This is a genomic window from Hydrogenivirga sp. 128-5-R1-1 (assembly GCF_000171895.1).
Window position 1 is genome coordinate 1 of record NZ_ABHJ01000011.1, and the last position, 54,641, is coordinate 54,641.

General features: G+C 48.3%; 65 protein-coding genes and 1 CRISPR repeat array (1 of these 66 running past the window's edge). Of the genes, 34 read left to right on the top strand and 31 right to left on the bottom strand.

Translation table 11 applies throughout. The features are described 5' to 3' along the window. The 3 genes from HG1285_RS07985 to HG1285_RS17480 form a co-directional block, all read right to left on the bottom strand. Positions 1-2,953: DEAD/DEAH box helicase family protein (locus HG1285_RS07985; protein ID WP_008287779.1), on the bottom strand; the 2,953-nt coding region annotated here is incomplete at its 3' end. A 1-nt stretch (position 2,954) separates the two neighbouring features. Continuing rightward, positions 2,955-6,281, bottom strand: a complete 3,327-nt coding sequence (locus HG1285_RS07980) for a DNA methyltransferase (RefSeq protein ID WP_008287780.1) — start codon at positions 6,279-6,281, stop codon at positions 2,955-2,957. A gap of 107 nt (positions 6,282-6,388) precedes the next feature. Further along, the gene (locus HG1285_RS17480; protein ID WP_008287781.1) at positions 6,389-6,964 is read right to left on the bottom strand and encodes a hypothetical protein; all 576 of its coding nucleotides are present in this window, start codon (positions 6,962-6,964) and stop codon (positions 6,389-6,391) included. A 105-nt stretch (positions 6,965-7,069) separates the two neighbouring features. Between HG1285_RS17480 and HG1285_RS07975 the strand changes: the two genes are divergently transcribed. From HG1285_RS07975 to HG1285_RS07965, 3 genes are read left to right on the top strand one after another with little or no spacing between them, the layout of a single operon-like run. Further along, positions 7,070-7,414: a hypothetical protein gene (locus HG1285_RS07975; protein ID WP_008287782.1), complete on the top strand. Its 345-nt coding sequence runs from the start codon at positions 7,070-7,072 to the stop codon at positions 7,412-7,414. A 9-nt stretch (positions 7,415-7,423) separates the two neighbouring features. Further along, positions 7,424-8,170: a hypothetical protein gene (locus HG1285_RS07970; RefSeq protein ID WP_008287783.1), complete on the top strand. Its 747-nt coding sequence runs from the start codon at positions 7,424-7,426 to the stop codon at positions 8,168-8,170. Between the two features lie 33 nt (positions 8,171-8,203). Then, a complete protein-coding gene (locus HG1285_RS07965) occupies positions 8,204-8,443 on the top strand; it encodes an AbrB/MazE/SpoVT family DNA-binding domain-containing protein (RefSeq protein ID WP_008287784.1) in 240 nt (79 codons plus the stop codon). 7 nt (positions 8,444-8,450) lie between these two features. On the opposite strand, the gene HG1285_RS07960 is transcribed toward HG1285_RS07965, so the two are convergent. Beyond that, a complete protein-coding gene (locus tag HG1285_RS07960; RefSeq protein ID WP_008287785.1) occupies positions 8,451-8,882 on the bottom strand; it encodes a hypothetical protein in 432 nt (143 codons plus the stop codon). Positions 8,883-9,023: 141 nt separating this feature from the next. On the opposite strand from HG1285_RS07960, the gene HG1285_RS07955 reads away from it, so the two are divergent. After that, positions 9,024-9,452, top strand: coding sequence for a PIN domain-containing protein (locus HG1285_RS07955; protein ID WP_008287786.1), 429 nt, complete (start codon positions 9,024-9,026; stop codon positions 9,450-9,452). 81 nt (positions 9,453-9,533) lie between these two features. After that, positions 9,534-10,550, top strand: a complete 1,017-nt coding sequence (locus HG1285_RS07950; protein ID WP_008287787.1) for an ATP-binding protein — start codon at positions 9,534-9,536, stop codon at positions 10,548-10,550. Between the two features lie 239 nt (positions 10,551-10,789). On the opposite strand, the gene HG1285_RS07945 is transcribed toward HG1285_RS07950, so the two are convergent. The 15 genes from HG1285_RS07945 to HG1285_RS07875 form a co-directional block, all read right to left on the bottom strand. Then, entirely contained in the window at positions 10,790-11,737 is a 948-nt protein-coding gene (locus HG1285_RS07945) for a nucleotidyl transferase AbiEii/AbiGii toxin family protein (RefSeq protein ID WP_008287788.1), read from the bottom strand. A gap of 9 nt (positions 11,738-11,746) precedes the next feature. Beyond that, positions 11,747-12,082 (bottom strand): hypothetical protein, encoded by a 336-nt coding sequence (locus tag HG1285_RS07940; RefSeq protein ID WP_008287789.1) that lies wholly within the window; start codon positions 12,080-12,082, stop codon positions 11,747-11,749. 37 nt (positions 12,083-12,119) lie between these two features. Next, positions 12,120-12,317, bottom strand: a complete 198-nt coding sequence (locus HG1285_RS07935) for a DUF2283 domain-containing protein (RefSeq protein ID WP_008287790.1) — start codon at positions 12,315-12,317, stop codon at positions 12,120-12,122. 39 nt (positions 12,318-12,356) lie between these two features. Beyond that, positions 12,357-13,817: an RNA-guided endonuclease TnpB family protein gene (locus HG1285_RS07930; protein WP_008287791.1), complete on the bottom strand. Its 1,461-nt coding sequence runs from the start codon at positions 13,815-13,817 to the stop codon at positions 12,357-12,359. Further along, entirely contained in the window at positions 13,774-14,001 is a 228-nt protein-coding gene (locus HG1285_RS07925; RefSeq protein ID WP_008287792.1) for a hypothetical protein, read from the bottom strand. Before HG1285_RS07925 ends, HG1285_RS07930 begins: the two co-directional genes overlap by 44 nt. 241 nt (positions 14,002-14,242) lie before the next feature. Further along, positions 14,243-14,666: direct repeats of the CRISPR family, unit length 22 nt; unit sequence GTTTTAAATGTATAGAGAGGAC. 172 nt (positions 14,667-14,838) lie between these two features. Then, positions 14,839-15,039, bottom strand: a complete 201-nt coding sequence (locus tag HG1285_RS19705) for a hypothetical protein (RefSeq protein WP_008287794.1) — start codon at positions 15,037-15,039, stop codon at positions 14,839-14,841. A gap of 35 nt (positions 15,040-15,074) precedes the next feature. Next, positions 15,075-15,935 (bottom strand): nucleotidyl transferase AbiEii/AbiGii toxin family protein, encoded by an 861-nt coding sequence (locus HG1285_RS07915; RefSeq protein ID WP_008287795.1) that lies wholly within the window; start codon positions 15,933-15,935, stop codon positions 15,075-15,077. Next, entirely contained in the window at positions 15,932-16,270 is a 339-nt protein-coding gene (locus HG1285_RS07910) for a hypothetical protein (protein WP_008287796.1), read from the bottom strand. Before HG1285_RS07910 ends, HG1285_RS07915 begins: the two co-directional genes overlap by 4 nt. Continuing rightward, positions 16,200-16,835 carry a DUF6036 family nucleotidyltransferase gene (locus tag HG1285_RS07905; protein WP_198005440.1) on the bottom strand — a complete coding sequence of 212 codons (636 nt, stop codon included), beginning with the start codon at positions 16,833-16,835 and terminating at the stop codon, positions 16,200-16,202. The genes HG1285_RS07910 and HG1285_RS07905 overlap by 71 nt, the downstream gene beginning before the upstream one ends. Next, complete coding sequence (locus tag HG1285_RS07900) at positions 16,774-17,061, bottom strand: hypothetical protein (protein WP_008287798.1); 288 nt, start codon at positions 17,059-17,061, stop codon at positions 16,774-16,776. Before HG1285_RS07900 ends, HG1285_RS07905 begins: the two co-directional genes overlap by 62 nt. A gap of 3 nt (positions 17,062-17,064) precedes the next feature. Continuing rightward, positions 17,065-17,367, bottom strand: coding sequence for a hypothetical protein (locus HG1285_RS07895; RefSeq protein ID WP_008287799.1), 303 nt, complete (start codon positions 17,365-17,367; stop codon positions 17,065-17,067). A 12-nt stretch (positions 17,368-17,379) separates the two neighbouring features. Then, positions 17,380-17,949 carry a hypothetical protein gene (locus tag HG1285_RS07890; protein ID WP_008287800.1) on the bottom strand — a complete coding sequence of 190 codons (570 nt, stop codon included), beginning with the start codon at positions 17,947-17,949 and terminating at the stop codon, positions 17,380-17,382. Between the two features lie 5 nt (positions 17,950-17,954). Beyond that, positions 17,955-18,602 carry a hypothetical protein gene (locus HG1285_RS07885; protein WP_008287801.1) on the bottom strand — a complete coding sequence of 216 codons (648 nt, stop codon included), beginning with the start codon at positions 18,600-18,602 and terminating at the stop codon, positions 17,955-17,957. A 50-nt stretch (positions 18,603-18,652) separates the two neighbouring features. Continuing rightward, positions 18,653-19,675 carry a Fic family protein gene (locus HG1285_RS07880; RefSeq protein WP_008287802.1) on the bottom strand — a complete coding sequence of 341 codons (1,023 nt, stop codon included), beginning with the start codon at positions 19,673-19,675 and terminating at the stop codon, positions 18,653-18,655. 321 nt (positions 19,676-19,996) lie between these two features. Then, complete coding sequence (locus HG1285_RS07875) at positions 19,997-20,191, bottom strand: hypothetical protein (RefSeq protein ID WP_008287805.1); 195 nt, start codon at positions 20,189-20,191, stop codon at positions 19,997-19,999. Between the two features lie 221 nt (positions 20,192-20,412). Here HG1285_RS07875 and HG1285_RS07870 point away from each other — a divergent pair, with 221 nt between their 5' ends. Further along, complete coding sequence (locus HG1285_RS07870) at positions 20,413-20,643, top strand: hypothetical protein (RefSeq protein WP_008287806.1); 231 nt, start codon at positions 20,413-20,415, stop codon at positions 20,641-20,643. A gap of 143 nt (positions 20,644-20,786) precedes the next feature. On the opposite strand, the gene HG1285_RS07865 is transcribed toward HG1285_RS07870, so the two are convergent. Both HG1285_RS07865 and HG1285_RS07860 read right to left on the bottom strand, forming a co-directional pair. After that, on the bottom strand, positions 20,787-23,234 hold the full coding sequence (locus HG1285_RS07865; RefSeq protein ID WP_008287808.1) for a hypothetical protein: 2,448 nt from the start codon (positions 23,232-23,234) through the stop codon (positions 20,787-20,789). Beyond that, positions 23,231-26,443 (bottom strand): hypothetical protein, encoded by a 3,213-nt coding sequence (locus tag HG1285_RS07860; protein WP_008287809.1) that lies wholly within the window; start codon positions 26,441-26,443, stop codon positions 23,231-23,233. The genes HG1285_RS07865 and HG1285_RS07860 overlap by 4 nt, the downstream gene beginning before the upstream one ends. A gap of 74 nt (positions 26,444-26,517) precedes the next feature. On the opposite strand from HG1285_RS07860, the gene HG1285_RS07855 reads away from it, so the two are divergent. Further along, positions 26,518-26,967 (top strand): hypothetical protein, encoded by a 450-nt coding sequence (locus HG1285_RS07855; RefSeq protein ID WP_008287810.1) that lies wholly within the window; start codon positions 26,518-26,520, stop codon positions 26,965-26,967. A 176-nt stretch (positions 26,968-27,143) separates the two neighbouring features. On the opposite strand, the gene HG1285_RS07850 is transcribed toward HG1285_RS07855, so the two are convergent. From HG1285_RS07850 to HG1285_RS07835, 3 genes are all read right to left on the bottom strand, one after another. Continuing rightward, positions 27,144-27,359, bottom strand: a complete 216-nt coding sequence (locus tag HG1285_RS07850; RefSeq protein ID WP_008287811.1) for a hypothetical protein — start codon at positions 27,357-27,359, stop codon at positions 27,144-27,146. Between the two features lie 874 nt (positions 27,360-28,233). Next, complete coding sequence (locus HG1285_RS07840) at positions 28,234-28,482, bottom strand: hypothetical protein (RefSeq protein WP_008287814.1); 249 nt, start codon at positions 28,480-28,482, stop codon at positions 28,234-28,236. Then, positions 28,451-29,038 (bottom strand): hypothetical protein, encoded by a 588-nt coding sequence (locus HG1285_RS07835; protein WP_008287815.1) that lies wholly within the window; start codon positions 29,036-29,038, stop codon positions 28,451-28,453. Before HG1285_RS07835 ends, HG1285_RS07840 begins: the two co-directional genes overlap by 32 nt. Positions 29,039-29,096: 58 nt before the next feature. Here HG1285_RS07835 and HG1285_RS07830 point away from each other — a divergent pair, with 58 nt between their 5' ends. Together HG1285_RS07830 and HG1285_RS07825 are read left to right on the top strand one after the other, a co-directional pair. Next, the gene (locus HG1285_RS07830) at positions 29,097-29,339 is read left to right on the top strand and encodes a DUF6364 family protein (protein WP_008287816.1); all 243 of its coding nucleotides are present in this window, start codon (positions 29,097-29,099) and stop codon (positions 29,337-29,339) included. Continuing rightward, complete coding sequence (locus tag HG1285_RS07825; protein WP_008287817.1) at positions 29,327-29,713, top strand: PIN domain-containing protein; 387 nt, start codon at positions 29,327-29,329, stop codon at positions 29,711-29,713. The genes HG1285_RS07830 and HG1285_RS07825 overlap by 13 nt, the downstream gene beginning before the upstream one ends. A 7-nt stretch (positions 29,714-29,720) precedes the next feature. Here the strand turns inward: HG1285_RS07825 and HG1285_RS07820 are convergent, their stop codons facing one another. Together HG1285_RS07820 and HG1285_RS07815 are read right to left on the bottom strand one after the other, a co-directional pair. Beyond that, positions 29,721-29,969 carry a hypothetical protein gene (locus tag HG1285_RS07820; RefSeq protein ID WP_032496735.1) on the bottom strand — a complete coding sequence of 83 codons (249 nt, stop codon included), beginning with the start codon at positions 29,967-29,969 and terminating at the stop codon, positions 29,721-29,723. Positions 29,970-29,979: 10 nt separating this feature from the next. Continuing rightward, entirely contained in the window at positions 29,980-30,249 is a 270-nt protein-coding gene (locus tag HG1285_RS07815) for a hypothetical protein (protein WP_008287819.1), read from the bottom strand. 34 nt (positions 30,250-30,283) lie between these two features. Here HG1285_RS07815 and HG1285_RS19085 point away from each other — a divergent pair, with 34 nt between their 5' ends. The 5 genes from HG1285_RS19085 (at position 30,284) to HG1285_RS07795 (ending at position 33,684) form a co-directional block, all read left to right on the top strand. Continuing rightward, entirely contained in the window at positions 30,284-30,472 is a 189-nt protein-coding gene (locus HG1285_RS19085) for a ribbon-helix-helix domain-containing protein (RefSeq protein ID WP_157560620.1), read from the top strand. A 263-nt stretch (positions 30,473-30,735) separates the two neighbouring features. Continuing rightward, the gene (locus HG1285_RS07810) at positions 30,736-31,200 is read left to right on the top strand and encodes a hypothetical protein (RefSeq protein WP_008287821.1); all 465 of its coding nucleotides are present in this window, start codon (positions 30,736-30,738) and stop codon (positions 31,198-31,200) included. A gap of 123 nt (positions 31,201-31,323) precedes the next feature. Then, positions 31,324-31,509, top strand: coding sequence for a helix-turn-helix domain-containing protein (locus tag HG1285_RS07805; RefSeq protein ID WP_008287822.1), 186 nt, complete (start codon positions 31,324-31,326; stop codon positions 31,507-31,509). A 58-nt stretch (positions 31,510-31,567) separates the two neighbouring features. After that, positions 31,568-32,464 carry an IS5-like element ISHysp1 family transposase gene (locus HG1285_RS07800; protein ID WP_008286027.1) on the top strand — a complete coding sequence of 299 codons (897 nt, stop codon included), beginning with the start codon at positions 31,568-31,570 and terminating at the stop codon, positions 32,462-32,464. 167 nt (positions 32,465-32,631) lie between these two features. After that, positions 32,632-33,684 carry a transposase gene (locus tag HG1285_RS07795; protein ID WP_008287823.1) on the top strand — a complete coding sequence of 351 codons (1,053 nt, stop codon included), beginning with the start codon at positions 32,632-32,634 and terminating at the stop codon, positions 33,682-33,684. 189 nt (positions 33,685-33,873) lie between these two features. On the opposite strand, the gene bioF is transcribed toward HG1285_RS07795, so the two are convergent. Beyond that, positions 33,874-35,001: an 8-amino-7-oxononanoate synthase gene (gene bioF / locus HG1285_RS07790; RefSeq protein WP_008287824.1), complete on the bottom strand. Its 1,128-nt coding sequence runs from the start codon at positions 34,999-35,001 to the stop codon at positions 33,874-33,876. 51 nt (positions 35,002-35,052) lie between these two features. Here bioF and HG1285_RS07785 point away from each other — a divergent pair, with 51 nt between their 5' ends. Genes HG1285_RS07785 through dut form a run of 4 tightly spaced genes read left to right on the top strand, consistent with a single transcriptional unit; the run spans position 35,053 to position 38,391 of the window. Beyond that, positions 35,053-35,295, top strand: a complete 243-nt coding sequence (locus HG1285_RS07785; RefSeq protein ID WP_008287826.1) for a hypothetical protein — start codon at positions 35,053-35,055, stop codon at positions 35,293-35,295. 52 nt (positions 35,296-35,347) lie between these two features. Further along, the gene (gene rpsO, locus HG1285_RS07780; protein WP_008287827.1) at positions 35,348-35,620 is read left to right on the top strand and encodes a 30S ribosomal protein S15; all 273 of its coding nucleotides are present in this window, start codon (positions 35,348-35,350) and stop codon (positions 35,618-35,620) included. 1 nt (position 35,621) lies between these two features. Further along, positions 35,622-37,943 (top strand): polyribonucleotide nucleotidyltransferase, encoded by a 2,322-nt coding sequence (locus tag HG1285_RS07775; protein WP_008287828.1) that lies wholly within the window; start codon positions 35,622-35,624, stop codon positions 37,941-37,943. Between the two features lies 1 nt (position 37,944). Next, positions 37,945-38,391 (top strand): dUTP diphosphatase, encoded by a 447-nt coding sequence (gene dut / locus HG1285_RS07770; RefSeq protein WP_008287829.1) that lies wholly within the window; start codon positions 37,945-37,947, stop codon positions 38,389-38,391. Here the strand turns inward: dut and HG1285_RS07765 are convergent, their stop codons facing one another. After that, on the bottom strand, positions 38,392-38,895 hold the full coding sequence (locus HG1285_RS07765; protein WP_008287830.1) for a cytochrome P460 family protein: 504 nt from the start codon (positions 38,893-38,895) through the stop codon (positions 38,392-38,394). A gap of 94 nt (positions 38,896-38,989) precedes the next feature. On the opposite strand from HG1285_RS07765, the gene HG1285_RS07760 reads away from it, so the two are divergent. The 4 genes from HG1285_RS07760 to HG1285_RS07745 are packed head-to-tail and all read left to right on the top strand — an operon-like array spanning position 38,990 to position 42,400. Continuing rightward, entirely contained in the window at positions 38,990-39,667 is a 678-nt protein-coding gene (locus HG1285_RS07760) for a response regulator transcription factor (protein ID WP_008287831.1), read from the top strand. Then, entirely contained in the window at positions 39,660-40,619 is a 960-nt protein-coding gene (locus tag HG1285_RS07755) for a HAMP domain-containing sensor histidine kinase (protein ID WP_008287832.1), read from the top strand. The genes HG1285_RS07760 and HG1285_RS07755 overlap by 8 nt, the downstream gene beginning before the upstream one ends. 42 nt (positions 40,620-40,661) lie before the next feature. Next, a complete protein-coding gene (locus HG1285_RS07750; RefSeq protein WP_008287834.1) occupies positions 40,662-41,492 on the top strand; it encodes a hypothetical protein in 831 nt (276 codons plus the stop codon). Then, complete coding sequence (locus HG1285_RS07745; RefSeq protein WP_008287835.1) at positions 41,489-42,400, top strand: multiheme c-type cytochrome; 912 nt, start codon at positions 41,489-41,491, stop codon at positions 42,398-42,400. The genes HG1285_RS07750 and HG1285_RS07745 overlap by 4 nt, the downstream gene beginning before the upstream one ends. Here the strand turns inward: HG1285_RS07745 and HG1285_RS07740 are convergent. Both HG1285_RS07740 and HG1285_RS07735 read right to left on the bottom strand, forming a co-directional pair. After that, positions 42,375-43,349 (bottom strand): ABC transporter permease, encoded by a 975-nt coding sequence (locus HG1285_RS07740; protein ID WP_008287836.1) that lies wholly within the window; start codon positions 43,347-43,349, stop codon positions 42,375-42,377. The genes HG1285_RS07745 and HG1285_RS07740 overlap by 26 nt on opposite strands. Then, positions 43,349-43,726: a YkvA family protein gene (locus HG1285_RS07735; protein ID WP_008287837.1), complete on the bottom strand. Its 378-nt coding sequence runs from the start codon at positions 43,724-43,726 to the stop codon at positions 43,349-43,351. The genes HG1285_RS07740 and HG1285_RS07735 overlap by 1 nt, the downstream gene beginning before the upstream one ends. A 76-nt stretch (positions 43,727-43,802) precedes the next feature. Between HG1285_RS07735 and HG1285_RS07730 the strand changes: the two genes are divergently transcribed. The 8 genes from HG1285_RS07730 (at position 43,803) to HG1285_RS07695 (ending at position 49,464) form a co-directional block, all read left to right on the top strand. Further along, positions 43,803-44,294, top strand: a complete 492-nt coding sequence (locus tag HG1285_RS07730; protein WP_008287838.1) for a hypothetical protein — start codon at positions 43,803-43,805, stop codon at positions 44,292-44,294. Positions 44,295-44,364: 70 nt separating this feature from the next. Continuing rightward, entirely contained in the window at positions 44,365-45,516 is a 1,152-nt protein-coding gene (sucC, locus tag HG1285_RS07725) for an ADP-forming succinate--CoA ligase subunit beta (protein ID WP_008287839.1), read from the top strand. An 8-nt stretch (positions 45,517-45,524) separates the two neighbouring features. Further along, a complete protein-coding gene (locus HG1285_RS07720) occupies positions 45,525-46,061 on the top strand; it encodes a Uma2 family endonuclease (RefSeq protein WP_008287840.1) in 537 nt (178 codons plus the stop codon). Positions 46,062-46,074: 13 nt separating this feature from the next. Continuing rightward, positions 46,075-46,992 carry a succinate--CoA ligase subunit alpha gene (gene sucD / locus HG1285_RS07715; protein WP_008287841.1) on the top strand — a complete coding sequence of 306 codons (918 nt, stop codon included), beginning with the start codon at positions 46,075-46,077 and terminating at the stop codon, positions 46,990-46,992. 67 nt (positions 46,993-47,059) lie between these two features. Next, entirely contained in the window at positions 47,060-47,290 is a 231-nt protein-coding gene (locus HG1285_RS07710) for a ferredoxin (RefSeq protein ID WP_008287842.1), read from the top strand. Between the two features lies 1 nt (position 47,291). Beyond that, positions 47,292-47,528, top strand: a complete 237-nt coding sequence (locus HG1285_RS07705; protein ID WP_008287843.1) for a ferredoxin — start codon at positions 47,292-47,294, stop codon at positions 47,526-47,528. Beyond that, entirely contained in the window at positions 47,515-48,273 is a 759-nt protein-coding gene (locus HG1285_RS07700; RefSeq protein ID WP_008287844.1) for an MBL fold metallo-hydrolase, read from the top strand. Before HG1285_RS07705 ends, HG1285_RS07700 begins: the two co-directional genes overlap by 14 nt. Before the next feature lie 18 nt (positions 48,274-48,291). Continuing rightward, positions 48,292-49,464: a type III PLP-dependent enzyme gene (locus tag HG1285_RS07695; protein ID WP_008287845.1), complete on the top strand. Its 1,173-nt coding sequence runs from the start codon at positions 48,292-48,294 to the stop codon at positions 49,462-49,464. On the opposite strand, the gene HG1285_RS07690 is transcribed toward HG1285_RS07695, so the two are convergent. Beyond that, positions 49,451-50,299 (bottom strand): twitching mobility protein, encoded by an 849-nt coding sequence (locus tag HG1285_RS07690; protein WP_008287846.1) that lies wholly within the window; start codon positions 50,297-50,299, stop codon positions 49,451-49,453. The genes HG1285_RS07695 and HG1285_RS07690 overlap by 14 nt on opposite strands. Positions 50,300-50,485: 186 nt before the next feature. Here HG1285_RS07690 and HG1285_RS07685 point away from each other — a divergent pair, with 186 nt between their 5' ends. From HG1285_RS07685 to HG1285_RS07670, 4 genes are all read left to right on the top strand, one after another. Next, positions 50,486-52,099, top strand: a complete 1,614-nt coding sequence (locus HG1285_RS07685; protein ID WP_008287847.1) for a hypothetical protein — start codon at positions 50,486-50,488, stop codon at positions 52,097-52,099. A gap of 50 nt (positions 52,100-52,149) precedes the next feature. Further along, complete coding sequence (locus HG1285_RS07680) at positions 52,150-53,319, top strand: hypothetical protein (RefSeq protein ID WP_008287848.1); 1,170 nt, start codon at positions 52,150-52,152, stop codon at positions 53,317-53,319. A 143-nt stretch (positions 53,320-53,462) separates the two neighbouring features. Further along, positions 53,463-54,527: an Mrp/NBP35 family ATP-binding protein gene (locus tag HG1285_RS07675; RefSeq protein ID WP_008287850.1), complete on the top strand. Its 1,065-nt coding sequence runs from the start codon at positions 53,463-53,465 to the stop codon at positions 54,525-54,527. A 12-nt stretch (positions 54,528-54,539) separates the two neighbouring features. Beyond that, positions 54,540-54,641, top strand: partial view of a cysteine desulfurase family protein gene (locus HG1285_RS07670; RefSeq protein ID WP_008287851.1) — the 5' end (the start) only. The gene runs 1,128 nt beyond the window's last position; 102 of the gene's 1,230 nt are visible here — the first part of the coding sequence; the start codon lies at positions 54,540-54,542; the stop codon falls past the right edge of the window.

Consider the following 54,641-nt stretch of genomic DNA (forward strand, 5'->3'; position numbering starts at 1 on the left):
CCCTATAATCACTATCGCCCTCTTCTAAGCAGGCATTCAAGCTCAACGACCTCTCTATCTCCTTTATCTCCGAGCTTAAATAAAGTTTGTCCTTGTTATACTGAACCAATCCCTTTGGGTCAACGAAGGCAAGGTGTATGGTCTTATTCTCCTCATCTATATACTTGAGAAGAAAGTCGGGATAGAATTTTTCCATCCTGTTTTCCCCGACAGGGAAGAAAATCTCCCCGTTTGGAAGTATCCTGTAGAGTTTAACCTTCAAGCCCTTTTCCTTGGCATACTTCTCCAAGTCGGACTTAAACTTCATCTCGTAAACGTTCAGCTTGTCAGGCTTTACCTCTATCCTCTCAAGAGAGGATAGCCTTCCTTCGTTTATCTTCACCTTAATATAGTCTTCAAGGAATCCCTCTTTTACCTCAACAGGGTCGTTTCCCTTCTCAATCTCAACAGCCTCTTTAGGCTTAGAGTAAGGGTCTATCACGTCCGGCTTGCACAACGACACCTCAAAGAAGAATTTAATAAGCTCGGCAATCTCCTTAGTAACCGCCCTTCCCTCTTCCTCTCCCATTTCACTATCAAAGACCACGCTGACCGTGAATTTGTCCAGAACCTCATCTTTCCGAAGCAGGCTTAAATAGTGTTCCGTATTTTTGTGTTTAGCTAATATCTTCTTTCTCAACTCTTTCAAAAAGGTAGCAAAGGACTTTACAAGGAGTTTCTCCGCCTTCCTCGGATTATCTAAATCCCCATCGTAGTGTATCACCGCAAACCTGTCCAGAATACGTGCCACCTTTAGAGGAAGGTTACCATCAAAGATGATGTTCTCGGTCAAGATAAACTTGTTCTCATGCAAAAGTCTTATAACCACATCTTCAAGTCTCAGAGTATCCACCTTTTCTATAACACTCCTATAATCTTCCAGCCTTAAAGCTCTATCCTCAGTTATAGACAGATTTACCTTCACCCTCTTATCATTCTGTATAGCTCCCTCCTTGCCATCGGTTTTGAACCTGTATCTGATTTCATCATCGCCGAAGGTAAGTATAATGTGGTCGTCTTGGTTTACCTCTATGCTCTCCTTGGTCCTAACCACCATAAAGGGCAAATATTCTCCATCGCAATCCTTCTTAACAAGCCCAAGGTCGGAGAAAGTGTCAAGATTACACTCAACCTCAATAGTTTCTTCAAAGACCTTTTCGCAGATGGGAAGCTCATCTATAAAGGTCTTAAGATAAGACTTCCTCAAAGAGTAGATAGCCAAGGTTTCAAGCAACTTGACCTTATCGTAGATTTCCTTGTTCCTGATGATGCTCCTGACGGTATCGTTGCTCCTGACCGCATTCTCCACCTCGGAATAGTCCTTATACTCGTCCTTTGCGCACTTGTCTTCTCTTGTGTAGTGAATCAGCAACCTCTTCCCGTCGCCCAAGTATCCCTTCAGCCTCACCCCTCTTCCGAATATCTGAATGACCGTATTGCCCTTGCTCGTCCCGAAGTTAATAAGACATATCTGGCTGACTCTAAAGCTGTTCCATCCCATAGAGAATTTCCTGCTACCCACGAGTATGTTTATGGGAGAGCTGGGATTGTCCAAGTTCTCAAAATACTGCTCCTTTGGAATAAGCGCCCTGCCCTCAAATGCATCTTCACCGAATTCTTCTTTAACCTTCTCTATAAACTTGGACTTGTTTCCTATGTTCACGATTCCGAAGGGAACGGACTCTCTTCCGAAGGAAATAAGGAGCTCATCCTCCTTATCCCTGTTATCAATGACGGTTAGCTTTCCCGTTCCCCCGTTGAATATCCTTGAATATCTCCTCTTCTCCTCAATGCTCAAGCTGTCCAATACTTTCAAAAACTTCATAATGTCCGAGAGCTCCCTCTCTTCCTCTCTTTTGTCTTTACTTGTTTTATTCTTCTGTCTAACGGTAGTATTTCCCACAACCACCAGCAGAGGTCTATCCGGGAATTTATAACGGGTGCTCTCCCTTATGTAATAAAAGGCTTCCAACTTTTCGTTGAAGGTCTTGAGGTTCTCCTTAACGTTTGGTTCTATCTGAGCCTCTTCATCCTCTACAACGTCTTTACCTATCTTCTGAAAGATAAAATCCTTCCCGTATCGGTCGTTGAAAAACTTCCCATAGCTGTAGTCAAAAATGATTTTTTCCTTATATTCATCTATCAAGCTCTTTTCCATATTGGTAAAAGTCGCTGAGTATTCACATAGAAAGCTCCTCTCGGTATCTTCTGACAGAAGGTCTCTCATTCCTTTGAAGGCTCCTATCGTATTGGCTCCTTTTCCACCTCCGCTGAGACCTACGTGCGCCTCATCAAATAGCACGAGTCTGTAGCAGTTTTCGGGTATGGCGCTCTTAAACTCGTCTTCTCTATTGGAGAGGGCTTGAATTGTCTCAACAATTAAGTTCGTTCTGAATTGGTCAAAGAAATCTCGGTTATCCCTAAAGAACACGTCAATCTCTCTTCTAAGCTGTTCCACCAGCTCTGCAAGTGAAGAGGTAACGACAATCTCTATTTGGTCAATTACAGAGTGCCTTTCCTTCAGGAATTCCAAATAATTGATTATGTCCGCCTTCATTATCAGAGTCTTACCGCTCCCCGTTGCCATCCAGTAAGCCAAGCCGTTCCTTCCTTCCACGGGATACTTCGTAAACAGATAATACCTTGAGAGGAAAATGGTTAACTTCTGGTAGTATCTAAGCTCATCAACCCCGAGCCTTCTGGCAAGCTCTGAGAAGTTTATAAATACCTCTTCCGGAATATCGCCCTTCTCTTTAAGCCTCGGAAAATAGCTCTCTTCTTCTATTTCCCTTTTCAGTTCTTCATCAGAGGTTACATATCTCACATAAAGGTCTGGGTCTATTTCATTACACAGTTTTTTAAAAAACTCCAAGTCCTTTGACTTGAGGCTTGCCTTTTTATTCTGTCCGGGCATACTACACTCCTGCCAAGTCGCTTGTCTTTATAAACTCAAGCTTATCAAGATTGTTCTCTATCTTCTCTTGGTCTGGAATGTCTAAGTTCACTACGACTTTGCCGTAGTTTGATAGGTCTTCTCTGTTTATGAAGTCTATCAACCTGTCTCTCTCGTTAGAGAGGAGTATGAGAATACTGTTTCCGTATCCATCCTTCGCCTGCGCCATCAGGATACCGTTCTCATACCTAACCTTCTCAAGCTCAAGGTTCTTATGAAAGATATATGTTTCCAAGAGGTCATACTTGGGATTGTTCACAGGCTTTTTTATCAAAGGCTTTATCCTGACGTTGGTCAATTGGGTAAAGTCCTTACTAAATATGTATTCCGTATCCGTATCACCTCCCTCTATCTCCATATCCCCGTATATCTCAAGCAGGTCTTCGTATTGTTCAAGGTAGAGGTATTTGAATACGTGTGAATATCCGAAAGGATACTGAGGCTTCCCTTCCTTCCACACAAGAGAATACATGAGCCTCTTTATCCTCGGTATTATCACCGTATCAAAGTAATCGTTTATCTCCACAAGTATGTATCTTCTGTTTTCAAACTCTATGCTCCTCAGCTTTTCCTCTAAGGCTCTTATTTCTTCTTCCTTCTCTTTTCTCGTCTTCTCGGTCTTCACATCATTAAGCTTCTTTTTTTTCTCCAAAATCTCGTCTATTATGCTCTTTGCCTCTTTTGTGTTCAGAAGTGCTACCGCATGGGCGGTTGTCCCCGAGCCTGCGAAGAAGTCAAGGATAAGGGAATCAGGATTAGAAGAGATTTTGATAGAGTCATGAACAGTCCATACCGATTTGGGGAATTTAAACTCGTCAGTGCCCATATTTTTTATTAATTCTGTTCCATACTTTTTAGCATTATATTTCTTGTTATCCCAAATAGTTGCGTAATTTATCAATTTTTTAGTTCTCATAATAACCCATTTCTTTTTTCTCTCATCATATTTCGCATATAACTCATCTTTTATTTTTTCTACAGATTGTCTTGCATAGACCCATTTCCTTTCTACTCCATCATCGTCAATGGGATATACTTCAATAACTCCATCTTGTCTTGGTATGTTTGCGTGTGGTGGATGAATATCTAAAGGAAGAGGCTCACCAAAGCCTACAATTTCGCCATCTTTAACCAGGATAGGATAAAAACAATTAGTTCCACTCTCCCTAAGATAGTTTTTCGTGTTTCCTTTGGCAGTATTCATAAACTGGCGCACGTCTGCTTCATCTTCACTCCTTTCCTCAGGATGCATAATTCTTCCTTTGTCGGGATATATAAAATAAGCAAAATCGTTTGTGTATCTGAAGTTCTCCCCCTGAATTCCGCTTGGATTATGCACGACGGCAACCATAGTTTTCTTATACTCAGGGAACAGTTCTTCTATAAGCAATCCCAACCTCTCTTGCTCATTCTCATCAATAGCTACAACGAACACACCATCTTCTTCCCTCAAAAACTCCTTTCCCAAAGCAAGCCTATTTTCCATCAAAGAAAGCCAAGAGGAATGCTTGAAAGTGTTTTTGTATAAAATCTCCGAAGACTTCGCATTATAGGGCGGGTCAATATAAATAGTCTTAACCTTACCCCTATACTTTGGCTCCAAGAACCTCAAAGCTTGGAAGTTCTCACTCTTAATAAGAACACCTCTAACCTTGTCTTCCAAATCGTCTATAGCTGAAAGTATCCTGTATTTATCTTCAAAGCCAAAGTGCTTAGTATCTATCGGATAACTCTTTTCCTTCAAGTCCTCTACGCTTTCGGGCAAAGGTATTCCAAGCTCTTCCCACTCTCTCTTTTGGCTGTCGTTATTAAAGACCAGCTCAAGCACCTCTTCATCCTCTATCTCCTTAGAGGAAATCACGTATTCCGCTCTTTTGACCAGCTTTCTAAGTTCCCAGAGCTTCTTTTGGAAGTCCTCCATCTGGGCAAGGACATCTATTATCCTCTGGGCAGAATCTTTGAAGAGCCGGGCTATCTTTAGAGCCTTGTTCAAAGCTTGAGGATTATTCAGCAGGTCGTCCGTATCAGCAAATATCCTGTTCTTTATATACTTATCCAGCTCTTTGGTTAAAAACCTCTTGAGATTTTTGTGTATGAAGTAATCGCTATCTGTCCCCTCCTTAAACAGGGCTATACCTCTCAGGAGCTTCCACAGAGTCTCAAGTTCTTTATTCTCTTCAAAGACCTTATCTACCTTTTCCTTTGTGTCCACCTTGCTATTATCAGGGAAGCCCATATTCTTTGAGTCCAAGAAAGCCTTTCTACTCGTGAGAATCTTCTTGCTTCCTTCCTTAGCTACGTCTTTTACCTTCAGCTTTGCCTCTTTGTCGGTTTCAGGATTCCTTACCTCTATCTCTTCTATTTCAATATTCAAAGCCTTGAAAATCTCTTCTATTATTTCCTCCACAGGTGTTTCTTCTTTTGAGAGGACGAATTTCAAAATGAGTAAGTTATTGGAGTCATCGTAGTGGCTTTCGTTCAATTTGAGCTCACTATTGCCTTCTGATTGTTCGCTGTTTTCAAGGTCTATGGTTAGCTTGATAGTGACTATTCTGCCGAATACATCTATATCCTTTATCTCATAATCCTTTGCGTATTTGAGTGTTTTTATGTAGTATGTATCCCAGCTCTGCCATCTGAATAGAACATCTCTCCCGTCATACTCCTCCGTAGCAGAGTAATCCCACGCTGTATGTTCTATGCTCTCTTCCTTAACAAAGTCTTTTTCCTCGTAGCTCACCTGATAGACCGAATACCTGTTTTTGGTGTATCCGAAATCTCCCTTATTGTAGTAAAGGCTAAAAAAGTTATATAGGTGGTTGTATATGTCCACAGATGACACAAGCTCGGTAGTGTCTATTTGAGTGAGAGCGTCATCTATAGAGTTTAGGGTTTCCTGTATTACTATTTTTGCTTTATCGCCTTCAGCTCTTTTTAATTCCTCTGTATATGCGTTCCTTATTTCCTTCAAAATCTTCCCTAAATTACTTTTGTCGTTACACTCTTCTATTTTCCCTCTTTCAAGGGCACTAAGTTTATCTCCCACACTCTCCAAAATATTCTTCTTTAGCTCCTCAAATTTCCTTCCTTCGTCAAACGTTCTCTCCAATCCTTCCACCACTTCTTTTAGAACCTTGTCTATAAGAGTCTGCTTTTTTCTGAAAACCTTATACACGCCGAAGGAAAGCTCCGGCTTGTCAAACCAGAATATTTCCTTCTTCATAAGGCAGAGGAACTTGTCCTTTCCCTCTAAGGTTGAGCAGTCTATATCTGTGTATTTTGCTTCCATCACTCCATCCCTCGTCTTATTGCTTATATTTTACCGACCGCTAAGCAAAACAGAAAAAGTTTGTCCCTGCCCCTTTTATTCATAGGAGGCTGTGCCAGAACCTACCCTCAGTAATATATCATCTGTTCTTTGAGCTTTTGTTCCTCCAGAAGGTCAACGCTCCTCCTGTGCCTCCTCATGTCCCTCTCCACAAGCTCGGGAGATGCCTCATATACCTTCTTTTTGTTATTCCAGGACAGCCAACCTTTACGCAGGTATTCTTTGACCTTCTCCCTATCAATCTTCCCGTGGACGAACTCCACGATACCGAAGGGTGTCTTACAGACGTGGCTCCTTCCTTCCGTTATGAAGGTGAGCCGGTTAGGGACCTGAGAGATTAAAGACAGCTCCGATGCCCTGCTCTCAAGGGAGTGGTAGAAAAACTCCCTATCTCTCAGAGCATTAGCGACATCGTATAGCTGGGTAAATGGGTGTCTGTGCCTTGACCTCGGATTGGCATACACACCTCTTGCAACCCTCACAATCAAGCCCGCATCTATGAACCTCTTTAGCTTTTTGTAAAGGGCGTCCTTTCTGTCTGAGAAATACGACCTCATCAAGGTGTCCGTCCAGAGCCACTCTCCCTCCTCCTCAAAGGAGTCCATGAATTCAAGGAGTGTTTTAAGGTTAAGAGGTTTTCCCATAAGGGAAATTTACGCTTGATGGAAGGAAATGGCAACTGAGTGCAAGGAAGTGGGCTTGACTTATACCTTCTCAAGCCACAACGTTTTTGTGTGAAGGTCAAGAAAGTGGTAATAGAGCCTCTGGACAAGTTTTTTGAAGAGGTAAAGACCGCTATCACAGAACACAGAGAAGGAAAAGGCGTGGAGCTTGACTACGTCTCCTTTGGCTCCATAGAAGACCTGAACAGGATACTCACTCCTAAGAGAAAACAGCTCCTTGATACGGTTAAAAAGTTAAAGCCAAGCTCCCTACATCAGCTTGCCCAAGCTTTGGGAAGGGATTATAAGAATGTTTACAAAGACGCCATTCTATTGGAAAAGACAGGATTCCTTGAACTCAGAAGAGAAGGGAAGAGCCTGAAGCCCGAAGTGTCCTACGATGAGATTGAGGTTGCCCTCAAGGTAGGATAGATTATCTGTATGGGCTACATAACGGGCGTTGATGCTTTAAGACACCACGGATACGATTGGCATCCTGCAAAGGTCAAGGAGGACAGGTATCCCCAAAACGTAAGGGAGTGGTCTGACTTTGGGATAGAGGGAGATATCGCCTCTCCCATAAGAGCCTTCCTTGACATCCTCTACCACTACATCGTAAACCTGAACATCCTCCCACCCGTAAGACTTGAGGAATATGTATTTACGGAGGAAGAAGAGAGAGAAGTATTAGAAAAGGCAAATAACCTGCTCAGGAATGTGTTGAAGGATGGCGAGCAGATAAGGCTCCTTGAGGAGTGGTTTGACTACAACGCAGGGAGAATTAGCTATGACAAAGTTAAGTATGGAAAACGTCTCAGAGAGCTTAAAAGAAAGGCTGTCTCCGGGAAGCCCGTATTTTCAAAGCCGGGTATAGACCTAACAGAAAGCGAAAAGGAGAGCGTCCTTATGCAAAAACTGATAGCCTTGCAAAGAGGAGACAGCGCAAAGACGCTTTACGACGTAGCCCTAATCCTTGAAGAGCATGGAGACGAAATCCCTTACCCTCTTAAAAAAGAGGCTTACGATGTCTTGTCTGAGCTGAGCCGAAACTTTGATGACTTCCTTGTTATATATGGAGACTTGTTTTCCTCTGATAGGTTAGCCTTCATGCGGACGATGGGAAGGCTTGAAAAGTTCCTTAGTAGGTTTGAGGTGCAAAAGAGCAAGACGTCAACTACTCCTCCCTAACGGAAGGGGTCTCCGACTGCAAGGAGGGAAAAGATGAAAACTGTAGTTAAGATTTCCCCCAGAGGGCGAATAACTATCCCGAAGGAACTCAGGGACAGGCTCGGACTCAAGGCTGGAGACTACCTTCTTATCCGGACTGAAGGGGACAAGGTAAAGCTCAGAAAGATAGAGCCAATAGAGAAGTTTGCGGGGATACTGAAGGGAGCAAAAAGCTATTCTGATGATGAGATTGAGGAGATGATTGAGGAAGCTATTGCGGAGGAGGGAGCGTAGTCTATTCTTACGTCTCTACTCTGGCAGGGGGTTCATTCACCAACCTGTTAGCAAGCTCAAGAACTTTCTCAACGTCGCTACCCTCAAGAGCGAAAGAGATAAAGCCTCTTACAAATAGCTCTCCCACACCTTTTCTTTTTAAGAAATCTCTAAGGAAGCTTTCGGTAATTTCTACAGGACGGTCTATGACCTCTTTCCCTGACCGGCTTCCGGGCTCCTTATACCTCTTGAGGTATTCGTTCCATGCCTCCCTTATGACCTTTTCGGCAAGGGTATCTTCAAGCACATACACTCCCCTCTTACCCACTACGACTTTGGGCTCTCCGGGCTTTATCACCTTAACCCTGACGCTCTTTGGGTTTGTCTTTGGATAAATGACTCTCCCGAGGATAAACCTCACGTCCCTTTTTGAGTCTCTTACCGGTATGAGATGTCCCACAACATACACCTCCTTACTTGATTTTAGGCTCTTTCGCTCTTTAGTCAAGCTATATGTCCGACATATCTAATATTCCTGTCAAAACTTATCTTTAATGTGTATTGACATTAAGTCAGATTAGCATGATAATAGTTGATGCCAATGGCTGTTCCCATCCTGGTTGATACGAATATCTGGATATACGCTTTGACCGACTATACGGAGAAAGGAGACAAAGCGAGAGAGGTGCTTTCCGTTATGAGCGAAGGCAATTTCTTGATTCTGGCTCCGCTCCAGGTAATGAAAGAGCTGGGTAGGGTTCTGCTTGATAAGATGAAGCTTGAAGAAGATGAAGTCCTGAGTATTCTTGAGAACTTTTCCAGAAGCGTGAGCTTTATAACCGAAAGCCCTCTGGACATAACAACTGCCGTGGAGTTGAGGAAGCGATACGGATACCTTGATTACTTTGACGCCATAATAATAGCTACTGCCCTTAACAACGGTGTGGAACTCGTGCTTTCAGAGGACGTCCCATTGCCCGACAGAATAAGTCTTTCGGGCAAGGAGGTCAAGGTCATCAACCCCTTCTGAAGGCTATAAACATTTTTTGTTTATTCCTGTAAACATCTTTTGTTTACTTATCAACAAATTTTGTTTATATTTATAAACACTATGGAGTTTATAGATAGGGTAGAGGAACTGAGGAGGTTGAAGGAAGGTCTGAAGCAAGGAGAGAGCTTTGTGATAACAGCTCCGAGGAGGTATGGAAAGACGACACTCATAAAGAGGGTTTTGCAGGAGCTGGGAGACGATAATCTTCTAACCCTCTACATAGACCTTATGCCCTATGCGGACAGCGTATCAGCCCTATCAAAGCACGTCCTTGACAGAGCCCTTGACCTGCTCGGTGTGGAGGGGAAGATAAGGAAGCTACCCTACCTATTTCAGATAAAAGGAAAAGCGGTCTTAAAAGAAGAGGGTATAGAGCTTAACCTTGAGGTCTTCAGAGGGACGGACGAGAGGGAGATGCTCAGAGAAGCCCTTGAGCTTCCGGAGAAGATAGCCAAGAGGAAGAACAAAAGAATGATTGTGGCTTTTGATGAGTTCGGGGAGATATACAAGACCAACCCGCAAGCTGTAAAGCTCTTCAGGAGCGTAATCCAGCACCACGAACACACCTCCTACATCTTCGCAGGTTCTCAGGAGAGCATAATGAAGAAGGTTTTTGTGGACAAAGACGGTGTGTTCTTCAGATTCGGGACCATCATAGAGCTCGGAGGTCTTGAGCTTGAGGACACCCTTGAGTATGCGGTCAGCAACCTCGGACTGCCCGCAGACGAGTTCGTGGAGATGTTCAAGCTCCTGAAAGGACACCCTTACTACCTTGCAAGGGTAATGGAGAAGGTCAGAAGCGGTAAGGAGCTTTTGACAGCTTTTGAGGAGATGATGGAGGAAGAGAGAGCTTACGTGGAGCTCCTCGTGGAGCGTGTGCTAAGCATAAAACACGCCCTTGAAGTCCTCAGAGCGCTCGCAAGGGGAAATAATCCCTATGAGGTCCTTGAGGTGAAAGACCAGGTCGTAAACCGCACCCTCAACAAGCTCGTAAGCTACGGCTACCTGAGAAGGGTAGGTAGAGGCGTCTATGAGTTCACAGACCCGCTGATGGAGATATATTTGAGAGAAGGATAACTTTTCGGAGACAAGCCATGTTCAGAGCCTTCATCAAGGGAGCGCCGGTAGAGCCTCAAGGGGTGTTCTGGAAAATCAAAGGAGGCGGGTGAAATGGAAAGAGATGCACTTATCTACTATTTCTTTATCATAGGCGTCCCGCTCCTGGCTTTTTTGGTCATCTTGTTCCTACCCTATCGTCGTGAACCTAACGAAAGCGAGCGAAAGACTTGAAGATTTTGGGATAAATTATTCCCAACTCACTCCTTCCCTCTCAGCCCCGCTATCTCCTTCAACTCTTCAAGCGTAATCCCTCTCACGTTCTTGCCTTCCCTCGCTTCTCTTACCGCCCTCACGGTCTCTTCCGGAAGACCTCTTTGAGCGATAGCCCTCTCAATAGCCCTGCGGATGGGAAGGGATACCTTCTCTATTCTCCTTCTCAGGATAGGGATAGTGTCGGGAGATATGCGTCTGCTCTTCTTGGGAAAGTCCCACAGGAGCCTTGAGATGTATTTATCTACCTCTCTGAAAGCCTCTTCTTCTTTTTTTTTGAGGTTGTCATTAACCGCTTTAACGAGCTTATTTACGAAAGCCCTGAGTTCCTCTTCAGGAATTTCACCTATAAGTGAAACCTCTCCCTGTATTCCCTGGGTGTTTATGGCGAGGAACTTCTCGTAAGCCACGGGGACTCTCTTCCTGTCCGCTATCTCAAAGAGCCTCTGGAGAGGAACGTCCTTTGTTATGTAATACAGGTCAACCACGTCCCTCAGCTCAGCCCTGTCTTCCCATGCGGTTATCTTGTTAGCTCCTATGTCTTCAAGGTTGTTCACGTATATGCCGTGTTCGGTCTTTATAAGCTCTCCGTGGTGGTTGAACTCCGTTGCGAGCTCTAACTTGTAGCCGTTTGCGAAGAGTCTTGCGAAAGAAGGGCTCTGATGGACTATCTCTATTTCAAAGCCTGCCTCTTTTAGAAGGCTTACGACCGACGGGAAGACATCTCTGAGGTCTGTCTCCCTCGTAAAGAAGTCAAGGTCTTCCGAAATCCTGTGGTTATAGTAAAACCTTGCAAGGGCTGTCCCGCCTGTGAGGTATATAGCCTCTCCCAGAGGGGCGAGAGCGGAAAATATCCCGTTCTGGAGAGGAATGACCTTTTCCCTGTATTCTTTTAGCTCCTCTTCGGAAGCCTTCGTGAGCCTGAAGGAGTCCATAAAGATAATCTATCTCCCCGGACCCGTTCTTGGTCTCTTTTTCTTTTTCTGACTGTCTTGCTCGGCTTGTTCGCTACCACGAACCAATGTGAAAACCTTTTCAATTTCCTCAGCCGGGAACTCCACAACGACATCTACTATGGAAGTCCCCAGATACCCAGCGTTTACCAAGTATTTTGTTTGACCGGGGTAGAGATAGAGGCTCCATGGCACCAATTCGTCGGGCGCTGTGGTCTCTTCGGGGAGAACTAAAACCCCTCCCCGTTCATCTCTTTCTCCCGCCTCCACCAGAAAGGTAGAGGGGTATTCTTGTCCTTCATAGAATACTGTGCCCCTGATAATCACCTCAATACCTCCTTTCTGAAGCTTCTCATCTATATCATCAGGAAGATACCGCTATAGGGATGGAAAAGCTTTTCTCAGCTCTCTTGCTGAAGTCCAGTATTTCCACCGCAACCACGTTATTTTTCTCATCATAGTCTATCACTATGTTGCCCTCAAGATGTTCGCTCTCAATAGGTGAAGCTTCTTTGAGCCTTATGTAAAGAATATCTGCCTTTGAGTCGTATTCTACTCGCATAGCCCTTTTCTCCTCAACCCTCTATCAAAGAATAATGGGCTACGAAGAAGAAGAGAGGGCTTCTTTTGGCTTGAAAGCCTCCCATCCCCCTATCCCTACGTTGAAAGCTCCAACGAAATCTGCAAAGGACTCCTCTCCGCATTCGGGACACCTGAAGAGGTCTCTCGTTGGTCTCACCTCTTCCCTCCTCTGTCCTACGTAGCCACAGGAGGGACACCTCTGAGAGGTCTTCCGGGGGTTTACCCTCTCCACTTCTATTCCATATAGCGAGGCTCTTTGCTCTATGAGGTTCTGGAGCTGTCCGTAGTTCCACTTGGGGAAGTAAAGCTCCGTCTTGTCCACGCCGTCAAGCCTCTCCATCCTTATCTTCCTGCAACGCTCCCTGAGAGCCACTCTGATGACCTCGTTGGCGAGAAATTCGTCCATCTTCTTCATGAGGTTCTTCTCCTTCCGCCTCATTCCCTTCAGGCTTCTCTCTACCTCTCTTTTGCGCCTCAAGAGTCTTCCCTTGAGGTCTCTGTTGCCTTCCGAGAGAAGGCTTGTCTGCTCCTCTATCCTCCTGAGAGAAGAGAGGAGATTTCTCTTAGCTCTCCACAGCTTTCTTATCGCCCCTTCAAGGTTCACGGGATATTCAATCTGTCCCCTCGGATGCCTGCCGTTCGTTAGCTTCTTTTTCTCAAGCTCCGGCGTGATTAAGCTCCAGTAAACGGGGCAGGCTTGTCCGAGGTCTATTCCGAGGATGTTTTCCCTTTTGTCGTCCTCCGAAATGTCCGGAAGGTTGTAAGACAAAAGAAGTGAAATCCCTGAGCCTTCCCTGTAGCTCAGTCCCGCATAGGCAACTTTATACTCTCCTTCCTTTATCCTCTTGAGTATGTTGTAGTAGCTGTTGGCGGTAGCATAGTCCCTTCCCTTCAGCCTCATGACCGCCTCAACCACGAGGACGGGTGTCGCTTTTTTGCCCTCCACTTCAACCTGCTTGAAAAACTTTACCCCGACCCTCACGCTTACCCGGTTCTTTTCGTCCGGCTCGGAAATCTCAAATATCCTGAAAACCTCCCCAAAGGCTTTCTCATAGGGGTGGCTCTTGGTAGTGTGGACACGGGCGATTATCGGGACGCTCTTTATGGCGATGGTCTTGAACTCCCTCTTCAGGTTCTCCCTGATGTCCTTTTCTATCGTGTATCTGATGGAGCTCGCTATGTTGTCCTTGCCGAGCTCAAGCTCCAGACTTCCAAGTTTGACCTTCGCACACTCCGGGGGAAATCTCTTGCTCAATTCGTTTGAATTGACCGCACGGGTATTGGGTCTTCCTTTCTCCTCCAAGCCCTCAAGGCTATCTGGCAGGGTTTTGAGGTAAGCGACCCTTACCCCCCTGACAAAACGCTCAAGCGCTTCACGAAGCTCGTAAAACTTGACCTCTTCCTCCCTGCCGGTTTCAAGCAAGAGGAGTTTAAACTTAACCTTCTCCCTCTTCGCTGTTAGTTTCAGCACCTTGTTCATCGCTCACCTCCAGAATCCCGAGCTTTCTTATCCTCCTCATCTCCACCAGCTCCCTTGTGATTATTTCAGAGAGTGTCTTCCCCTCTTTAACGCTTTTTATCTTTAACTCTTCCCACAGCTCTTTGGGAAGCGTTATAGAGGTCTTTACCATTTTTGTTTTGCTCGGCTTCTTCTTCCTTCCCATAGGTATTATGATAGGCTTTCGGCTTCAAGAAATCAAGATTTCTTAGAATTAAGAAATAAAAATTCTTGACAAAAATGCGGAGCGGGAATAAACTATTTCATAAGCGGGACACAGGTGCCCGCCGGCTCCTTGACAACTGAATAGGCAGGATTGACGATTTTCGGAAATTAACTTCATTTGCGGGAACGTGCATATCTGTGAATGTCTGTCCCCCAAGTATTGGAGAAGCTGGTGGCTTGGGGTTTTAAAAGAACAGAGAGGACACGGGAGGGAACCTTTTCTCTGAAATTGAAGAGGGAGCTCTTCTGTTTTAAAAGAACAGAGAGGACACGGGAGTCTCACTTAACATGAAGACCTGATTTGTGTAGTCCGGTTTTAAATGTATAGAGAGGACGCGGGAGAATAGTCTCCCGAGAGCAAATATTGAAAGACCCTGAGTTTTAAATGTATAGAGAGGACACGGGAGCCTCGTCCCAGATGTGCGCTCTCTCTTCTCCGTCCCGGGTTTTAAATGTATAGAGAGGACGCGGGAGGAAGCGCTCCTCTTTCAGCATATAGGATTTCAGCTCGCGTTTTAAATGTATAGAGAGGACGCGGGAGTTTCGTTGGGGGCGAAGGCGTGAGGCGTGAGCCGAGCCCCCAAGTTTTAAGTGTATAGAGAAGACGCGGGAGGTGTTAGAACACGGCATCATAGAGGAGCTGAGCGAGTTTTAAAAGAACGAAGAGACCCACGTGACAAAAGTATCTCAGGGCACACTCCCGGTGCCCGTGCCCAAGCCTGTTCTGTTCGCAGAACGGGTGGGAGGCGCAAGTCCTCTCTTCAATTCAAATTCACGTTCACATCTCCTCGTTAGGGAAGAACATCTCCCAGGCTTCTCTGTCTTTCTGTCTCCTTATCCTGGGCTTTAGATTTACCTCTATCACAAACCTCTCAAAGTCGCTCAAGCTCTCCCTGTCTTCGTTGTATCTGTCTATCATCTCAAGTATCCTCCTTATGCCGAGTCCGTGGACCATGTCTTGAAGGTAGGCGACAACCATACCTTCTCTGTCTCTCTGTCTCAGCTCCTCTTCGCTTATCTCACCCTTCCGAAGAGCCTCTTTATACTTCTTAACCTCCTTGAAATACCACCTTCGGAACTCCTCTCTTTCTCTTGCCCACTCCTCTTCCGTGTATCCTCTGGGAGGCTTAATCCGAACCTCTCTCTTATCCTGTCTGTCTTTTCCCTTATCCATTCCTCAAGCTCCTTTGCCCCTACCTCTGTATAGTAGGTATCCCTGAGAGCGGTGTCAACTTCGCTCCTATACTTCTCGTCCCTCAGAGCCTCAAGCATGAACGAAAAGGACTCAAAAACATTCTCCGGGGATACGCCCGTCTTTTCTTTCACAACCTCAAGGAACTCCTCAAGGTTTTCGGTCTCTTTCTCTATATACATGAGGTCAAGGTAATCCCTGTATCTGTCAAGATTCCTTGATAGCGTAGCAACCACCTTCCTTGCGCATATTCCCTCAAGGCTGTCAATCTCCAGATTGGGATATAGCCCCATCTTACTCCCTTCAAAGAGACCCGCAAGCTCGTCCTCAACGAACTCCACCTTGAGCTGAAGCGCCGAGCCGTCCGGGAGCCTAACAGGTGGCTCCAGAGTAAACCTCACCATCTCAATAGTCGTATCCTCTTCGCTTTCCCTTTCAAACCTCTGAACCTTCACCTTGCCCAGGTCTTCAAGGGCTTCCTTCACGTCTCCGAGTTCTATACCACGGACAGAGCCCCTCTTGCAGAAGAAGTCTATGTCGTAGGAGACCCTGTGTTCGTCCAGCAGGAACCTCGCAAGGGCTGTCCCTCCCGTAAATAGAAAGGGGAAATCCCTCCTTCCCGCAACCTCGTTCACCCTCTCAAGGACGAGCTCCTGAAGGTGGTAGATTATCCCTATCCTCATCTGAAGTCGTAATTGGCTTTCAGATAGTCCTGAAGGGGAAGCCTGCTCTTTTCTGCATACTTCCAATAGTCTTCCCTGCCGTATTTCTCCACCACGTATTTAAGGAACTCGTAAAGCTCCTCGTCCTGCTCCGTCCAGAGGGCGTTTTCAAGGGCATAGGTGGCGACCGCCAGGGCGAACCTGAAGTCTTCTTCCGGGACTTCCTCTCCCATCTCTCTGGCAAGGAGATAGTAGTATGGCAGAAATCTCTCCTTCCTTTCGTGTTCATGGAGAGCGACGAGGTCTCTTGCCCTTTCGTAGAGCCTTTTTAGGTTGAACCTTTCTTTTGTAGGCATCCTCAAAGTCCTCCCATGCCCAAACGAATTTCCTGCGGTCTCCTATCCAATAATCTATGGCGTCAAAGTAGATTTTCCTCAGCTTCTCCACGTCAATACGGTTGATAAGCTCCGAGTTCACTACATCCTCTATGTCTTTCGCAAGCCCCCTGCTTATCTTAGAGACCGCCAGGTCGTAGGGAGACAGAGTAAGAACGTGAACCTTCCTACCCTCCATGACAGGTTCAAGCCTTTCTTCGTAATCCGGAGGAAGGTTGAGAAAGCCCTCCGCAACCACCTGAAATCCCTTACGGGAGAGAAGGTCTCCGAGACCGCCCATGTAGGGTCTTACAGCCACATCAATATCCTTGGTAGTCCTGCGTAGTCCGTATTTCAGGATGAGAGAGGCTCCGCCTATGAGGATGAGGTAAACATCTGACTTCGGATTGTATTTCTCTATCTCCTCTATAACTTCCTTCAGCTTGCCTTCAATCTCCCGCCTGTCTAATTCCATCGCATTCTTCTTAAGGAGAAAGTAAGCGTCCTTTTCTGACCGACCGACCGGGGCTTTCCATTTCAGAGGCAAGCACCTCTTCTACAGCCTCCACAATTTTGTCCAGAGTCTCACCGCTGACCTCTCCAACCGCCTCGGCAAGTTTCTTTGCACCTTCGGGGTCCCACTTCCACCCTGCCTCGTGCCACTTATATGCTTCATCAGGGTCTTCAAAGCCAGCCTCATACCACTTCTGGGCTTCTTCTAAGTCGTCCCAACCTGCTTCCTGCCATTCCTTCTTCAGGCTCTCTGAAAACATGGCTCATCTCCTTACAAGTTCTACAATAGCGTTGAGCAGAGACTCCACGTCACCGATGTCCGCCTCTGCTTCTTTTGACACCTCTAACTTTCCCCCAATCTCCATTACACGCAGGACAGAAAGTCGCTGGGCGTCTTCGTCCAGGAAGATGACGGTATCTCCTACCTGTCTATACGAGAGAGAGCGTGGAATCTCTCCGCCGAACTCCCATTCCAGCGCCTTCTTGAGCTTGGGACTCATCCCCCCTTCTTTGGTGGGTCTCTTCAAGCCCAGCCTGTCTCTTGTAAAGGGTCTCATCCCTCTCATGAGTGCTCCCTCCTATAAACCCATGCCCCTATTGTATTTCCTCTTCTTGCTTTTGACATCCTGCTTCTGCTCGTTGTCCTTCTCAAGGGCATCTTTCCCGGCTAATCTGTAAAGCTCCGTGAAGGCATCATCGTCAAGCTCCTGCAAGAACACGATGTCCGGCTCATGCTCGTAAGCTATTATGTAGTATCTATCCCCGTCCTGAAACCCGTATTTTCTGATAACCTCCGCAAGTTCTTCAAGAGTAGAGGCATTTTCCCAATCACGCCACATCTGCTTGTTGGTCTCCCGTTCCATCTCGCTCCCAATTATCCCGTACCACACTTTTGCATTTCCCACATCTTCCACAGCATCCTTGTAGTTCTCCCCGTCCCTGAACTGAATCATGCCGTCCTCGTAAACCTCAAGGACACCGAGCCTTCTGCCTCTTATAACTCCTCTGTCAAAGTCAACCTCTATGTAATAACAGCCATCGTAACCGCTCAGGATATTCCTTCCGGGGTCGTATCTGACCTCTTCCTTGAGCCAAAGGTGTTCTCCGAACAGGGGTATTTCAGGCTTTTTCTCCTCTTCCATTTCCATTTCTCTTACCTCCTCATCCTATTGTTCCTGCGAGGCTTGTGAGAGTCCTCTTCAATATAGATTGAGACATCTATAGGCTCCACGGACATCTGCGGACTGTTAAGGTCCACAGCTCCGATAACGGTAGGCGTGGAGAAAGATACGGGAACGAGCTCAAGCCTGCACTCAATACAATCAATTGCGTTATCTATCCTCACATCTACCTTGTAGGTCTCATCGTCTATATAAACCTCTATCTCCTCTTTCCTGTCCACAAGGTCTATCTCCTGATACAGCTTGTCCCTCAATTCCTCTGCGAACTTGTCAAGGTCGTTGAGTCTTACCTCTCTCGGCATCTTTGCGAGTATCTGGGCGAGCTTTTCTCCCACAATGGCAGGGAGAAGGAAAGCTGTCTCTATTGGTTCAACCGGCTCTTCTCCGTCTGCCTTGCGAATGAGGAAGCGAATCGTGGCGGTGTCCGCATCCACCTCAATATCAGCCTCTATTCCCTCTTCTTCAAGGAATTCCTTGAGCTTTTCCTTTTTATCCTCCAGCTCCCAGCTTCTCGCCAGGTTCATCCCCGTTTCGTCAAGAGCCTTTTGAACTCTTCTTTCAAGGCTATGTTCTACGATGAAATCTGCCAGCAAATCCTCTTTGGTCTCATTAAACCCCATCTTACCGACCTCCATTTTGGGTCATTATAAAGAGGGGGTAAAAATTTCGTTCACCTCCCCATGAGATTGTTCCTGTGTCTCTTTCTGGCTTTCCTGACCGCTCCGGGGGCTTCTTCCATCTTCCTCACGTCAAGCTCTGGACTTGTGAACCACGTCTTTCCTCTCTTCACCGCTATGAAGTAGCCCCTCCTAACAAGCTCCCTTATGCTGTCGGGGGAGTATCCGAGCTCTTTTGCGACCTCCGAAGAGGGTTTCAGGGCTATACCGAGCTTTCTCTCAAGCGTAAAAGCGAGGATTATGTCAAGGCTCCTTATGAGGGACTCCCCAACAATCTCCTTCATGAGCCTGATGTCCATCTCCCCGAGAGCCTTCTCAAGTCTTTCTTTGCCCGGTCGTCCTTCAATAACTTCCCTGAGAGGCTCTTCAGCTATTTGGAGAGCCCTTATGTATTTTTCTCTGCTCTCTTTGTCTCCCTTTATAACGACAGGCGGAAAGCCCTTGGAAAGGAGAAGGTAGTTAAGGATAATCCTCCCCGTCCTTCCGTTCCCGTCGGGGAAGGGGTGTATGCACTCAAAGAGGACGTGCCCCTTTGCGAGGGACTCCGTAAAGTCTCCATCGCCAAAGTGCTCTCTGACCCACTCCACATACAGCCTCATCCAATCGGGCACGTGAAAGGGGGAAGGGGGGCTTATCTTCGCTCTCAGGATTGCTATGTCGCCCCTGCGGTAGTCTCCGAACTCTCCCGTCACTCCCTTGTTTATCTGTTTTATGAGCGACTCTGAGAAGAGGAACTCCCCGGACTTGAAGTTTTCATAGGCGAGCCCATAAACGAAGAGAGCGGTCTTGAAGTAGTTAAGGGCGACCTCCATGTTCCTTGTCTCGGGCTTTCCCGCCTTGAGGGCTTTTTCAAACTCCTCCTCTGATACGAAGTAGCCCTCTATAAGTATGGAGTTTCTCGTTTCCTCTCCCAAGAGATAGAGCCACTCTTCGTTCCTAACTATGGGCTCGGAAAGACCGCCCAGGGACTCAAGGAGTTTTCTTCTGCGGTCTATGAGCTCCTGAGTGTTTCGCATAGGGAAAAGGTAATTCTATTGTCCCTGATTTGCAAGGAAAGGAAAGTGTTTCGCTATTGGGTCGTTGGGCTTACCGCAACACTATCGGCGGGCGTATATTGTTCACTATGAGCGACTACACTCTGGGATACTTCCTCGTGGCTTCGGGAGTAATAGCGGTTGCGTTGTTCTTGGTGTGGTATTCCCGCAGGGAGATGGGGAGTGAAGGTTAAGTCTTGCCGGAAGTGGTGGGAGTTTTGGGGGCTCGGTTGAGCCAAAGGATAAATCCACCCACAGCGAGAAGGAAAGCCGTAAGAATTAGTAGTGCAAGCATAAGGTCGTTCATCTTTCCCTCCTCTTGTCGTAAAATATAGCTATTGATAGGGCTATTGTGAAGAAAACAATTCCGAAGGCGAGTAAAATCCAGCTTGCCTTTTTCTCTTGCAAGATAAAGCCTACAAGGGAAGCTATTATGCTACCTGCAGATATTGATTTTGTATAATCTAAGAAGAGTTCAAGAGTTTTAGGGTACCTCATACCGGCTTCACCGTTTTGGGGACCTGAAGGGTTCGGGTCTGTTTCTTTTTCTGCATCTGCTTTTGCTCTTGAGCTTCAGCCATTACAAATAGTATAGGCTACGGGGGCTAAGGTTGATTGATGGGATAGCGAAAAAGGGGGTCCGTTTTGTTCACTAAGCCCCCATAAGGGATTGGAACGGAGAATAAGAAAAGACTATATTCAAGAAGGAGGAGCGGACGATGGAACTGCTATTAGGTATAAAGCTTGAAAAAGATAAGTATGAAGTCAGGGAATATCCCGATACCGGAACTCTGCTTATAGTTCGCAAGGGTATGAAGGGAGAGCCGGACTGTTCAATAGAAGGAGAGGGCTTTGTCGTGGAATTCAAAGATGGTGAAATCTATACGGTAGATGTGTATGACCCTGGAGTTGCTTCACAGGTCAAGGATAGGTTCTACCTGCAAGTTTGAGCATTGAGCCATAGGACAAACCCACCTACAGAGATTTCTTGCCCTCAGCTTCCTTGCTTACCCTTATGAAAGTTACAAACATATAGACAAGAAGCCCAGCTATAATCAGTATCCCTATAACGCCTATCAGGTCTTTCACGCTTTTACCCCTGTGTCTTTTCCTCCGCCCTCTTCATAATATAGGCGAGCTCAAGGACAGAAGCTCCCAGAGGGACGGTATAGTCTCTGTTCATCCTCCTGACCACCGCTTTCGGGAGCTTGAGGGGCATGAACTTGGGTTTTGCATACAGGAATGAGAAGCTCTCCGAACCCCAGACGAGCCAGCCCAGAAGGGAGAGAAGTATCCCCTCTTCAACCTCGGGGTTGTCCCCTTTAAGGTTGCCGACGAAGAAGAGGGACAGCTCCGTGCTCATATATGGCTCGTCTCTCATGGCAGAGGGGACAACGAGAGGCGCCCTGATGACGAAGAGGTTGTAGTCCTCAAAGACAGCGTTCTGATTACCACCGAGCCACCCCATATACCTCAGACCTTTTTTAAACTCTTTCTCAAATATCACGTATGCGTTCTTATCTCTCTTCGCCCCCTTGAGCAGAAGAGGCGTCTTTATGCTCCGATAGAGAACAGGGAAGAAGCTCTCATGGTTTAGCTTCCCGTAGCTCAGGAGAGGGCTCCTCGTGTCCTGAGTAATCGCTATGAGATTAGGTGTCCCCATCAAGAATTTCTCAAGCTCTTTCACGTCTCCGCTGAAGCCATCGGCAAAGGCAAAGAACTTTCTATCGTCCCGCTCTATGGTAAGGGAGTCGTCTTTAAAGGCAAACCTGTATAGACTATAGAGGTAGTGTCTTCCCGCTCCGGCGAGCTCAACGCTCCTGTCCTCTACGAGCATAGAGTAAACCACAGGCTTCCGGGTTTTGAGGTTATTGAACCTGAGAACGACCCTCCTGTCCGTCCTCAGCGCACTTATGAGAGCGTTCTTCTGAAAGTAAATCGCACCCTGCCTTCTCTCCGCTATCTCCTCTATGGACTTCCTGCCTAAGGTCTGGAAAGGGTGGGCGAGGGCATGGTCAATGAAAGCTCTCACCGCATCCCAGATTGGGTATCTGTCCTCATCGCCCGCAACGTCAAGCAGGGCAAACACCATGTAAGTTGCCTTCTTTTCAACGCCCCTGGACCTGATTGCCTTGAAAAAGCCAGCCACCTGAAGGAGGAAGGCAAGAGCCTTGTAAGCTAAATTTCCCGTAAAAGTGTAGCTGTTATGTTTTTTCAGCTCTTCCCAGAAAGGAAACAGGAACTCCATTTCTACAGCCCGTGCCTTTCCCTCCATCATCTTTGGGTTTATATACTTTCTCTTCTTTCCGGTCTCCTCCGCCCCTTGCAATGCCTCCAGAAGTTTTTTGGCGTTGTCCTCAAGGTTAATCTCATACAGAAGGAACTGTCTGTAAGTGTCCGCATATATCTTCTTCTCCACATCGTAAACCGCCTTTCCGTCCCTCACAAAGGAGACCTTTTTCACTCCGGGAACCCCGCCCCCGAGTATCCGTGTGAGTTCCCTCCTGACCTTCTTCAGGAAGGGAGTATTCCCCTTCCTGTCTCCATAAACCTTCCTGAGCCACTCCGATATTCCGAGGCTTTCAGCCTCTTCTTCCGCCTCTCTGATGAGGTCCTCTTCAGGTTTATCCGAGAACTCTTCCCTCCTGACCGCCTCTTTCCCTATCCTCAGCAACACTTCTTCGTAGGTAAGACGGGTGTCCCCGTATCCGAGCTTAGTTATCAAAGGCTTATGTGTTAGCCATGGACCGTCCTCTCCCTCTCCTTCCTGGGCAAGCCCAACGTGAAAATCTACCTCTATCTTGAAGAGCCTCTCAAAGAAGAGCTGGGCAAGGATGTCGTCTCCCCTAACAGCCCCCTCCCCGAGTTCTTTAAGAGACTCAAAGAACCTCCTTACCTCGCCCTCAAGGTCTTTACACTCAAGAATTTTCTCAATAAGTTTAATACCCACCTCACGCCTGAGTCTTCCGAGTTCCTCTGTGTAGTCGGACGGGCTAATCTCTCCCGACCTGAGACCGTCAAGGAGGTCCTCCAGCCTGTTTGCCACATCTACGTCCAGATAGTAGAGGTTGATGTCTCCCTTCCCTTCGGTAAGCCTTCCGTAGTAAACCTTAAACCGATTGTTTACATCCTTTCCTATTGAAGTGTCTTTTCTCTTCCTCCGCAGGGGCAGGGGAGTAAAGGTGACCTTTTCCGGGTCTATATCCTTCCCCTTCAGAAGTTCTATGGACTCTTCCAGGAGCTCTATTATCTCCTTTCTCCACCTTCCCTTCAGCTCTTCGTTTTCCCTGGTCGCCTTCTTCCCCAGACCCTCTTTGAGCATCCTCACAAAGGTTGCCTCCCACCTGCCGAGGAGAGAGGTAATCAGCTCGTTATACCTGTAAACCTCGGGGTCGGACTCCCGACTTTCCGAACCTGCATAGAACACACCGCCTACATAAGCCCTTTTCCTATCGGGGCCCATTATGGGAGGGGGCTCTCCCTTTGCAAAGATTGAGAGAGCCTTCTCTTCACCACGAAAACGGGAAGAAGCGTCTATCATCCCACCACCTCCTCTATCAAGGCGAGCAATAGGTCTCCACCGACCTTCGGATAGGAGCCGGAGAGCCAGCCGAAGACCTCGCTGTTCTCTATGGGAAAGACCACACTTCTCACGCTTCCCGAAAGAGGGTCTCTGCTTATCCTCGCAGAAAGCTTTAGCCCTGCCCCCAGCACTCCTATGCCGAACCTCGTTATGTATTTGGAATAGAGCATTTCAACCGAGACAAAATCTCTCTCCACAGCTTCGTATGCTATTGCGAGGGTCGGTATGTAAACGAGTCCATAAATCGGGGAACTCTGGCGCCCCGTTTTCAGCCTGTAGAGCCAGGCTTCAAGCTCCTCCGCAGTCCGCCTGTTCGCCCTGTAAAAGAGGTCTCTGTGCTTTTCAAAGAGCCTCAGGGCGGTTTCCACGTCCCTCTGCTCTGCGCTCGTCTTCAGGTCCACAGCAATCAGCAGGTATGGGTGGAAGAAGTCGGTTTCCTCTCCTATCTTGCTTATTTCCACGTCGGGAAGGACGCTGAGCATCTTGGCGATTAGAGAAGCCAGCCGTTTTATATCTGCCATCTGTTCCTTTGTCAGGGAAGGATAGTAATCGCTCAGCTCCTCCAGGAAGTTAATAGCCTGCCCGCCCGGAGAGAGCTCCTCGGGTGTATAGAGGGGTCTCATCTGTTGGGAAATGGTCGCCACTACCTTGCCCGACGGTGAGTAATAGCTCTCATAGAGCTTCCTGAAGAGCTTTGAGAAGATAATCTGGTCTCTGAGCACGCCCCTCTTCTTTAAGAGGTGAAGTAGTTTTTCGGTTTCCCTCTGGACTTCCTCGCTTTCCTCTCCCTCCTCCATGTTAAGCTCTTCCATCAGAGACTCAAGGTATGTTCTCGCCCGCTCTCTCACGAGCTCCTCGTTTTCCTCTTCCACGAAGGCGTAAACCCTTATTATCTCCTTGACCACGTCTTCTTCTCCTTCCATTCCCCGGATACGGGCGGACGCCTGCAGGTCTTCCGCCGCGTTCTCCTCTATGGAAGAGAAGTGGGTCGTCAGTATGAGGGCTCTGGTAAAGTTCTGTCTGAGGGACACCCCCCGTGAAAGGGTAGAGGTGGAAATCACCCCGTCGTAATCAAGGCTGTCTCCTTCAAGCTCCTCCTGAGAGCCCCTTATGTTGCTCGTGCTCGCAAGAATCTTGAACCCCTGAGCTTCCAGCCTCCTCTTTATCTCCTGGACAGCCTCCCTGCTCTGAACGTATATGTAGAGCCTTTCGCCTTTCCTCTTCAATTCTTCAAGGTGACTCCCTGCAAGCGCAACGCATCGGTCATAAATCTCATCCCTGTCCTTCGCCCCGAGTATGAACCTCTCCTTTATGAGGAGCTTCTTTGCAGGGTAGGAGTAGCCCGAATAGACGAAGGCTCTTGAGCCGTCAAGATTCATCTCCCCTTCGGGCTCAAAGTCGGCGAAGGTGAAGGAAGGGGACACGTATCCCTCCCGGACGAATTCGTTCCAGGCTTTTTCAAAGACGCCCTTGGAATGAAGGGTCGCATCAAAGACCATCAGGCTTACCATGTCGGGATATTCCTGCATCAGCTCTATCGCCCATCTAAGGCTTGCAAATCCGTTCTTTGAACCTGTGAGTTCGTCAAAGACCATAGCCACCCTGTATCCCTTCCTTCTCCAGCTTCCCATCCTCTTTTTTACACGCCTGAGCGTGGGGTAGGAAGACCGGGCTGCCTTGGTAATTGAGTGGGTGGTCAGAAGGCAGGCTATCTTCTCGGCTCCCTCTTCTATCTTCCTGTTTATCTCTGCGACAGCCTGCTTGATTCTTGAGGTGTTTTCTGCGTCCTCAACCTCTGCTATGTCCCCCGCTCTCGTATATGAAATAGTCTTTCTCCTCGGCTTTTCTTCCGAGTCATAAAGGAAAACGGTGCTGACGCCCTCTATCTTGCCAGCCTCTTTGTTTACCTCTTCAAGGAGCCTTATCCTGGGGGCGAAGTAAAGGAGGATGAGCTTGTCTTTACTCTCTTCAAGGACGACCTTTTTCATGGCAAAGGTCTTTCCGGAGCCGGTAGAGTGGAGGAGGATGAGGACTTTCCCCCACGGGTCTCTCCAGAACTCTCTCGTCCTTCTCTCCGTGTCTCTTCTGAGTTGCGATATTCTGGACTCGGGGGTTATCTCGTAAACCGCCCCGTCCCGCCTATTTATTTCTTTTTCAAGCTCAAGGGCTTCATTTTGAACCTTGTCTTTAAGTTCTCTCAACCTCTTCAGTATCCTGTGCATTCTCCTGGTTGAGAGTTCTTTCTGGGTTTTCAGGGCGTAAGGCTCTTCCTTCTTCTTGAGCTCTCTGTATAGCTCTTTGAATTTTCTTGAAAGTTCCTCTACAGGAAGTTTCTCATGGGAAGGGTTGAAGGTGAAAACGACCCCGTCCGTGGTAGAGGTAATCAGCCCCGTATGTATCCTGTCAAAGATGTCTCCGCTTTCTCTCAGGTAATCAAAGAGGTAGGAAAAGACCTGAATGAGGGACTTGGTCTCAAAGTCAAGCTCTACCTCTTCTCTTTCCAGCATCGTCCGACCTGTCTTCAGGAGCGCTTTTGCGAAGCTGTGAAGGGAGGGGTCTCCGAGCGATAGGGAGAGCTGAATACCCCTTGCTCTGGGTGGGACGACGACCACATCTTTGGTGTTCTCCTTTCTCGTCAAAAATCTCCTTATGTGTCCTCCGCCCCCGAAGAGCTTGATGTCATACACGTGAAGTTCTTTTGTGTCCCTCTTGGGATTCTTGATGTAAAAAATCAGGTCTGCGTTGAAGAAGGCTCCTGCTTCCCGGTTTTCCGAGAACATATCAAAGACTACGGGGGTTATGTCTCCCTTCGGGAGGTGCATGGCAAAGAGCCTTCCCCCGTATAGACCTGTCACATAGACACCGAGCTGAGTTTCTTCCTCTTTTGAAGAGGGGGATATTTCCGCTTTCGTGGAGAGTTCACGGAGGACTTCCTCTCTATCTCTGAGGAGTGCCGTGGAAAAGAGTTGTTCAGGAGGTAAGGTCTGGAACAGCCTGCTTATATACCTGAGCTCTTTCTCGGATACTTTTGCGATGTTTATAAGTTCTTCAAGTCTTTTCCCCCACTCTTCTTTGAGTTTTTTGTCCTTTGTCCTGTTAATGACGCCTCTTGCAAATCCGATTTTAAAGCCGAGCTCAAATATGTGCCCTTTGACTGAAATCCACATATTTCCCCTTTTGTATAGAGTATAGCGAGGACGGGAAAATAGAAGGGAAAAGTGCCCTCTATAATGAGACATAGATGAAGAGCTCTATTAAGGACAGGATAGGTAAGTGTTTCCTCTTTTACGTGGGTTTTGGCTCTGTCCTGTGGGTAGCGGACGGTATCTACAACGTGGTTAAGAAGGAAGGGGAGCTTGATATTACCTTCTGGAAGCCCGGATATAAAGCTGTGTATTTGAAGGACCCTGAGAGGATAGAGAGGGTGTGGGAGCTGATTGACCGATACAGGGAATTGAAGAAGGTGGCGTGGTTTGGGACCTTCACGTATGCCCACAAGCCCGGAGATGAGTGCGTGGTTGAGCTGTGGGACAGGAAGGAAGACGTTAGGGCAAGCGTGTGCAGGAGTGCGACAAAGGGGTGGTATCTGCGATACGAGAGGGAAGGGCACAGAAGCGTCCCCGCTTATTACAGGCTCTCGGAGAGAGAGGCTGTGGAGCTTATGGAGAAGATAAAGAAGGCGGTGAAGTAAGTAAGTAAGTATGCTTACTAACTACCTGCTTGACAGTTATTAGCAAGTTCTTGGAAGACTACGGATGCATCGTGGTTATGGACTTTCCCTATCTTGTAGTTATGACAAAAAGGGAAAGGCGTGGATATGAGATTGAGTTCAATTTCCCTACTTAATAGTTCCAAGCAAAGCCACCTTCAGAGTTTCATGCGATTGTGGAGTGGTTCTCCTATCTGAATAGTTATTATCAACCCCCAGAAAAAGCAGGAGCGGATTGCCTGGTCAATTCTTGTTTCCCTACTATATAGTTTTGCCTTCATGCTCTCCCTCGTGTTTTCTGGTTCCTCTTCAACATTTGCCTGTTCTCCTACTACATAGTTAATTGAGAACGAAGGCGTCTTTTCTTCGGTCATAGTCAGCGTGTTCCCCTACCATATAGCTATCATTCCGGACTGTAAAATAATAATATGATGATAAGCGGGGGAATACTGTTTCCCTACTATATAGCTATCTTCCAAACAGGCTCGTGAGATATGTTGTCGTGCAGGAGTATATAGGTTTCCCTACTATATAGCTATATTAAAAACCCGACCCTGACTTCCTCCTGTGGGTGGACAGAAAGGGTTTCCCTACTACATAGTTATTTGTTATTTTCCAAGCTTCCCGCTACTTGGAAGCGGCAAAAGGACATTAAGAGCGTAGCGCTCAAATACCTGTTCTCCCAATACATGGCTATATTCAAAAACTCGTCTGTGCCTAACACATAGCTATTTTTAGAACGAACTTGCATATCCCCGACCTTCCCGAGAGGTATGAGCAATTCCTTCAGTTTTCCTAACACGTAGCTATCTTTACAGCAAAGGAGCTCCACGATGTCCTTCAGACGGAAGCTCAGGGTTTTCCTACCATGTAGCTATTCTTAGCGATAAGGTTGCCCCATACGACCTCCCGTTCCCCTACCATGTAGTTATTCCCAAAGCTTGGTAGCTCATCTGTAGATGGTCTTTTCGGAGACGTTCTTCCCCTAATACATAGTTACACCGGAAACAACGAAGACCGCAAGCAAAGTTGTGGGGTGAAAACACTTCCCCTAATACATAGTTCCTATTCCCCTGCCAAGGAGCCGGGCAGGCTCTCCAAGCCTGCTATCTATCTTCTATTATACGCCCTCTCCCCGGAGCTCAATTCCTTTCCGTTTTTTGGGAATAATTATTCCCAACTTTCTCCAGCCAACACAATAGGAAAGCTCCCGTAATCAGGTAGCCTATGGCCACAAAAGCCAGAAGCTCAATCACGCCCATCTTCTCTCTCCCTGTTCTTCCTGAACCTCTCCGAAAAAGCCTTCCCCGAGAGAATGTCCTCAGCGGGAGGGGTAACCTTTAAAAGCCACTCAAGGAGAGCTTCCCTCTTCTCGGGGTCTCTGGGAAAGCTCCTCTTTCTCCTTACGGGAAGACCGAGCCTCAGCATCTCCAGCTTCGCCTCGTGTCTTTTCCTCTGTATGTCTTTAAGGCTGAGGACGATTTCTTTTCCCGGCATCTCTTCCTCTCCTTCCTCTTAATATATCCTCAAGCTTTGCAATCACCTTCTCCTCTTCAGCCCTCTCCTTGAGGTAGTCAAGGTCTATCTCTCCCTTGTATTTTTCCAGAAGGTATTTAGCCCAGAGGCAGTCGTCCTCGCTCTTCCAGAACACGCAGGCTTTCAGCCTGTCAATTATCAGGTCTTCTATCCCTATGACGTAGGCTCTTGCTCCGAGCTCGGGGACCTTAACCTCCCTGACCTTTTCGTAGCTCCCGTCAAGCCTGTCATCGGGCACTTCAACGAACAGTCCGAGCTCGTCCGAGATAAAGAACCTGCCCTTCTCCCTGAAGTATCCCGAAGAGAGGAGGACTTCTTTGACGAACTCCCTCGGTCCCACGAGGTCTATGTCTCCCGACCTGTAGTATCCGAGCGTATATATCTCAACCGCACTCCCCCCTACCACTACGGGAGGTCTTATTCTTCTCTTCTCAGCCTCCTCCGTGAGCCACGCTCCCAGGAGGATTAGCTTCTCTACCTCGTCCGTCGTCTGCCTTATCCTCTCAGCGTAGTCCATACCTCTATATAATAAGCCTTCACTTGAAAGTATGTTATGAACTGCATAACATATTCCTATGCCGGTGGTAAGGGTTACGGTTTCGCTGGACAAGAGCTTGGCGGAAGAGCTGAAGAGGCTCGCAAATAAAGAAGGGGTAAGCTTCTCAAAGCTCGTAGCCAAATCCCTTGAGGAGTTCCTGATTGAGAGGAAGAAGAAAGAAGCAGGAAGGAAGCTCCTTGAGGTGAAGCTATCCGAAGAAGAGAGCAGGCTCGCCATGGAAGAGCTCTCCCGGATGAGGAGGGAAGAGTGGAGAGGGTAGGTCTTGACACGGGCTTCTTTATAAAGGTCTTTGAGGGAGAGGAAGAAGCTGTCCGTGTGTGGAGCTCGGTAGTGGAGGGGGAGCTGAAAGCCGTAACCTCTTCCCTCGTCCTCTTTGAACTCAAGAGGCTTTTTCACAGGCTCGGTAAGATTGAGAGGTGGGACGAGGTAAGTGAGGCGATACTTCTCAACTGCGAGGTCGTCCCTGTGGACGTGGATGTAGCTCAGGAGGGGGCTTCCGTCAGTCACGGGACAGGTCTTCCTGCGATAGATGCTCTCATATACGTGAGTGTGAAGCCTGCGGACAGGTTTTACACTACCGACAAGAGTTTTGAGGTTGTTAAGAAAAAAAAGCCGAAGGTGGTTATTCTTTGAGCACCTCTTACCTCTCCAAGCCCCTTACCTTCCTCATATAGGGCGGGAGGGAAACCTCTTCTCTGAGCTTCGGCTCTCCGGGACTGACTTCAAGGAGGCGGTTTACGAGGAGCTTCATGTGTTCGGGGAGTTCTCCGTGTCTGGGGATTATGGCTTTTCCCGTGAACTTGAGGGAGCTGTCAAGCCACATGAGTGAGCTTTCCTCAAAAGCCATGTAAGGTCTGTGTGGCTGTCCTTCTCTTGAGTTGTCTGCCACGAGGAGCCTGTCAAGGAGTCCGATACCTGCTGTATATCTTGTCCGGGGGGACTGGGTGTCCTCCGAGAACGACCCTCTTGGCGACCCTACCTGCGTTTATCCTGGGGTCTTGGGTCGTTACATATACCATGTTCACTTCGTATCCTCTCTCAAGAGCTTTCTCAAGGAAGAGGAGCTTTTCTCTGTATTCTTTTTCCTTCCTCGCTATCTCGTGCTCGGTTCTTTTGCACCATTCAATAAGCCTGTCAGTAGTGAGCTTGATGTTCTTTCCCCTGTGCATAGGATTAAGATATGGGAGAAGGAAATGGGAGCAAGTGTCAGAGGCAATGGAGAAGGAAAACTATCAGCTTCTGAAGGATATCTCAGAAGAAACAGGAATACCTATGGTCAGACTTTTGCGTACCCTCGTTCGCTACGCAAGCTACAAATACTCCCAGGACAAGAAGTTCCTGGTTGAGCTCCTTGAGGCACAAAACAACAAGAAAGACGAGGAGGAGCTATAAACTTTCAGCCCCGACTTTATAAAGAATGTATAAAATTTATATACAAAGACAATATATAACATATACAAAAAGTATAAAAAAGCTATAAAGAGAAAGGTGAGTAATGGAGACCTGGGTCATAAGTGTGCTGACTTGAGGCACCCTCGCTTGCCTAAATACCTTATATGTAATATATAAATTTCCTATAAAAAACTTATACATTTTGATGAAACTATTTATAATATTTTTATAGCGAAAGAGAACGAGAAAAGGAGGTGTTAAAGATGGGCAAGACAAAGAAGGTTGCAGTCCCTATTCCAAGAGAGGAATATGAGGCACTAAAGCGTCTATCTACCGAGATGGGTTTGTCCCTAACGAAAGTGCTCGTAGCGTCTATCCGCCTCATCAAACAGAAGTTTGAGGAAGACCCGGAACAGACAGGCTTTGAACTTTTCAAGGCTTTATCTGGGAAGGCAGGGATGAGAAACAAAGTGGGGAAGGAGATTGAGGAGACGATAGCTGAGGAGAAAAGCACCACCGAAAAGAAAGAGCTAACAGAAGCAGAAGAGGCAACACAGGTAGCAAAGGCAATCAGCGAAAGAGCAACAAAAGATGAAACACAGGAAAGAACGAGCATGGTAGAGATGGAGCGAGAGCGAGGAGGGCAAGTGGGAAAAGAAGGCGGGGAAAAACCTAACCCCGATGAAATCTACGAGATGTTTCTAAAAAGGCTCAGGGGAGGGACATAGGCTTTACCCATTCTGTCTCCTTGTCAGCCCCGATAATGGCTTTCAGTTCCCCCAGAGGGGCCTTCTGTCTTTCAACTGCCTCTTTATAATGAGCGGTGAAAAACCTTTATAGGAGGTTGAACCATGGGCAAAATAAAGAAGATACAATTTATGACGGTTGAAGAACTCGCCCTCGCACTTCGTGTGCCTAAAAGCACCATCTATAAATGGGTATATGAACGAAGAATTCCCTACGTAAAGATAGGAAAACGGCTTCTGTTTGAATACACAAAAATTATGGAATGGATTGAAAAACATACAGTATCTTAAAACATTATATTTCTAAAGTGCTTTGTCTAAAAAGCCCTACCCATTAGAATAAAGACCCATGAGCAGGGACTGGAGCAAATACAACGGAGAGCTTGTAAAGAGGGGTGAAATACTCATAGACTCCATGAGCTTTGGTCTAAAAGCTAAGAGTGAGAGGAATAGAAATACAGGTAGACCGCCGGTGTATTCAGACCACCTCATCTTGATGCTCCTCTTCATAAAGTTCGCCCTGAAACTCCCATACAGACAAACCCAGGGACTCGCTAAAAAGCTCTTCCAAAACTCAGGCTTGAAAATCCCTGACTTCAGGACTCTACACTACAGATTCAAAACCATGGAAATAAACATTAAAGACTTCCCAGACCCGGAAGACCTGCCAGATGACTTCGTAATAGTCCTTGACTCCACGGGCATAAAGGTTACCAACAGAGGGGAATGGCTCAGGAAGAAGCATGGCAAGAGGGCAAGGAAAGGATGGATAAAACTACACGTAGCCTTTGACCTCAAAAGGAAGAAGGTAGTGGAGATAGAGGTAACGGACGAGAGAGTCCATGACAGTCAGAAAGCTAAAAAGCTTGTAGAAGGTGCTAAGAGGGAGGCAAAGGACAAGGGCAAGAAAGTGAGCAAGGTTGTGGCTGATAGCGGATACGACACACATGAGTTTTTCAGGTATTTGCATGATGAGGGTATATGTGCGGGAGTGCTTGTGAGGAAGGGGGCGAAGGTAAGGGGAAATCCATTGAGGGATGAAGTGGTAAGGGCTATAAGGAGGGGGAAGAGGCGATGGAAGGAAAGAATAGAGTATGGCAAGAGGTGGCTTGTGGAGAATTTCTTCTCAGTATTCAAGCGATGGTTTGGGGAGTATGTAGTGAGTTTGAAGTTTGAGAATATGAAGAAGGAACTGGTGTTCAAGGTAGGGATAATGAATATGCTTATGATGGCAGGGGTGGTATGAACATGAGCCTGTCCGCATATGTGAAAGGGGAAGATGCAAAGAACAGGGAGTATCTAAAGCTATTTTTGGACAGAGCATTTCTAAAGTTTTGCATCTCTTGACAAGAAGGCACTCAAGTCTGTAAAAAAAAAGAACCTCCCCGAGGAACCCCCAGAGAGGTGAGAGGAATGAACGAAGCTAAATACAACGCCCTCCTGAATATTTTCTCACATTCCCTATACATACTGTCCTCCTCACCTACCTACTCTGCCTCAACTCTATCAAGATTCCTGAGTTCCCCTGACTTTAACCCAATGCCTCAAATCCAATCCCTCATATACCAGCTCCTCGCTAAACTCAGCTCCTCCCATAAAGCCTTCCTCATCGCCGATACCACACTCCTGAGAAAAACAGGCTCCAAGATTGAAGGTGTCAATAAGCTCTACGACCCTTCCTCAAAAAGAATCGTCTTAGCCCACAGGGCACTGGTCATAATCCTGTCGGTAGGCAATTTAAGAGTGCCTCTCCATGTTGAGCTACTCCGCGACGTCAAGCCTGTGGATGCCCTGATAGAAGCTCTGAAAAGGCTCCTGCACTCTCTGAAGAGACTATTTCCCAATCTCCTTTTCCTCTGCGATGCAGGTCTTACCTGTAACAGGCTCCTTGAATTCCTCCTGTCCGAAGAAGTTGATTTCGTATGTGCCATAAGTCAGGGTAGAGTGGATCGGGAAAGCAAGGAGAAGCTCAGAGACCTGTGGTTTCCGAGACCTGAGAGAGTGAAGCTCAAGGGATTAAGTAAGCCTCTTTATGCACACAGAGTTGGTGAGGGAGACGACAAGGAGAAGGTGGTTGTAAGCAACAAGGCACTTAGCAAGAAACGATTTGGAGACCTTTACAAGCACAGGTGGCAGGTAGAGAGCGAGATAAAGGTTCTCAAGGTTCACGGACTTGAAAGCTACATGGTGAGGAAACTCAGGGCTATAAGGCTCTGGATAATGGCGGTGTGGCATGTTGTGCTTTTGAAGCTTAGGTCTAAGCTTAATGAGATAGGTTTCCGGAAGTATATGTTGTCTCTTGCGTTTCCTCCCATTGTGGTTGAGCTTGTTGAAGTGGTTGAGTTTATTCAAGAGGTTCTGCGACGATGCTTGAAGTTTTTTCCTTTTCCTGACGATAGGCTATTTCTACTTATGTTCCAAAATTTGACAGGAGGTCACTCATGTTGTGAAAAAGTTTGGTTCTAACAGATTTCTAACGAACTTCTTAAAAATAACACTAAATTATGATAAACACCATAAAGCATGAGATTAACTTCTAAGCCTTGAGTTATAAGCATTATTTGGCATTTTTAATCGTTCTTTTCCTTGTGTGTCAAGCACTTGATAGAGTTTCTAATCCCCAGGTCGCAGGTTCGAGTCCTGCCGGGCCCGTGTTCAACCTGTATCCTTCACCACGCTTTTGAGCTTCTCTATAAGAAGTTCTAAGTCCTCTTCAGAATACCTTAGGCTAACAGTCAGCCTAAGTCTTGCACTTCCCCTGGGGACGGTGGGATACCTTATCGCCTGGAGGAATATACCCTCCTCAAGCAGCTTTCTGGAAATATTAAGGGCTTTCGCTTCCTCACCGACTATCAGGGGTATTATAGGCGTGCCGTGGAAGTGGACTTTGAAGGGTAGTGCCTTTAATTCTCTATAAATACGCTCGGAGAGCGTCCTTAACCTTGTAACCATGTCTGGATTCTTTTCAATCAGCTCAAGACTCTTCAGGGCGCCTGCACAGAGGGAGGGAGGCAGGGAGGTTGTGAATATAAGACTTCTTGCCCTGTTGACTAAGAGCTCGGTGAGTTCAGCACTTGCGCATACGAAGGCTCCGTAACTCCCGAGAGCCTTTGAGAGAGTTCCCATAACTACCACGTGCTCCTTCCACGGGAGTCCGAACTCCCTGAGGCTGCCCCTACCCTCGCCTATGGTTCCAGTTGCGTGGGCGTCATCTATGTAGAGGATACACTCGTAGTTCTCAGATAATTCGTAGAGGGCTTTGAGGTCTGCCAAGTCCCCGTCCATGCTGAAGACGCTGTCGGTCACTATGAGCGCTCTCCTGTACTTTCCCCTCTCTGCCTTCAGTATCCTTTCAAGGTCTTCGTAATCCCTATGTCTGAATATCCTTCTATCAGCCTTGGAGAAACGGCATCCGTCTATGAGGGAGGCGTGGTTCAGCTCGTCACTTACTATTAGATCACCCTCGCCTGAGAGCACGGGTATGGCACCAACGTTAGCCAGATATCCTGAGCCGAAGAGAACGCAGGCGGGCGTACCCTTGAATCTGGCTAATTCCTCTTCAAGCCTTCTGTGAACTTCCGTATAGCCCGACACCAGTTGAGATGCACCTGAACCAAGACCGTACCTCTTCAGGGCTTCAACAGCTGAACCCACCACCTCCGGGTGGTCTCTCAGCCCAAGGTAGTCGTTTGAACAGAAGTCTTTCAGGTTCTCAATCTGCCTTCTTTCTCTGAATAGACTCTCTTCCCTCAGTCTGTTGAGCTCTCTTAAGACCCAATCCATATGTGATTGAATTTATACTTACAGCCCTTTAAGAGGTTAAATTATTAAACCATGCTGGGCAGGAACTACAAGGGTGTATTCAGCAAGATGGGAGAGGGTCTTTTAGAAAAGTACGCCGAAGACCTCAGGAAGGAGCTTGAGAGCAAGCCAGACGATCCGGAACTCTTGTTCAAACTGGGCATAGCCTACACCCGTATGGGTAAGGTGGATAGTGCCCGGGAGGTTTACAAGAGGTTGAAAGACATAGACCAGGAAAAAGCCAAGGAACTCCTTGACGCTATATACGATGTTTAAAGTGTTATAATAAAAAATTGCACATTTTATTTTTGATAAGGAGGTCTGCGTAATGCCCCTTTCCAAAGAGAAGAAGTGGGAGTTGATAAAGGGACACCAGAGACATGAGCAGGACACCGGCTCTCCTGAAGTCCAGATAGCTATACTTACGGAGAGGATAAACAAGCTGACCGAACATATGAAGAAGCACAAGAAGGACGTCCACTCAAGGAGAGGACTCATAGCCATGGTCAACAAGAGGAGAAAACTCCTTGAGTATCTGAGGGACACAGACTACCAGAGGTATGTAGAGATATCAAAGAAGATGGGGCTTCAGGTAAAGTGATATGGAGGAAAGTGCAAGGATAGGCAACAGCAAAGAACCGATAGTTATAGAGGTTGGTAGATACGCTAAGCAGGCTGACGGGGCTGTAGTTGTAAGGCAGGGAGGAACCGCCGTTCTCGTTACGGCGGTGATGTCAGATGAACCAAATACGGAGATAGACTTCACGCCCCTCACCGTTGATTACAGAGAGAGACCCTCAGCCTACGGGAGGATACCAGGGGGCTTTGTTAAAAGAGAAGGAAAACCTTCCGAGAGGGAAGTTCTCGCCTCAAGGGTTATAGATAGACCCCTCAGACCTCTATTCCCCGAAGGCTTCTTCCACGACGTCGTGGTTACAGCCCTGACCCTGTCCGCTGACGATAACTACGACCCAGATGTGCTCGCCATAACCGGTGCATCCGCAGCCCTTCACATCTCAAGGATACCCTTTGAGGGACCCATAGCGGGAGTTAGGGTCTGCAAGGTTGGCGGTGAGTTTGTAGCCAACCCGACCTACGAGGAGAGGAAGGATGCAGACCTTGAGATAGTTATGGCGGGAACCAAGGACGCAATAGTTATGGTGGAGGGTGGAGCTAAGGAGGTTCCCGAAGAGGTCATAACGGAGGCTCTCTTCTTTGGACACGAAGCCATACAGGAGGCTATAGCGCTTCAGGAGAAGCTCCGTGAGAGCATAGGAGTGCAGAAGGTTGAGTTTGAAGGTATAAACCTTGACGAAGAGCTTGTCAGGGCTCTTGAGGAAGAATGTTCCGAGAGGATAGTTTCAGCCTTTGCCATTCAGGACAAGAAGGAAAGGAATAAGACTCTTTCCCATATACTTGAGGAGTTCATAGAGAAGCACGGGGTTCCCGAGGAACTCCACTTCAACGTTAAGTACTTCTTTAAGAAGCTTGAAAGCAAACTCATGAGGGAGAAGATACTTGCGGAAGGTGTCAGGATAGACGGGAGGAAACCTGAGGAGATAAGACCCATAAGCATAGAGATCCATCCCTTTGAGAGACCGCACGGATGTGCGGTGTTTACCAGAGGACAGACTCAGGCTTACGTCACCGTCACCCTCGGTGCTCCCGATGAAGCCCAGTTGATAGAGACCATAGCCGAGGGCGAGGTTTTCAAGAGGTTCATGCTCCACTACAACTTCCCACCATTCTCGGGCGGGGAGGCACGCTCCTGGGGTCCTCCGAGGAGAAGGGAGATAGGACACGGTGCCCTGGCCGAGAGAGCCCTTGAGCCTGTTATCCCTGAGGAAGATGACTTCCCCTACATAATAAGGGTTGTCTCCGACATACTTGAGTCCAACGGCTCAACCTCAATGGCTACCGTATGTGGGGGTTCACTTGCCCTCTTTGACGCCGGTGTCCCTATTAAGGGAGGCAAACACGTCTCCGGTATAGCCATGGGGCTAATAAAGGAAGGGGACAGATACGTCATACTCTCGGACATCCTCGGCGACGAAGACCACTTGGGAGACATGGACTTCAAGGTGGCGGGAACCAGAGAGGGCGTTACCTCAATACAGATGGATATAAAGATAAAGGGTATAACCAAGGAGATAATGACAGAGGCGCTCAAGCAGGCTAAGGAAGGCAGGCTTTACATTCTGGAGAAGATGTACGAAGCCATACCAGAGCCCAAGAAGGAGCTCTCCCCCTATGCACCGAGGATAGTCATATACAAAGTCCCCGAAGAAAAGGCTGCCCTCGTGATAGGTCCTGGTGGTTCAAACGTTAAGAAGATATACGAGGAGACAGAGGTAAAGATATGGGTTGGGGAGGAAGGAAAGGTCTTCCTCACCGGTTATTCGGACGAGGCTATACAGAAAGCCATAGAGATGATAGAGAACCTTGTCAAGGACGTGGAGGTGGGGCAGGTTTACGAGGGCAAGGTGACGAGGGTAGAGCCTTACGGGGTGTTTGTGGAGATACTTCCCGGCAAAGTAGGTCTCCTGCACGTGTCCAAGATGGCTCAGCCCATAAAGCATGCCGGTGATAAGTACAGCGTTGGAGACACCGTGAAGGTCAAGGTTCTTGAAGTGGACGACATGGGGAGACCCAAGTTCACCACAATGGGACTGGACGGGAGCTCTTCTCCCCCAGAAAAGAAGATAGAGGTCGGTGAGGTTTACGAGGGTAAGGTGACAAGGGTGGAGCCCTACGGGGTGTTTGTGGAGATACTTCCCGGCAAAGTAGGTCTCCTGCACGTGGACAACATGAAGGAGAGGACGAGGGACGCGAGGGAAGTTTTTGAGGTAGGTGATAAGGTGAAGGTCAAGGTCTTTGAGCTGGACGAGAGGGGAAGACCCAAGCTCACGGACAAGATAGAGTGACATGGTAAAGGTCAGGGTCAAGAGGCTTCCTCACGGGGAGGGTATAGAGCTACCCTCCTACGCTACCGAACACTCTGCGGGTTTTGACCTGCGGGCTGCCGTACCAAAGCGGATAGTTCTGAAACCCATGGACAGGGCTCTAATACCTACGGGCTTCATCTTTGAGATACCTGAGGGGTACGAAGGACAGGTTAGACCGAGGAGCGGTCTCGCTATAAAGAAGGGCATAACGGTGCTGAACTCTCCCGGGACGGTTGACTCCGATTACAGGGGTGAGGTGAAGGTCATACTCATAAACCTGGGGCACGAGGAGGTCGTTATAGAGAGGGGAGAGAGGATCGCTCAGATGGTCATAGCGCCGGTTAGCAGGGCACACTTGATTGAGGTAGAAGAGGTGAGCGCCACCGCCCGCGGGGACGGCGGCTTTGGAAGTACGGGGGTCAGGTGATCACTTCCTCTTCACGTAGTCCGTGAAGACATAGTCCTTGTTGGCAACGCTCTGATGGCAGGAGAAGCACTGCATATAGTCTCTGGCACTCTTCCCGAAGACCTTGTATTTGCCCGTCTTCTGGTCTTTAACAAACCTTGCAAAGCCCCAGCCTGCTGAATCCTTGAACCTCTTTGAGTCCTTGAGCATGTACTCTATCCTCTGTATGGCGTCCGGTTCAACCGAGGCGGGGAAGGCTGGGTTCTTCTTGAGGCTGTAGCCTATCTTGACGAGTATGGCGCCGTCCGGGAACTTCTTGGCACCCTTAAGGTAGGCTTCCACTGCCTTGTCGTTCCCTATTATGTATCTGAGCTCGTTCTTGTCCGTCCTGTAGTGGGTGGCAACGACGTGCCAGTTCTCGTATCCCTTAATGAGTCCGAACTTCAGACCGGTTGGAGCTTCCAGCTCCCAGTCGCCGGCAAACACCACGGCTCCCACGCCTAAAGAAAACAGAAGCTTTTTCATAGAACACACCTCCCTTAAAGGCTTTCCAAAAATATCCCCCAGAAACTTGAACTTTTCTTGAACTTTCCTTGAAAGAGGCTCAAAATTTCTCCTAATGAAGGGAAAGATATTGATAGTAGAAGACGACCCGCTTATAGCTGATATGCTGAAGAGGTATCTGGAAAAGGAAGGCTTCAAAACCTACTGGGACTCCACTGGTGCTGAGGCTGTTAAGAGTTTTGAGACCCTCAAGCCCGACGTGGTGATACTTGACCTTATGCTCCCGGATACGGACGGCTTTGAACTCTGTAAGCTCTTCTCTTCCACCGACAGTATGCTCCTGATACTCACCGCGAGAGATGCGGACGAGGACAAGATAGTCGGTCTGGAGCTGGGAGCGGACGACTACATAACCAAACCCTTCAACATGAGGGAGCTCCTTGCGAGAGTTAAAGCTCTTCTCAGGAGGAGGAAGAAGCTTTCCTTGTCTGGAGAGACCCTTCGGGTGGGGGAGCTGGAAATCCATACGGGGGAGATGAAGGTTCTCCTTAAGGGCAGGCTCGTTGACCTAACTCCGAAGGAGTTCCTCATACTCAAGAAACTCCTCTCAAAGAGAGGCAAGGTTGTATCTCGCGAGGAGATAGTTTCCGAGATATACAGCGGTGACATTCCCTACTACGAGCGCATCGTTGATACATACATATACAGGATACGCACCAAGCTGATGGAGATAGAACGCTCCTATGCGGAGCGTATAAAGACCGTCAGGGGGTTCGGCTATCGGTTTGAATAGGGTCTCTTTCTTCTCCTTGGTGTTTGTGCTCCTCTTCCTTACCTACCTCATAGTGGCGAGCCTCATAGCCTTTTTCACTGTGAAGATAGTCGGCATTCCCATAGGTAAGAAGATGTTTCTAAAGATAGTTGCCTCCATACTTGTGTTCGTCCCTGTCTACGTGTTCATCGCCTACCTCATATCCAAGTTCGTGAGCAGGGACCTGCTCCGTCTTGAGGAGAGCGTTAAAAAACTTCCCTTCACTGGCGAGGTGCCGGAGAGCGGGATAAGGGAAGTCCATAGACTTGGGGAAGTCTTGAGCCTCCAGTCCGAGAGGATACGCTCCATGGTTGAGACTCAGCGCCTAATGCTCTACCGTATAGCCCACGACCTGCGGACACCCCTCACGAACCTCCGGAACGTTCTCACAGCCTTCAGGGACGGCGTTATAGGAGAGGAGGAGAGAGACCTGTATATAGAAAAGTTGCTAAGGGAAACGGACAAGATGGGAGTCCTTCTGGAGGAAGCCCTGTACAACATGAAGAAGGTCAGCAGGAAAACTGAGAGGAGCAGGGTGAACCTCTGCGCCTTCCTTGAAGAGCTTAAAGCTATCTGGAAGCTCAGGCTTATGGAGAGAGGAGTCAAGCTGCTGGTGAGCTGCGACGGTGAGGTTGGCGTGAGCGTCTCGCCGGTAGACCTTGAGGAGATTCTGAACAACGTTATAGAAAACAGCCTTAAGCACACCTCCTCCAGAAACATGGAGATCGGTGTGGTTAGGAAAGAGGATTGGGTTGAGCTCACGCTCAGGGATGACGGGAACGGCTTTGACTCTGCAAAGTTGATGGAGGCTTACAGGCAGGGCAGCCTCGGGCTTTACATAGTCAGAGAGCTGACATGGAGAAACGGGGGTGAGTTCAGGATAAATACCTCCGGTGAAGGGACTGAAGTTGTCCTGCGCTTTCCTACAGGCTAAATTTTATTTAGCTCATTAAATTTCCGTACGGGAGGGTTTGCCATGGATTTGAAGAAGCTCTTTCTTGTTCCAATACTTGCTGGGGGTGTGGTCTTCTCTGCGGATAAGATAGTTCTCAAGAAACCACCTGAGTCCCTTGATAGATACTATCCGCCCGTCTCAAAGAAGTTTGAGTTCGTTTCCAGCATGCACGCCATGAGTACCGCCTTTACGGGCATAAGGCTGAATGTGAACGACGGAAACTGGGAGAAAGCCCTACACTGGGCTAAGGAGCTCAAGAAGACCTACCTGAACACCTCCAAGATGGTTCCTGAGTGGAAGGACTATTTCAAGCCGGCTCTTGCGGACAACCTCGTGAAGGCTGTCAGCTCCAAAAACGTTGACAAGGTTATAGATGCTACAAAGAAGCTCGGTCAGACCTGTGCAAAGTGCCATCAGGACAACGAACTGGCTGTCAAGCTCGTTTACCGCTTCCCCAGCTTTGAGAAGGTCATGATTGAAGACCCCGTGGAGTTCATGGAGATGGAGACGGGTAAGTATATGGAGAAGCTCGTGTCCTCCCTTAAGGCTCTCAAAGTTTACCTTATGCAGGGTGAGCCTGAAAAAGCCCAGGAGGCGGGTCTTAACTTCGTTGAGAGGGCGAGACAGCTACGCTCAATGTGTTCCAAGTGTCATACCAATAAACTCTCGGAGGAGCTCATAGTGGGTAAGGAGTACGAAGGAGCCCTTGCCAAGATGGAGGAACTCCTGTCTGCCGGCAAGCCCGATAAGAACGAGGTCTTCAATGCCTTGGGTAAGGTTGCGGTCAGCTGTTCCAAGTGCCACAACGTCCACCTCGTCCCTGCGGTTGTGAGGGAGGCTTTTGAGAAGTGATACCTATCCTCCTCTTAGCCTTGCTTATGGTGGGGTGTGAGAGGCTGGAGACGGTGTTCGTTGAGGAAGACCTCCTTGAGAGACCACCGGCAAAGAGGTGCTCTGACTGCCACGCTGAGATATACAAGGAGTGGAAAGAGAGCAGGCATTTCCACGCATGGAGCAGCGAGCACTTCAGGTTTGAGTCCGAGAACTACACCAAGACCAAGTGTCTTCCCTGTCACGCCCCCCATCAGGTTGACCCCGATAAGAAACCACTGCTCAGGGCTGAGTTTAAAGAGAACGGAGTGAGCTGTGTAGCCTGTCACTTCAAGGAGGAAACGAGGGCAATGCACGGACCCCTCAAGGTATGGTCTCCTCCTCACCCCTCAAGGCAGGATAGAAACTACCTCCGCTCAAACTTCTGTGCCGGGTGCCACCAGGAGACCTTCAAGGAGTGGAAGGTTGCCAAGGTGGATAAGAGCTGTCAGTCCTGCCACATGCCTTCCCTCGGGAAGAAAGACCTGATCCAGAAGTTCCCCTTTGAACTCTTTCACCTCGCCAAGCCGAGGACCTCCCACAGGTTCCCCACCCTCAAAGCCGGCGAGAAGGATATGAAGGTTGAACTTAAAGAGGGCAGACTCGTGATCACGAACGTGGGTGTCCCCCACAATCTTCCCACGGCGGATCAGGGAGACCCGAGACTCTACCTCGTGGCTAAGGTCAGATATAAGGACGGAAGGAGGAGGATCGTAAGGAAGCTCCTCTCAGCCCAGTCCAAGACAGCCCTTAAGTACGGAGTTCCCTATGAGCTCGTCCTTCCAGCGGGAGATGTGGAAAGCGTTGAACTCAAGGTTATGAGGAAGCTTGCCTGGAAGAAGGAGAAGGAGGTTATAGCGAGCTTCACTTTGCGAACTCCCTCTCCCTGACCCTCGGGTCTATCCAGGCTAACAGGAGGTCTGCCAGCAGGTTACCCACTATCAGCATTATCGTCCCTATGTAGAGCCCGCCCATCACGAGAAATAGGTCTTGGGACAGGACGGCGTCAAGCATGAGCATGCCCATACCGGGCCACCCGGTTATTATCTCAATTAGCGCCGCACCGGATATTAAGCTCGCAACCTCGTAACCCAGCAGAGTGGTGAAGGGATTCATCGCGTTCTTGAATACGTGCTTCACCACAACCCTCTGGGGGACTCCCTTGGCTCTTAGCATCACTATCATAGGGCTCTTCAGAGCCTCTATAACCGCGCTCCTCACCAGCCTCGTAAGCCCTGCAAGAGACACGAGGGCAAGGGTCATAGCGGGTATAAAGAGGTGATGCAGTATGTCCAGCACTTTACCCAGAAGGGAGAGGTTTTCAAAGTCCGGGCTCTGGATTCCCCCTATGGGAAACCAGCCAGTCCTGCTCGCTATAAACAGGAATATGAAGGCAAGAAAGAAACTGGGTATGGACATGAAGGAGTAGGCGTAAGCTTGAATAGCCTTATCAACCTTGCTTCCCTCCTTGAAGGCGGCGATCATACCCAGGGGAACCGCCAGCACCCAAGATATCAGGGCGGAACTGACGGACAGGAGTAATGTGTTGGGAATCCTCTCAGCTATGAGCTCCACGACGGGGGTGTGGTACTGGAAGGAGTAACCCAGGTCAAAGAAGACCGCCGACTTCAGCCACTTGAAGTACTGAACCAGCGTGGGCTGGTCAAGTCCGTAGAGCCTCTTGAGCCTCTCTATAGTTTCGGGAGATATCTGGGGATTGAGTTTCAGCTGGTCTAAAAAGTCTCCGGGAGCGAGCTTTATTATTAGAAAGGATATGAAGGTGACGCCGAGTATGGTGGGGATCGCCTGAAGGAGGCGTATCAGGACGAACTTAAGCATCAGAAGTAGTTAGCCAAGAAGTACTTGGTCTCCTCAAAGTATCTCTCTATCTCCTTCCTGTGCTTCTCTTTCACGTACTTTACTAACCTGTAGTCGTCCCAGTAGCCCAGCATGGGTATCCAGTCAGGTATGGAGTCCTTGCTGTCTATAAAGTACCACAGGGCGCCTATGAAGTCCTCCCTCGCCTCTCTCTTGAGCTCAAAGTCCGGGTCTGTGAGGATCCTGTAGAGGAGCTTGACGTCAAGTATTAGGTTCCGGAGATACTCCATCGTGGGAGGAACCTTGTCAAGTTTATCGTAAAAACTGTGCTTGAGTTTTTCTAAGTTGTTGAGGTTCTCGTAAGTTTTGTGCTTCTGGAGCTTCTTCTCAAAACTCATGGCAGTAATTATATCATGCCAAGTTTTTCTCCAAATACCTATAATTAAAGTGTCTAAAGAAAAAGGAGGGTGTGGCATGAGAAAGTTTGTTGCCTTGATGCTTTTTGTGGGGGCTTTTCTGTTTGCAGGGGGCTTTAGTGTTTCTCTCTCCTCTGAAAAAACGGGAGTGGTGATACCTACACCCCTGACCAAGAACGTGGGCGAGTACTATGTCAGCATAGGTGTTTTCTCAATCGCTGAGCTTGAGAAGAACTTTCCGAGGGCTTACAAACTCCTGGTAAAACATCACGGAAAACCCTCAAGGAACCACACTCACCACCTCGCCGTTAGCATATGGAAGGAAGAGAAAGGCAAGGAGGTTTTCCTGTCCGACTACGAGGTTGAGGCGGAGGTGCGTTCTCCTCTGCTCAGGGCTACGAGGAAGAAGCTTACTAAGTACCCTCACCAGTATGGAGATAACTACGGAGGCTGGTTTGACATGTCGGACAAAGGGCTTTACCACATAGCGGTGATAATTCACGAAAACGGTAAGACCAAAAGAGTCACCTTTGACTACCTGATGCAGTGAAGCCTCCAGAGGGTTAGCTTTTCCTGTAAAATTGTAATGTTCAAACGTCGTTTTACCCGGAGGTAGTCTGATGAAACTGCACGAGCACCAGGCTAAGGAGATTTTCGCCAGATACGGTCTACCCGTGCCGGAGGGAAAGGTCGCCTTTACCCTCAAGGAAGCAAGACAGGTAGCGGAGGAACTGGGTAGTTTCCCCCTCGTTGTTAAGGCTCAGGTTCACTGTGGGGGTAGGGGAAAGGCTGGCGGTGTAAAGATAGTGAAGGATATGGATGAGCTGGAACAGGCTGTAGAAGGCATGCTCGGTAAGGTTCTCAAGACCTTCCAGTGCCCCGACGGAAAGCCAGTAAACAGGGTGTGGATAGAGAAGGCGACAGCGATAGACAAGGAGTACTACCTCTCAATAACTCTGGACAGGGCTCGTTCAAAGCCAATAGTGATGGCGTCTTCTGCAGGCGGTATGGAAATAGAAGAGGTAGCCAAGGAGAACCCTGAGGCGATAATCATAGAGGAGGTTGACCCGGCTCTTGGACTTATGCCTCATCAGGCTCGCAAGCTTGCCTTCAAGCTGGGTCTACCGGTTAAGGACTTCTCCAAGATGCTCCTGACCCTTTACAGGGTTTACATAGACCTTGATGCATCCCTCGTTGAGATAAATCCCCTCGTCCTTGATAAGGACGGTAACCTTATAGCCCTTGATGCTAAGCTTGACGTGGACGACAACGCCCTCTTCAGGCACAAGGACATTGAAGAGATGGAAGACGAAAGCCAGATATCTCCCTTAGAGGTTGAAGCCAATAAGTACGGACTCAACTACATAAAGCTCTCCGGGAACATAGGCTGTATGGTGAACGGAGCGGGTCTCGCCATGGCTACCATGGACATAGTGAAGCTCGCTGGTGGTGAGCCTGCAAACTTCCTTGACGTGGGAGGTGGTGCAAACGTTGAGCAGATAGCCAACGCCTTCAGGATACTTATGGCAGATGAGGACGTTAAAGCAGTCTTCATAAACATATTCGGTGGGATACTCAGGTGTGACAGGCTCGCTCAGGGTCTCGTGGAGGCGGGCAAGGTGGTTGAGCTGAGCGTCCCCATAGTGGTCAGGATGGAGGGCACCAACGTTGACGAGGGCAAGAAGATACTCGCAGAGTCGGGCATGAACTTCATAAACGCAGAGGATATGTGGGACGGAGCCAAGAAGGCTGTTGAGCTTGCAGGAGGCTGAACGCTAAAATGGGCTTGGCGGAGAGGTTTCTTCCCCATTACACTGTTAGGGACTACGAGAGGTGGGAAGGAGACTGGGAGCTTATAGAGGGCATACCTTACGCCCTTGCCTCTCCTTCTCCTCTTCACCAGAGAACACTTGCACGTCTTGTCAGACTTTTTGATGAGAAGTTGGATGCCTGCCCCGAGTGCAATGTATATGTGGAACTTGATTGGTATGTGTCTGAGGACACGGTAGTAAGACCAGATATGGTAGTTGTATGCTCAGAAAAACCCTTTGATAAGCTAACCTTTGCCCCGGATATGGCGGTTGAGGTGGTTTCCCCCTCTACACGGGATAAAGATGAGGAGCTGAAGAGGATGCTTTACGAGAAAAAGGGTTTAAGGTGGTATGTGCTCGTATACCCTGAAGATAAAAAGGTCAAGGTGTTTACCCTTTCAGAAGGCTTTTTCAGTTTTGTGACCCCTCATCCTGAGAACATTTTTGAATTTGATTTGGGCAGGTGTAAGGTGAGTGTTGATTTCAGAGAGGTTTTCACAAATTAAGGAGGTCTGAATAATGGCTATACTCGTTGATAAGAACACAAAGGTCGTGGTTCAGGGGATAACAGGAAAGGAAGGTTCTTTCCACGCCACCCAGTGTAAGGCTTATGGAACTCAGGTGGTTGCGGGAGTTACTCCCGGTAAGGCTGGACAGGAGGTAGAGGGAATACCCGTCTTCAACACGGTAGAGGACGCTGTTAAGGAGACCGGTGCCAACTGCTCTCTCATTTTCGTTCCTGCACCCTTTGCAGCTGACGCCATAGTTGAGGCTCTTGACAGCGGTATAGAGCTCGTAGTCTGCATAACCGAGGGAATACCCGTAAAGGATATGATGATGGTAAAGGACTACATGAAAAAGGCTTACCCCAACGCTAAGCTGATAGGTCCCAACTGCCCGGGATTGATAACTCCCGGCGAGGCAAAGGTGGGCATAATGCCCGGACACATATTCAGAAGAGGAAAGGTCGGTATAGTATCAAGGAGCGGAACGCTCACCTACGAAGCTGCCTACCAGCTCACCCAGCTCGGTATGGGGCAGACCACCGCCGTCGGTATAGGGGGAGACCCCGTCCATGGGCTATCTCACAGGGACGTGATAGAGCTCTTCAACGAAGACCCGGAGACGGAAGCTATACTCATGATAGGTGAGATAGGCGGAACCGCAGAGGAGGAGGCAGCGGAGTTCATAGAGTCCAACGTTGATAAGCCGGTATTCGCTTACATAGCGGGTATAACCGCACCTCCCGGTAAGAGGATGGGTCACGCTGGAGCGATAATAATGGGCGGAAAGGGAACCGCTCAGGCAAAGATGAGCGCCCTTGAGAAGGCGGGAGCCTACGTTATAGACAACCCCGCCAAGATAGGTGAGACGGTAGCCAAGATACTGGGCGTCCTTGAGGTTGCGGAAGAGGACAAGACGTGCGATACTGATTAAGGTTATCTTGATATATTGAATTTCTTTAGTATTTTTATATTTCCGAGAAAACTGAGGAGGTATGCAGATGGGACTTAAGGTGAGAGTTGACCAGGACACCTGCACAGCCTGCGAGCTTTGCTACGACAGAATTCCTGAGGTATTTAAGGACATTGGCGACGGAATTGCAGACGTCGTCAAGGTTGACATAGAGGATGGGGACGAGAGGTGGATGAACGTCCCCGAGGACCTTGCGGACGACGTCCAGGAGGTTGCGGACGAGTGTCCGAGCGGGTCCATCATAGTTGAGGAGGAGTGATGTGCCCAACAAGAAAGTTCGCATAGATTACGATACATGCACCGCATGCGAACTTTGCTACGACAGGGTTCCCGAGGTCTTCAAGGACAGGGGAGACGGCATAGCGGACGTGGTCAAGTACGACATAGAGGAGAGCGACGAGGAGAAGTGGATGTTCGTTCCCGAAGACCTTGAGGAGGAAGTGGAAGAAGTTGCCGACGAATGCCCAAGCGGTTCAATCATAGTTGAAGACGTCTAAGATACTCTTTCTGGGAACCGCCGGAGGAAGAGTAACCACTTTCCGCCTGGTCAGACGGTCAGGCGGGTTCCTTATAGATTTTTCTGGAGTCAGGGTTCAGGTTGACCCGGGACCGGGAGCCTTCGTTTACCTTAAAGAGCACGGTATTGATTACAGAGACATAGACCTTATAGTGTTGTCTCACATACACCTTGACCACACCGCTGATGTGAACACCCTGATAGAGGCGTGTACAGACGGCGGAAAGCAGAGAAACCTCGCCCTCTTTGCTCCGAAGTCTGCTGTGGAAGGAGATGACAGGGTAGTTCTACCCTATCTTATCAATAGGCTTGGAAACGTAGGAGTTATAAAGGAGGGAGAGGAGCTATCTTACCGCGGGGTGAAGGTCAAGGCTGTAATGAGACACTCCCATCACGGTGCTGAGACCTACGGTTTGTCCTTCAACGACTCTGTGGTTTACCTCTCCTGTGCCAAGTACACGGAGGAAATGCTGGAGAGGTACCCAAAGAAGCCAAAGGTCTTCATAATAAACACCACCTTTTACAGAAGGAGAGCGGGCATAGAGCACCTGTCGGTTGAGGAGGTTAAGGAGCTCATAGCAGCCTGTGAGGCAGACACGACCGTCATAACCCACTTCAGCATGGAGATGCACGAGAGGGGACCCGATAGGGTCGCGAGAGAGCTCTCTGAGGAGCTCGGTCTCAACGTGGTTGCCGCCCACGATGGGATGGTTATATCCTTCTGAGGATACTAAAATAGGTTTATGAAGGAAAGCTCGCTCAACGCTGGAGAGCTCCAGTTCAATTACGCGAAGCGTTACTTTGAAGAGTTCATATCCGTGAGACCAAAACTTGCAGAGCTCATTGATAAAGTTGACACCCCAGCGCTGCTCATGGACCTTGAAGGCGTGAAAACGAGGTTCGTTGATGTGAGGTATCACCTGCCCGAGGTTAACGTGTTTTATGCGGTAAAAGCCAACGATCACATAGATATACTGAGGGCTCTTGCCGAGGTAGGGGCTGGTTTTGAGGTGGCTTCTTCGGAGGAGCTCGGAAAGGTGCTCTCCCTCGGTGTTCAACCCGAAAGGGTTATATCCAGCAATCCCGTTAAGCCTCTGGACTTTATAGACTACGCCTACGGCGTGGGTGTAAACAGGTTCGCCGTGGACAGCTTCCCCGAGGTGGACAAGATAGCCAGGGCAGCGCCGAGGGCGAGGGTTTACGTTAGGCTGACAGTTCCCAACGAGGGTAGCGAGTGGCCCCTCTCCAGGAAGTTCGGCGTTGACGTTAACACGGCTGTTGAGATACTTGAGTACGCTAAAAACAGGGGGCTCGTTCCCATAGGGCTGACCTTCCACGTGGGTTCCCAGTGCAACAACCTTAGGAACTGGTTCATAGCTATAAAACGTTCAGCCCAGCTGTGGGAGGCTGCGAGGCTGAAAGGTATAAGGCTGCTCGTCCTGAATATGGGAGGCGGAATACCCGTTAGATACCTTCAGGAATCTCTCAGCGTGGAGGACATAGCTTACTACGTCAGGGGTCTCCTGAGGAAGTACTTTCCGACATCCCCTTATGAGCTTCAGATAGAACCGGGCAGGGGTATAGTGGGAGACCAGGGGATAATGGTCGTCGGTGTGGTGGGGACGGCTACGAGAGGTGAGGAGAACTGGCTTTACATAGATACGGGCGTTTTCAACGGACTCGCTGAAGCGCTGGGCGGTATAAGGTATCCCACCTACCTGAAGAGAGAGGGAGAGTTGAAGGAGTGGGTCATAGGCGGTATATCCTGTGACAGCATGGACGTGGTAGCCAAGAGGGTTTTTCTGCCGGAGCCGGCGGTCGGGGACAGGCTGTTCATCCTGTCCGCAGGGGCTTACACTACGGTTTACGGAGCGAACTTCAACGGGTTTCCACCACCGAAGGTTATATGTCTCTGACCTTAAAACTTATCCTTTCTTCCTCATCAAGACCGAGCTCTATGACTTTGGATATCAGACGCAGGACGTCTCCCGAGTCTTCCTTCAGAAAGACCTCAAAGCTTCTCTTCAGAGCTTCAACGCTGGAGGCTGTCATACTCAGTATGGTGAGCACTGGTATATCAAAGAGCTTTTTCACGGAGTTCAGGGCGTCTTTTATAGCTATGTCGCTTATGTAAATTATGTCGGGATGCATGAAGAGGGCTTCCTCAACGCCTTCACTGAAGCTGTCCACGTCAACACCCACCTCTCTCTGTATGACTATGGAGTTGCTGTGCTTTATAAGGTAAGTTATGGGTCTCTCAAGGACGTATATTAGTCCCGACTCCCTGACGCATAGCTCTTTCAGAAGGGAGTACGAGAAAAGGTTGTGGATCACGAAAGACTTTCCTATCACAGCTAAGATGCCGTTGTAGCTTCTCAGGGACTCAAACAGGGACTCTAAATTCTCCTTGGGAGATACGAGGTCTTCAAGGTCAGGTATATCGTAGGGAACTTTAACTATGCTAACCACGTAACTTCCCCTCTGGGTCAGGTAGGTGACCCTTATCCTGCCAACGTCTGGCATGCCGAAGGAGAAAAAGCCTTCCCTTCCAAGGGGACCCAAGGATGTGGATGTATGAGAACGCAGGGATACAAGGGTGTCCCTTATATCGTCGGGAGAGAGGATCACGTCCATCACCTTTTCTATACCTCTACCTCTCCTCTCAACGGGAGAAGCCTTAGGTGCAAGGATAACCTCGGTAAACTCTCTCTTCTCCCCGAGATAGTTAAGTATCTCCGGTGCTATGTTCATACAAAACCCCCTTCAATATAATAAACCCCCTTGAACCGGCTGTGTGAGAGTGTGAAAAATACCTTTGCTGGGATCCGAGATAGAGCCTATTAATATAGTAGTCCGGGATCAGATACTGCGAGGGGGTTTCACTTTTCACCTTTCCAAACGGTTCTGGTTCCTAAAAACTTTTGGGAGGTGGGTGTTATGAACTGGCGAGTTTCTATAAACATAGTGCCTTTGCTTGGAGCTTTTATCCTCATAACTGCCTGTGGAGGCGGGGGAGGAGGTGGTGGTGGAACTGCCTCACCTACATACGCAGTGGGCGGTACTATATCGGGTCTGAGCGGCACCCTTGTACTTCAGAACAACGGAGGCGATGATCTCAGTGTGAGTACGAGTGGAAGCTTTACTTTTTCCACGACACTAACTGACGGTTCTGCATACAACGTGACCATCCTTACCCAACCCACTGGACAGACATGCTATATAAAGAACGGTTCGGGTACGGTGTCCGGTTCAGATGTAACTAACGTCAATGTAAACTGCTACGATTCTGGAAGTCTGGATACGTCCTTTAACTCAAAAGGGTTTGTCACTCACCATAACGCAGCTGGAGGGAATGGCCGTGACAATGGTAAAGCTATAACTACGGACGATCAGGGACGGATACTCGTTGCTGGACAGAGCCACAACGGGTCTGACTTTGATCTGTCTCTCTGGAGATATAACCCGGACGGGACCCTTGATACATCCTTCGGTACTAAGGGATTTGTTACCCATCACGATGCGGCTGGAGGAGGTGGGAGCGACCGTGTTTATTCTATTACAACCGACAATCAGGGAAAAATACTCGTTACTGGAGAGAGCGACAACGGTTCTGATATGGACATGGTAATATGGAGGTTTCATCCCGATGGAACCCTTGATACCACCTTTGGAACAGGCGGAGTGGTGGTTCATCACAACGCTGCAGGAGGGAACGGTGGCGATACAGGCAGGTCTATCGCTATAGACAGTCAAGGGAGAATACTGGTTACAGGACACAGCCGGAACGGTAGTGGTAATGATGATATGGTCATCTGGAGGTACAATCCTGATGGAACCATTGATTCAGCCTTTGGAAACAACGGAGTAGTAGTTCACAACAGTGCAGCGGGAGGGAACGGTTCTGATCTGGGTAACTCCATAACTATAGATGGTCAAGGGAGAATACTTGTCACAGGCGAGAGTTCTAATGGTTCAAACGATGACATGGTGATATGGAGGTATGACATCTTTGGGAATCTTGATGCATCTTTCGGTACAGGTGGCGTGGTGGTTCACCACAACGCAGCAGGGGGGGATGGTAACGATCTGGGCAAATCGATCACTATTGATAATCAAGGACGCGTACTCGTTGCTGGTCATAGCCAAAACGGTTCTGATTATGATATGGTCGTCTGGAGATACAATCCTGATGGAACCCTTGACACGTCCTTTGGAAACAACGGGTTCGTGGTTCACCATAACGCAGCTGGAGGCAACAACCATGACTATGGTCGTTCAATAGTTATAGACAAACAGAAACGTATTCTTATCGGAGGCTCCAGCTTTAACACCTCTGATGAGGATATGGTTGTCTGGAGATACAACCCAGATGGAACTCTTGATACATCCTTTGGAAACAACGGAATAGTAATTCACAACAGTGCAGCAGGAGGCAATAACCACGACTATGCCCGCTCCATAACAATGGATGATGATGGAAAGATACTTGTTACAGGTGATAGCTACAATGGCTCAAATTATGACATGGTGATCTGGAGGTTTATTCCGTAGGCTGAGAAGGAGGGAGTTGTCATGCCCGTCTCTGAGAGGAGGTGAGTGTTATGAGGGTGTCTATAAGAGCTGTTTTCTCGCTTGGCATATTTGTCCTCACTGCTACCTGTGGGGGTGGCGGAGGTGGTGGGAGCAGTTCTCCAACCTTTGGTAATAATGGAGTGGTTATTCACAACAACGCAGCCGGTGGAAATAGTGAAGACGTTGGAAGCTCAATTATCATAGACGGTCAGGGAAAAATACTCGTCACAGGTCACAGTAAGAACGCCAATTTTAACGAAGATATGGTCATTTGGAGGTTTAGTTCAAACGGGACGTTAGATAATTCCTTCGGAAACAATGGAGTAGTTGTTCATAACAATGCTGCGGGAGGAAATAGTAGCGACAGGGGCAATTCAATAGCCATTGATGGCAACGGAAGGATCATTATTACTGGCACCAGCTTCAACGGAAACAATAATGACATGGTTATATGGAGATACAACTCCGATGGAACATTGGATATTTCCTTTGGAAATAATGGGTTTGTGGTTCATAACAACGCTGCCGGTGGAAATAGCCACGACTGGGGTTTTTCAGTTACAACTGATAGCCAAAACAAGGTCTTGGTAACGGGTACAAGCCATAATGCAAACAACAACTATGACATGGTTATATGGAGGTATAACTCCAATGGAACATTAGATAATTCCTTTGGGAACAATGGAATAGTTGTTCACGATAACGCCGCAGGTGGGAATGGTGACGATATAGGAAGTTCAATTGTTGTTGATAGTAATGGAAAGATCGTTGTGGCTGGTTATAGCTCCAACGGAAGTAATAATGACATGGTGATCTGGAGATATAACTCTGATGGAACGTTAGATAATTCCTTTGGGAACAGCGGTATAGTGGTTCACAATAACGCTGCCGGTGGAAATAGTGATGATGTAGGAGTCTCAATAGTTGTTGATAATCAAGGAAGGATACTTATTACCGGCTCAAGCAAAAATAGCAACGGCGATAGAGACATGGCAGTATGGAGGTATAACCCTAACGGGACACTTGACAATACCTTCGGAAACAACGGAATAGTTGTTCGCAATAATGCTGCGGGTGGTGACGGCAATGATCATGGTAGTTCTATATGGGTTGACAATGGTGGAAATGTATTTGTGACTGGATACAGCATAAATGGGAGTGGGGATAACGATATGGTGATCTGGAAAGTATATCCTTGAATTATCTGGGCTTTCAAAGCACCCTGTATTATTAGTCTCCTGAAAGGGGCAGTCCTGCCTTTGCCACACCGATGACAGCAGTCATACTTAAGAACTCAATTTACTATATTCTTTACTTAGAAGCGCCCACAAGGAGGAAATCTATGGCAGTAAAGGACATAATGGATGCACTTCGTTCGGAATCTCTGGAAGACCTTGGACTCAAGGAGAATCTCGCACAGCTGGTAAAGGATATAAAGCTGGTGGGTAGCGAGCTTGACGTGCTTCTATACCTTCCCAAGACAGGTCTTGAGGATGTGCTCAGGGCAAAGGTAGAAAAAGCCCTCTCTGAAATACCGGACGTTGAAAAGGTAAACGTTAAGTTTGCAAGCGCCCCTCCTCAGCAACCCCAACCTCAGCAGGCTCCCCAGATGCCGGGTGCTCAGCCGGCTTTCACTAAGAGAAAGGTGCCCGAAGTTAAGCACCTGATAGCGGTCGGCAGTGGAAAAGGAGGAGTTGGCAAGTCAACTGTTGCGGCTAACCTTGCCCTCGCCCTCGCTAAGCTCGGCTACAGGGTTGGGCTTCTGGACGCTGACATATACGGACCGAGCGTCCCCACCCTGCTTGGTCTAAAGGGCGAGAGGGCTACGGTGAACGAGAGAAACAGGATAGTTCCCGTTGAGAAATTCGGAGTTAAGGTTCTATCTATAGGCTTTATGCTTCCCTCGGAGGAAACACCCGTTATATGGAGAGGTCCGATGCTCATGAAGGCGCTCACCCAGTTCCTCTTTGATGTTGAATGGGGTGAGCTTGACTATCTCATACTTGACCTTCCCCCTGGGACGGGAGACGTTCAGCTCACACTTGCCCAGAACGTTGATATATCGGGTGCCGTGGTAGTCACTACTCCGCAGGACGTAGCCCTTGCGGATGTTAAGAAGGCAACCTCCATGTTCAAGGAGGTTCAGATACCCGTCCTCGGGGTTATAGAGAACATGGCTTACTTCATCTGCCCGAGCGACAAACAGAAGTACTACATATTCGGTAAGGGTAAGACGGCGGAGTTTGCCTCCGCTTACGGTCTAAAGATACTGGGCTCCATACCCATAGACCCTGAGGTAGCGGAGAAGTCCGACGAGGGTGAGCCCGTTGTTGTCAGTAATCCCGACTCGGACGTGGCGAGGGCTTTTTATGGAATAGCGAGAATAGTAGCTCAGGAATTAAGCTGAGGAGGTAATAGAATGTTTGCAAAGAAGGCAGGTAAAAGAGTCGTTTACTTAGACCATATCGCGACCACACCGGTCGCTGAGGAAGTCCTTGAGGCTATGCTCCCCTACTTCAGG

Coding starts and splice junctions, on each gene's coding strand:
- HG1285_RS07950 (WP_008287787.1), top strand. CDS start 9,534: ATGGAGTTTATAGATAGGGTAGAGGAACTGAGGAGGTTGAAGGAAGGT.
- HG1285_RS07740 (WP_008287836.1), bottom strand. CDS start 43,349: ATGCTTAAGTTCGTCCTGATACGCCTCCTTCAGGCGATCCCCACCATA.
- HG1285_RS07890 (WP_008287800.1), bottom strand. CDS start 17,949: ATGGAAATGGAAGAGGAGAAAAAGCCTGAAATACCCCTGTTCGGAGAA.
- HG1285_RS07805 (WP_008287822.1), top strand. CDS start 31,324: ATGGGCAAAATAAAGAAGATACAATTTATGACGGTTGAAGAACTCGCC.
- HG1285_RS07690 (WP_008287846.1), bottom strand. CDS start 50,299: ATGAACATAGCACCGGAGATACTTAACTATCTCGGGGAGAAGAGAGAG.
- HG1285_RS07955 (WP_008287786.1), top strand. CDS start 9,024: ATGGCTGTTCCCATCCTGGTTGATACGAATATCTGGATATACGCTTTG.
- bioF (WP_008287824.1), bottom strand. CDS start 35,001: ATGGATTGGGTCTTAAGAGAGCTCAACAGACTGAGGGAAGAGAGTCTA.
- HG1285_RS07775 (WP_008287828.1), top strand. CDS start 35,622: ATGGAGGAAAGTGCAAGGATAGGCAACAGCAAAGAACCGATAGTTATA.
- HG1285_RS07735 (WP_008287837.1), bottom strand. CDS start 43,726: ATGAGTTTTGAGAAGAAGCTCCAGAAGCACAAAACTTACGAGAACCTC.
- HG1285_RS07675 (WP_008287850.1), top strand. CDS start 53,463: ATGGCAGTAAAGGACATAATGGATGCACTTCGTTCGGAATCTCTGGAA.
- HG1285_RS07765 (WP_008287830.1), bottom strand. CDS start 38,895: ATGAAAAAGCTTCTGTTTTCTTTAGGCGTGGGAGCCGTGGTGTTTGCC.
- HG1285_RS07945 (WP_008287788.1), bottom strand. CDS start 11,737: ATGGACTCCTTCAGGCTCACGAAGGCTTCCGAAGAGGAGCTAAAAGAA.
- HG1285_RS07915 (WP_008287795.1), bottom strand. CDS start 15,935: ATGAGGATAGGGATAATCTACCACCTTCAGGAGCTCGTCCTTGAGAGG.
- HG1285_RS07885 (WP_008287801.1), bottom strand. CDS start 18,602: ATGGGGTTTAATGAGACCAAAGAGGATTTGCTGGCAGATTTCATCGTA.
- sucD (WP_008287841.1), top strand. CDS start 46,075: ATGGCTATACTCGTTGATAAGAACACAAAGGTCGTGGTTCAGGGGATA.
- HG1285_RS07810 (WP_008287821.1), top strand. CDS start 30,736: ATGGGCAAGACAAAGAAGGTTGCAGTCCCTATTCCAAGAGAGGAATAT.
- HG1285_RS07750 (WP_008287834.1), top strand. CDS start 40,662: ATGGATTTGAAGAAGCTCTTTCTTGTTCCAATACTTGCTGGGGGTGTG.
- HG1285_RS07835 (WP_008287815.1), bottom strand. CDS start 29,038: ATGGACTACGCTGAGAGGATAAGGCAGACGACGGACGAGGTAGAGAAG.
- dut (WP_008287829.1), top strand. CDS start 37,945: ATGGTAAAGGTCAGGGTCAAGAGGCTTCCTCACGGGGAGGGTATAGAG.
- rpsO (WP_008287827.1), top strand. CDS start 35,348: ATGCCCCTTTCCAAAGAGAAGAAGTGGGAGTTGATAAAGGGACACCAG.
- HG1285_RS07860 (WP_008287809.1), bottom strand. CDS start 26,443: ATGTGGATTTCAGTCAAAGGGCACATATTTGAGCTCGGCTTTAAAATC.
- HG1285_RS07830 (WP_008287816.1), top strand. CDS start 29,097: ATGCCGGTGGTAAGGGTTACGGTTTCGCTGGACAAGAGCTTGGCGGAA.
- HG1285_RS07970 (WP_008287783.1), top strand. CDS start 7,424: ATGGGCTACATAACGGGCGTTGATGCTTTAAGACACCACGGATACGAT.
- HG1285_RS07900 (WP_008287798.1), bottom strand. CDS start 17,061: ATGTTTTCAGAGAGCCTGAAGAAGGAATGGCAGGAAGCAGGTTGGGAC.
- HG1285_RS07795 (WP_008287823.1), top strand. CDS start 32,632: ATGAACGAAGCTAAATACAACGCCCTCCTGAATATTTTCTCACATTCC.
- HG1285_RS07840 (WP_008287814.1), bottom strand. CDS start 28,482: ATGCCGGGAAAAGAAATCGTCCTCAGCCTTAAAGACATACAGAGGAAA.
- HG1285_RS07760 (WP_008287831.1), top strand. CDS start 38,990: ATGAAGGGAAAGATATTGATAGTAGAAGACGACCCGCTTATAGCTGAT.
- HG1285_RS07720 (WP_008287840.1), top strand. CDS start 45,525: ATGGGCTTGGCGGAGAGGTTTCTTCCCCATTACACTGTTAGGGACTAC.
- HG1285_RS07680 (WP_008287848.1), top strand. CDS start 52,150: ATGAGGGTGTCTATAAGAGCTGTTTTCTCGCTTGGCATATTTGTCCTC.
- HG1285_RS07910 (WP_008287796.1), bottom strand. CDS start 16,270: ATGCCTACAAAAGAAAGGTTCAACCTAAAAAGGCTCTACGAAAGGGCA.
- HG1285_RS07730 (WP_008287838.1), top strand. CDS start 43,803: ATGAGAAAGTTTGTTGCCTTGATGCTTTTTGTGGGGGCTTTTCTGTTT.
- HG1285_RS07695 (WP_008287845.1), top strand. CDS start 48,292: ATGAAGGAAAGCTCGCTCAACGCTGGAGAGCTCCAGTTCAATTACGCG.
- HG1285_RS07870 (WP_008287806.1), top strand. CDS start 20,413: ATGGAACTGCTATTAGGTATAAAGCTTGAAAAAGATAAGTATGAAGTC.
- HG1285_RS07710 (WP_008287842.1), top strand. CDS start 47,060: ATGGGACTTAAGGTGAGAGTTGACCAGGACACCTGCACAGCCTGCGAG.
- sucC (WP_008287839.1), top strand. CDS start 44,365: ATGAAACTGCACGAGCACCAGGCTAAGGAGATTTTCGCCAGATACGGT.
- HG1285_RS07935 (WP_008287790.1), bottom strand. CDS start 12,317: ATGCGAGTAGAATACGACTCAAAGGCAGATATTCTTTACATAAGGCTC.
- HG1285_RS19705 (WP_008287794.1), bottom strand. CDS start 15,039: ATGGTTGTCGCCTACCTTCAAGACATGGTCCACGGACTCGGCATAAGG.
- HG1285_RS07785 (WP_008287826.1), top strand. CDS start 35,053: ATGCTGGGCAGGAACTACAAGGGTGTATTCAGCAAGATGGGAGAGGGT.
- HG1285_RS07865 (WP_008287808.1), bottom strand. CDS start 23,234: ATGATAGACGCTTCTTCCCGTTTTCGTGGTGAAGAGAAGGCTCTCTCA.
- HG1285_RS07685 (WP_008287847.1), top strand. CDS start 50,486: ATGAACTGGCGAGTTTCTATAAACATAGTGCCTTTGCTTGGAGCTTTT.
- HG1285_RS07880 (WP_008287802.1), bottom strand. CDS start 19,675: ATGCGAAACACTCAGGAGCTCATAGACCGCAGAAGAAAACTCCTTGAG.
- HG1285_RS07800 (WP_008286027.1), top strand. CDS start 31,568: ATGAGCAGGGACTGGAGCAAATACAACGGAGAGCTTGTAAAGAGGGGT.
- HG1285_RS07980 (WP_008287780.1), bottom strand. CDS start 6,281: ATGGAAGCAAAATACACAGATATAGACTGCTCAACCTTAGAGGGAAAG.
- HG1285_RS07850 (WP_008287811.1), bottom strand. CDS start 27,359: ATGACCGAAGAAAAGACGCCTTCGTTCTCAATTAACTATGTAGTAGGA.
- HG1285_RS07815 (WP_008287819.1), bottom strand. CDS start 30,249: ATGCACAGGGGAAAGAACATCAAGCTCACTACTGACAGGCTTATTGAA.
- HG1285_RS07930 (WP_008287791.1), bottom strand. CDS start 13,817: ATGAACAAGGTGCTGAAACTAACAGCGAAGAGGGAGAAGGTTAAGTTT.
- HG1285_RS07875 (WP_008287805.1), bottom strand. CDS start 20,191: ATGAGGTACCCTAAAACTCTTGAACTCTTCTTAGATTATACAAAATCA.
- HG1285_RS07925 (WP_008287792.1), bottom strand. CDS start 14,001: ATGGGAAGGAAGAAGAAGCCGAGCAAAACAAAAATGGTAAAGACCTCT.
- HG1285_RS07895 (WP_008287799.1), bottom strand. CDS start 17,367: ATGAGAGGGATGAGACCCTTTACAAGAGACAGGCTGGGCTTGAAGAGA.
- HG1285_RS07855 (WP_008287810.1), top strand. CDS start 26,518: ATGAAGAGCTCTATTAAGGACAGGATAGGTAAGTGTTTCCTCTTTTAC.
- HG1285_RS17480 (WP_008287781.1), bottom strand. CDS start 6,964: ATGGGAAAACCTCTTAACCTTAAAACACTCCTTGAATTCATGGACTCC.
- HG1285_RS07965 (WP_008287784.1), top strand. CDS start 8,204: ATGAAAACTGTAGTTAAGATTTCCCCCAGAGGGCGAATAACTATCCCG.